The following is a 55837-nucleotide window of genomic DNA, read 5'->3' as shown; positions in this document are numbered from 1 at the left end:
GCGATCATCCCGCGCGTGCGCGACCGGCGGATCGTGACCTATGGTTTCGCGGCTTCGGCCGATGTGCGCGGCGTCAATGTGGTGCCGCATCATGGCGGCAACCGCTTCGAGGCGATCATCCGCAACCGCGACGGCACCACCCGCTCGATCGAGGGGATCGAGCTGCCGATGCCGGGCCGCCACAACGTCCAGAACGCGCTGGCCGCGATCGGCGTGGCGCTCGAGCTGGGCATTCCCGATGCGACGATCCAGCAGGGCTTCGCCAAGTTCGGCGGGGTGAAGCGGCGCTTCACCAAGGTCGGCGAAGTGAACGGGGCGACGATCATCGACGATTACGGCCATCATCCGGTGGAGATCCGCGCGGTGCTGGCGGCAGCGCGCGAGAGCGCCGAGGGCAGGGTGATCGCGGTGGTGCAGCCGCACCGCTTCACGCGCCTCAAGAACCTGATGGACGAGTTCGCCCAGGCCTTCAACGACGCCGACATGGTCTATGTCACGCCGGTCTATGCGGCGGGCGAGCTACCGCTCGAGGGCGTGAGCGCCGAGGCGCTGGTCGAGAATGTCCAGCGGCGCGGGCATCGCTCGGTCGCGGCGGTGGAGAATGAGGACGGGCTGGCGCGGGCGCTTGCGGGCGTGGTGCAGCCCAAGGACATGGTGATCTGCCTGGGCGCGGGCGACATCACCAAATGGGCGGCGAACCTGGCCGGCGCGATCGAGGAAGCGCGGGCGTGAACCAGGCGGCTGCCGCGCTCCCTCCCGTGCGCGGAAAACTGACTGCGGATGCGCCGCTGGCGCCGCTCGTCTGGTTCAAGAGCGGCGGCGCGGCCGAGTGGCTGTTCGAGCCGGCCGATGCCGAGGATCTGGCCGATTTCCTCGCCGGGCTCGATTCCGACGTGTCGGTGATGGGGCTCGGGCTGGGCTCGAACATGATCGTGCGCGACGGCGGCGTGCCGGGCGTGGTCGTGCGGCTGGGCAAGGCCTTTGCCGGGGTCGAACAGCTTGATGCGACGACCCTGCGCTGCGGCGGCGGGGCTTCGGGCATTCTGGTTTCTTCGAAGGCGCGCGATGCCGGGATCGGCGGGGTGGAGTTCCTGCGCTCGATCCCCGGCACGGTCGGCGGGTTCGTGCGGATGAACGGCGGCGCCTATGGCCGCGAGGTCAAGGACGTGCTGGTCGAATGCGAGGTCGTGCTGCGATCGGGCGAGCGGCGCGTGCTGGCGCTGGCCGAGCTCGGCTATACCTATCGGCACAGCGCGCTGCCCGAGGGCGCGATCGTGATCTCGGCGACGTTCCGCGGGCATGCCGAGGAACCGGCGGTGATCCAGGCGGAGATGGACCGCATCGCGGCGGCGCGCGAGGAATCGCAGCCGCTGCGCTCGAAGACCGGCGGCTCGACCTTCAAGAACCCGGACGGGCACAAGGCCTGGGCGCTGATCGACGCGGCCGGTTGCCGGGGCCTGATGCGCGGCGATGCGCAGGTCAGCGAAAAACACTGCAATTTCCTGCTCAATCTGGGCAATGCTTCGTCGGCCGACATCGAGGCGCTGGGCGAGGACGTCCGCGCCAGGGTGAAGGCGCAGTCGGGGGTTGAGCTGGAGTGGGAAATCCAGCGGATAGGGAGGGCGGAGTGATCTTCGACAAGCTGCGCCGCCTCACCGACTATGAGCGCAGGATCATCGCGAACGTGCGCGATCATGGGTGCCATAACACTTCGGTTTTCTCGCCTGCGAATGAGGTGTGGGAGCCGCCGTTCACCTATTCGACGGGCTTCATCGAGACCGTGAACCAGCCCGAGGTGATCGTGTTCGGCCTCGGCGGAGACCTGTGTCACCCGATGATCAACATCCTGCTTGACCTGTGTCGTCGGGGTCTGGTGCTGAGTGATGGCGCCGCGATCGAGGGGGTGCTGGCGGGGCATCGCGTGATTGCCCGTGAGGTTCTCCCGGATCGCATCACCCGCGAACATTTCAATTCGGCGATATGGTATGAGAAGCGCCGGAGCGGCCGCATGCTCGATCGCGCCGTGCAGATCGTCTGGCCGGGCGCGCAGGACGGACTCTTCCCCTGGGATGAAGGTTGCAGCCAGGAGACGCGCGACCTGCAGCCTGCACTTTACGAACGGAGCATGAATTCGTGACCACCCTTCACATTGCCGTATTGATGGGGGGCTGGTCGGCCGAGCGCGAGGTGTCGCTGATGTCCGGCGCGGGCATCGCCGACGCGCTGGAGGGGCTGGGCCACAAGGTCACGCGGATCGACATGGATCGCGACGTCGCCCTGAAGATCGCCGAGGCGAAGCCCGATGTGGTGTTCAACGCGCTGCATGGCACCCCGGGCGAGGACGGCACGGTGCAGGGCATGCTCGACCTGATGGGCGTGCGCTACACGCATTCCGGGCTGGTCACCTCGGTGATCGCGATCGACAAGCAGCTTACCAAGCAGGCGCTGGTGCCGCACGGCATCCCGATGCCCGGCGGACGGATGGTCAAGACCGAGGACCTCCACCGCGAGGACCCGCTGCCGCGCCCCTATGTGCTGAAGCCGGTGAACGAGGGTTCGTCGGTGGGCGTGGCGATCGTCACCAAGGAAGGCAATTACGGCAACCCGATCGCGCCGGACGCGCGGGGGCCGTGGCAGGAGTTCGACGAGCTGCTCGCCGAGCCGTTCATCCGCGGGCGCGAGCTGACCACGGCGGTGCTCGCGGGCGAGGCGCTGGGCGTGACCGAGCTCAAGCCCAAGAGCGGCTTCTATGATTACGACGCCAAGTACACCGACGGGCTGACCGAGCATGTCTATCCGGCGCAGATCCCCGACGAGATCACCGAGGCGTGCAAGCGCATCGCGCTCGAGGCGCACAAGCTGCTCGGCTGCAAGGGCACCTCGCGCTCGGATTTCCGCTGGGACGACAGCATGGGGATCGAGGGGCTGTTCCTGCTCGAGGTGAATACCCAGCCGGGCATGACGCCGCTGAGCCTGGTGCCCGAGCAGGCGCGCCACCTGGGCATCTCCTATCCCGAGCTGTGCCAGCGCATCGTCGACGAGGCCTTGAGCGGATGAGCCGGCAGCCCGCCAAGCGGACGGCCACCCGTCGCGGGGCGAAGCCGGTAGCGAAACGCAAGCAGCAGCCGCGCAAGAAGCAGCCGGGCCTGATGGACCAGGCGCTGGCCGCGCTGCCGTTCGACCAGGCGACGCTCACGCGCATGGCGACCTGGGGGATTGTCGGCATCTTCGGGATCGGCGCGATCACCGTCGCGACCTGGTTCGGCATCCCGCAGATCATCGGCACGGGGGCCGCGCAGGCGGTGGGCGATGCCGGGCTGCGGGTGGACACGATCCAGATCAACGGGCTCAAGCGGATGAACCGCATGACCGTGTACCAGCAGGTGCTCGACCAGAATTCGCGCGCGATGCCGCTGGTCGACCTTGGCCAGGTCCGTGCCAAGCTGCTTGCCTATCCCTGGATCAAGGATGCTCGTGTTTCACGTCGGCTGCCCGACAAGCTGCTGATCGACATCGTCGAGCGCGAGCCCGCGGCGATCTGGCAGAACCATGGCCAGCTGATGCTGATCGATCCGACCGGCGTGCCGCTGGAGCCGGTGCCGCGCGAAGCGATGCCGGACCTGCCGCTGCTGATCGGCGACGGCGCCAACAACCAGGAGCCCGCGCGCCGCGACCTGATGGACAGCGCGCCGGCGCTCAAGCCGCTGGTCCGCGCCGCCACCTGGGTGGGCAATCGCCGCTGGGATATCATCTTCGATACCGGCGAGAAGCTCCAGCTGCCCGAGGGCGACAAGGAAGCGAAGGACGCGCTCAAGACCTTCGCCGAGAAGGATGGAGCGTATCGGCTGCTCGGCCGCGGAAACCTGGGGTTCGACATGCGCGACCCCGATAATCTGGTCGTCCGCCGGCCCGCCGCGATCGGCGCGCCGCCCGCGACGGGATTATGAGTAACACCGTAGTTGTAATCAGGGCAAAATCCTGATTCATATGGTGAATTGAGTATTAAGCGTTTTTTCGAATGAGGGGCAGATGGCGAAGGTAGCACCGGAAGGGCTGATCACGGCATTGGACGTGGGGTCGTCCAAGGTCTCGGCGCTGATCGCGCAGCGGTCCGACGACGGCACTTTGGTGGTGCTCGGCACCGGCCAGCGCGAGAGCCGAGGCGTCAAGCGCGGCTATGTCGCCGACATGCACGCGACCGAACTCGCCATCCGCGAAGCGGTGGAGCAGGCCGAGCGCATCGCCGGCCAGAACATCGAAGACGTGTGGGTGAGCTTCTCCGCCGGTGGCCTGATCTCGGACATCGTCCGGCTTGAATCGGATCTCGGCGGCCACCGCATCGAGCAGAACGACATCGACGAGCTGCTCCGCGCCGGCCGCGACGCGATCGACCCGCAGGGCAAGATGGTGCTCCACGCCCAGCCGACCCGCTACACGGTCGACGGCCTTGCCGGCGTGCGCCGTCCCCTCGGGCTGCATGCCGAGCGCCTGGGCGTCGACATCCATGTCGTCGCGACCGACGGCGCGCCGGTGCGCAATCTCGATCACTGCGTCCGCTCGGCGCATCTCGAAGTCCGCTCGATCATCGCCGCGCCGGTGGCGACGGGGCTGGCCTGCCTGACCGACGAGGAGCGCGAGCTCGGTGTCGCGCTGGTCGAGATCGGCGCGGGCGTGACCAATGTCTCGGTCTTCTCGCAGGGCGTGCTTTCGGGCCTCGCCTCGATCCCGATGGGCTCGGCCGACATCACCGACGATATCGCCTCGTCCTTCGGCACCGCGCGTGCCTGGGCCGAGCGTACCAAGTGCTTCCACGGCTCGGCGAACCTGAGCCCGCGCGACAATCACGAGATGATCGATGTCGTGCCGGCGATCCCCGATGACGGCACCGAAGGCCCGCGCATCACCAAGGCGCAGCTCAACGCGATCATCCGCAAGCGGCTGGAGCGGCTGATGGGCGAGATCCAGAAGGAGCTGAAGAAGCTGAGCTTCGAGGATCCGGCCGGCCGCCAGATCGTCCTGACCGGCGGCGGTGCCGAGCTGAAGGGCGTCGCCGATTACGCCCAGCAGTTCCTGGGCAGCGCGGTGCGCGTCGGCCGGCCCAAGGGGCTGGTGGCGCTGCCGGAAGCGCATGCCGGCCCGGCCTTCGCGACGCTGGCGGGCCTGGCGCGCTTCGCCGCGACCAACCCGATCGACCTGCGCACGCTGGAGCCCAGTCGGCACCAGATGGTCACCCGGACCAACCCGGGAGCCCTGTTCCAGCGGCTAATCGCGGCATTCCGGGCAAATTATTAGAAGAAATGCGTTGGTAACTTCGCGTTCCCTCTAGAGTCGCCCTCCGCGTTCGTGCAGAACGGGCGACAGATTACGCGTTCGTGACAGGCCACCCGGACGCAGGGAGACTAAGGCGATGAGTATCGATTTCCTTCCGCCCGACGTGGACGAGCTGACCCCCAAGATCACCGTAGTCGGTGTGGGCGGCGCGGGCGGCAACGCGATCGCGAACATGATCCGCGCGGACGTGCAGGGCGTCGACTTCATTGTCGCCAACACCGATGCGCAGGCGCTCAAGCAGTCGAGCGCGGGCCACCGCATCCAGCTCGGCGCCAAGATCACCCAGGGCCTGGGTGCCGGCAGCCGTCCCGAGATCGGCCGCGCCGCCGCCGAAGAGACGATCGACAACGTCCAGAAGGCGCTTGAGGGCGCCCACATGGTGTTCATCGCTGCCGGTATGGGCGGCGGCACCGGTACCGGCGCCGCGCCGGTCATCGCCAAGGCGGCCCGCGACATGGGCATCCTGACGGTGGGCGTGGTCACCCGGCCGTTCGCCTTCGAGGGCAAGCGCCGTGCGGCTTCGGCCGAGGCAGGCATCAACGAACTGCAGAAGTACGTCGATACCCTGATCGTCATCCCGAACCAGAACCTCTTCCTGATCGCCAATGCGAACACGACCTTCAAGGAAGCGTTCGAGATGGCCGACGAGGTGCTGCAGCAGGGCGTGCGCGGCATCACCGACCTGATGGTCATGCCGGGCCTCATCAACCTCGACTTCGCCGACGTCCGTTCGGTGATGCAGGAGATGGGCAAGGCGATGATGGGCACCGGCGAGGCCGAGGGCGACGACCGCGCGCTCATCGCCGCGCAGAAGGCGATCGCCAATCCGCTGCTGGACGGCGTGAGCATGAACGGCGCCAAGGGCGTGATCGTCTCGATCACCGGCGGCGAGGACATGCGCCTGCTCGAAGTCGACGAAGCCGCCAACCATATCCGCGAGCTGGTCGATCCGGACGCGAACATCATCTGGGGCTCGGCCTTCAATCCGGAGCTCGAGGGCAAGATCCGCGTCTCGGTCGTCGCGACCGGCATCGATGCGGAAGCGCAGCCGGTGGCCGCGCCGCGCGCCGCCGAGCAGCCGCGCGTCTTCTCCTTCTCGACCCCGCGCCGCACCACGGCCGACCCGGCGCCTGCCGCCGCGCCGGAGCCCGAAGCTGCGCCAGAGCCGGTAGCCGAGGAAGCACCGCTCGCACCGCCGGTTCCCGAGGCCTATGAGCCCGTCGCCGAGGAGCCCGTGTCGCTCTCGCCGCCGGTGCCCGAAGCCTATGAGCCCGAGCCGCAGCCGGCCGCGCCGGTCCAGTCGAACTGGGTCGATGACGGCAAGGACGAGGACGAACTGGTCCTCGGTGCCGACAGCCTGGTGCCCGAAGCGCCCGTCGCCCCGATCGACGAGCCTGCCGCGACGCCGACCACGCGCCGCCGCTGGCTGACCGGCGGGGACGAGGAAGAAGCCTCGCCGCTGGTCGAGAAGCCGGCGAAGAAGAGCGGCGGCACGCTGTTCGAGCGCATGGCGATGGCCTCGCGCGGTGCCTCCAAGTCGGATGACGATGCGGACAAGGATCCGCTCGACATTCCGCGCTTCCTGCGCAGCCAGAACAACCAGTAAGCCATTCGTCGCCGGCCGGTCTCGCTTCGGCGAACCGTGCCGGCGCCGTCATTGGCGGTTCAGCGCAATTGCGCGCAGGTGGCGGGGACATGAACCGGAATCGCTTTATCGGCATCGCTGTGCTGGCCCTTGCAGCCGCGCAGGCCATGCCCGCCTTCGCCCAGACCGAAGTCGTCGCCCAGGCCAATCCCGATGCGGACCGGCTGGCCAACGACATCCGCATGCTCGCGAGCGATCCGCGCGACCTGGCGACCCTGGTCGATGCCGGCATGACCAGCGCGCGGCTGGGCGATACCTCCGCCGCGCTTGCCTTTTTCCAGCGCGCCGAGACGATCAATGCCAGCGATCCGCGCATTGCCGCGGGGCGGGCGATGGTGCTGGTGCGGCTCGAGCGGCCGGGCGAGGCGCTGCGCCTGTTCCAGACGGCCGAGGCGGGCGGGCTGGCGCCGCGCACCTATGCCGCCGATCGCGGCTTTGCCTATGACCTGCTCGGCCAGCCCGGGCTTGCCCAGCGCGACTACAAGCTCGCGCTCGCCGGCGACCGAGACGATGCCGAGACGATTCGCCGCTATGCGCTGTCGCTGGGTATCACCGGCGACAAGGACGAGGCGATGCGCGTGCTCGATCCGCTGCTCCGCCGCAGCGATCGTGCCGCCTGGCGTGCGCGCGCCTTCATCCTGGCGATGAACGGCGACACGGCGGGGGCGGAGAAGATCGCCTCGAGCATGATGCCGGGCACCATGGGCCAGTCGCTGATTCCGTTCTTCCGCCGGCTTGGCGGGCTGAACCCGGCGGACCGCGCCTTTGCGGTACATTTCGGCGAGCTGTCGCCGACCCAGGCGCGGCTTGCCGATGCGCGGATGGCGCCCGATCTGCCGCGCTATGTGCCGGCGCCGCGCCCGGTGCAGATGGCCGCGGTCGCCCAGCCGGTGGCGTCCGCGCCCGAGCCCAAGGGCAGGGACCGCCGCTCGCGCAGGGATCGCGAGCGTGATGAGAAGCTTGCCGCCGTCGCCGCGGCGCGTCCGGTGCCCGCGCCGGTGCAGCAGCCGGTGGCGGACGAGAATCTGCCGCCGCCGCCGCGCTTCGTGGCGCCGCCGGCCGAGATCGTGCAGCCGATCCCGCAGCCGAAGCGCGAGGAGGAGCCGAGCGAGACCAGCGAGCGGCCGGTGCCGGCGCCGGTTCGTCCCACGCCCACGCCCACGCCTGCGCCGGTGCGGATGGCTGCTGCCTCGCCGGCGCCTGTCCGCCCGGCGCCTGCGCCGACCCCCGCGGTGCCCACGCCGACACCGGCGCCCGCCCCGGTCACGCTCGCCAAAGCCGAGCCGGTGGTGCAGCCCGTGCGGCAGCCGCCGCGCCCCGAGCCCACGCCGCCGGGCCCGGCCAAGGTGGGGCAGGAGGATTCGGTGCTCGCCGCGATCGTCGGCGGGATCACCATTCCGGCCGAGGAACTCGCGACCGTCACCGCGACGCCGACCGATCCGGTGCCCGCCGCCGCGCCCGAACCCGCTCCGGTGCGCGTTGCCGAGGCGAAGCCGGTGCCGCCGGTGAAGCCCAAGCCCGAGCCGGTCGTTGCCAAGCCCGATCCGAAGAAGCCGGACCCCAAGGCCAAGCCCGATCCCAAGGCCAAGCCGGTGCCCGAGGATGCGAAGAAGGGCGGCAAGCCCGATCCCAAGGACGCCAAGGCGAAGAAGCCCGATCCCAAGAAGCCGGATCCGGCCAAGACCGATCCGAGCCGCATCTGGGTGCAGGTCGCCGGCGGCGCCAACCCGGATACGCTGGCCAAGGCCTGGAAGGGCGTGGTCGCCAAGGCGCCGGCGCTGATGAAGGGCAAGGGCGCCTGGACGACGCCGCTGCGCGCCACCAACCGCGTGCTCGCCGGCCCGTTCAAGACCAGCGCCGAGGCACAGGCCTTTGTCAACGCGCTGGGCAAGGAAGGCGTCTCGGGCTTCGTCTTCACCAGCGAGGCCGGGCAGAAGGTGACGAAATTGGCGCTGTGATCGGACGTTCGGCTTGCTCCAATACTTCGTCACCCTGAACTTGTTTCAGGGTCCAACGTGCCTCAAGCGGTATCGCGCGGGGAGATTTGGATGCTGAAACAAGTTCAGCATGACGGGAGAGATCTGGACTGTTAGGGCACCCGCGTGAAAGCGATTTCCTCCTGGGCCTCCACGCCTGAAGCCAGCCGCGGCCGTCTCCATCCCGAGCCCGGCGGCACCGCCCGGGGCCCGCGCGACGCCTTTCAGCGCGACCGCGACAGGATCATCCACTCGATCAGCTTCCGGCGTCTGCGCCACAAGACCCAGGTGTTCATGGCGCCCGACGGCGACCATTTCCGGGTGCGGCTCACCCATAGCCTGGAGGTCGCGCAGATCGGCCGGGCGATCGCGCGGACGCTTGGGCTCAACGAGGACCTGACCGAGGCTTTGTGCCTGGCGCACGACATCGGCCATCCGCCCTTCGGCCATGCCGGCGAGAAGGCGCTGGGCGAGGCGCTGGCCGGACAGGGCGGGTTCGACCATAACGGCAACACGCTGCGCACCCTGACCACGATCGAACGGCCCTATCCGGCCTGGGACGGGCTCAACCTGACCTGGGACACGCTGGAGGGGCTGGCCAAGCATAACGGCCCGATCGCGCACCCGGAGTGGGCGCTGGCAGAGGCGGATGCGGCGTTCCCGCTCGAGCTGGAGAGCTGGGCCTCGCTCGAGGCGCAGGTCGCCGCGATCGCCGACGATATCGCCTATGACAATCACGACATCGATGACGGGCTGCGGGCCGGGCTGCTCCAGCTCGACCAGCTGTTCGAGCTGCCGATGGTCGCCGAGGGCTGGCGGCAGGTGGAAGCCAAGTTCCCCGGCTGCGAGCGGCGGCGGCTGATCAGCGAGCTGATCCGCGCGCAGATCGGGCTGATGGTCAACGACCTGATCGACGCGACCCGCAAGCGCATCGCCGAGAGCGGTGTCGAGACGGTGGCGGACGTGCGCGCGGCGGGGCGGGTGCTCGCCCATTTCTCCGACGGGATGCGAGAGGCGGAGCGCGGGCTGAAGCGCTTCATGTACGCCAATCTCTACCACCATCCGAGCCAGCTCGCCGCGGCGGACGCGGCGCATAAAGTGGTGGCAGGGCTGTTCGCCACCTATCGCGACGATCCCGCGCTGATGCCGGCCGAATGGGCCGGGGCGCTGCCCCAGGCGGAACCCGCGCGCAGCCGCCACATCGCTGACTTCATCGCCGGCATGACCGATCGCTACGCCATCGCCCGCTACAAGCAGCTGGTCGGCACGATCGACCTGCCCGAAGGGTTCTGAACACAAGAAAAGGCCGGAGCGTTGCCGCCCCGGCCTTTCTTCAGCCCCAGAGGGAGGGGGCTAGCTCAGCGTGCGGCCAGGACCGCGCCGCTCTTGTCCTTCGGCGCGCGGAACGAGACGCGGGTGTCGTTGACGTAACCGTCGACCCAGCCGTTCTTCACGTTCAGGCGGAATTCGCCACCCTTGTTGGTGCGGCCTTCGAGCACCTGGACCTTGTCCTTGCTGGTGACCGAATAGGTATAGGTCACGCCTTCATGGGTGAAACTGCGCTCGCCGGCGATCGCGGCGGGGGCGGTGAAGGCGAGAGTGGCGGCGGCAGCCGCGAAAAGGAACTTCGTCACGATCTTTCTCCTTATTGATAAAGAAGCCAGATCAGCATCCAATATGTTCTGTTCTTGCGCCGAGTTATGTTGCGACGCAGCAAAAGCATCAATCGCAAAGGAAGTTGGGCCCAGTTGCAGAAAACGCAACCGATGAAACGGTGCATGCAGGCGACGAGCCGAAAGCCTGGCAAACTTCTGCGACACTTGGGACGTATTCCGGAGAAATACCGTTACAGGGGAGTCGCATGTCGGACGCCAGTATCGCGCGAAACCGCTTCGGGCTCGGCGCCAGGCCGGGCGAGGATGTAGGGAGCGATCCCCGCAAATGGCTCGCCGGGCAGATCGCAGCCTTCGACCCGCGACCCCAGGCGATCGCCGCCCAGGCTTCCAGCGCGCAGGTCGGAAGCGAGCTTGCCGATTTCTATGAGCGCCAGCGGCTCCTCCGGCTGGAAAACCCCAAGCCGAGACCCGCTGCCGCGGCGCCCGCCAAACCAGCCGGCGCGCAGCCGGCGATGGCCGAGGGCATGGCGATGCAGGACATGCGGGCCGCGGCACCGGTGATGCAGGGCGCCCCGGCAGCTAAGCCCGTCTATCAGGGCGAGGATGCCGCGATGATCGCCCGGCGCGAAGCGCGGCGGGTGCAGCAACAGGCCTATGTCGGCATGGTCTCGGCCCGGGCGCTGACCGCAATCACCTCGCCGACGCCCTTCGCCGAGCGGCTCGTCCATTTCTGGGCGAACCATTTCGCCGTCTCCGCCGACAAGCTCGAGCTGGTCGGTCTTTCGGGCACGATGGAGTTCGAGGCGATCCGCCCGCATGTGATGGGCAAGTTCGGCGACATGCTGAACGCGGTCGAGCGCCACCCGGCGATGCTGCTCTATCTCGACCAGGCGGTGTCGGTCGGCCCCAACAGCGCAGTGGCGCAGCGCCAGCGCGGGCGGCGCAGCGGCCTCAACGAGAATCTGGCGCGGGAGATCATGGAGCTCCACACGCTCGGCGTGCGCAGCGTCTACACCCAGGCGGACGTCACCGAATTCGCCCGGGCGATGACCGGCTTCACCGTGGCGGGTATCGGGCGTGGGCCCGGCGCGCGCTATGTCGGTGCCGTAGATGGCCAGCCGGGCAGCTTCCTGTTCGCCGACCGGATGCACGAGCCGGGGACCCGCACGATCCTGGGCAGGCAATGGAGCGCGCAAGGCGAAGAGCAGGCGAGCGAAGTGCTCGACTATCTCGCCACCCATCCGGCGACGGCGAAGCATATCGCCACCAAGCTCGCCCGCCATTTCGCCAGCGACGATCCGCCTGCGCCGCTGGTCGCGCGGCTGCAAAAGGCTTTCCTGTCCTCGGGCGGCGACCTGCCGACCGTGTACCGCGCGCTGATCGCCTCGCCGGAGTGCTGGTCGCCGACGCCGGCCAAGTTCAAGTCGCCCTGGGAATGGTCGATTTCGGCGATGCGCGCGCTCGGCACGCAGCAGGTCCAGCCCCAGGCGGTGAACGGCCTGATGGGCCAGCTCGGCCAGCCGACCTGGAAGCCGGGATCGCCGGCGGGCTGGGACGATGTCGCCGGTGCCTGGGCCGGGCCGGACGCGGTGATGCGCCGGGTCGAGGCGGCCGAGCGCATGGCCGCCCGCGCCAAGGATACGATCGACGCCCGCGCCCGCGCCGCCGAACTGTTCCCCGGCACGCTTACCCCCTCGACCACGCAGTCGATCGCGCGTGCCGAGAGCCCGGGCCAGGGCCTCGCCCTGATGCTCGTCTCGCCCGAATTCATGCGGAGGTGATCCGATGACCGCACTTTCCCGTCGCAACTTCGTGGGCCTGGGCGCTTCCGCCATGCTCGCCACCGCCTTCGGCTCGCGCATCGCCTTTGCCCGCGCGGCGACCGACCGGCGCTTCGTCTTCATCATCCAGCGCGGTGCGGCGGATGGCCTGCATACCGTCGCGCCGGTGGGCGATCCTGCCTATGCCGGGCAGCGTGGGGCGCTGGCGGAGGAGTTCGCGGCGGCGCCGAAGCTCAACGACATGTTCGCGCTGCATCCGGCGATGAAGAATGTGATGGGCCTGTACGGCGCCAAGCAGGCGCTGTTCCTCCATGCCGTCGCCTCGCCCTATCGCGACCGCTCGCATTTCGATGGGCAGAACGTGCTCGAGACCGGCGGTACCTCGGCCTATCAGCTCAAGGACGGCTGGCTGAACCGGCTGCTGACCATGCTGCCCGCCGACGACAAGGCGATCGCGTTGGCCGCGACCGTGCCGATGGCGCTGCGCGGGCCGGTGGAGGTGGCGAGCTATGCGCCCTCGTCACTGCCCGACGCTTCGGACGATCTGCTCGCCCGGGTGAGCCAGATGTACCAGGGCGACGCCCAGCTTCACGGCATCTGGGAGCAGGCGACCGCCACTCGCATGCTGACCGGCGACCTTGCCTCGAACAACGGCAAGAACGCTGCCGACACCGGCACGCTCACCGCGAAGATGCTCGCGGCGCCGGGCGGGTCGCGCATCGCGATGATCGAGACCGGTGGCTGGGACACCCATGCCGGGCAGAAGGGGCGGCTGCAGGGCCAGCTCAACGGGCTCGACCAGATGATCGGCGCGCTCAGGACGGGGCTGGGGCCGCTGTGGAGCAACACGGTGGTGCTGGTCGCCACCGAGTTCGGCCGCACGGTGAAGGTCAACGGCACCCAGGGTACCGATCACGGCACCGGTTCGGTCGCGATGCTGATGGGCGGCGCGGTCAACGGGGGCAGGGTGCTTGCCGACTGGCCGGGCCTGGCGGATGCGGCGCTCTATGAAAGCCGCGACCTCAAGCCGACGCTGGGGCTAGACGCGGTGATCGGCTCGACGCTGGCCACCCATTTCGACCTGTCGCCGCAGACCGCGGCGCGCAAGCTGTTTCCCGATGTGCAGATGGCCAGGCCGTTGCAGGACCTGCTGCGCGCCTGAACCGGCGGCTCGCCGGAGATCCGGCGGGCGCTCTTCTCTCGCATGAAGTGCTTTGGGTTCGGTCGGCTACGGCCGAGCGGGCTAACGGCTGTCTGGCAGCGCTGTAACTTACATACATTCTTGATTGCATGTAAATGTGCGGCTAGCCTTTGGTCACCGGCGGAGACCGGGGATCGGGAGAGGATATCACTGCATCGAAGCCCAGGGGGCCGGTGCGCCATACGCCAAAACCAGCTTCTGCTCGCCACTCCGCGCGGCCGAACCCTTCGGCCCGGCACCAATTCGCCGCCACCGATACGGTTCGAAGGAGAAAACGATAAACGCAAGGAGAGGCAGATGAAGCGACTATCCCGAGCGATATGCATCACGCTGGTTTCGGCCACCGCATTGGCGGCGGCCATGCCCGCGGCCGCGCAGTCCGTCCCCAACGCGCCGACCGGTCCGGTCGAGACGCAATATTACGCCAATGGCGCCTATGCGACGACCCAGACGCGCTCCACCGTCGCCTGCGATTCCAAGGGCAACCAGTGCGATGTCTTCTATCCGACCAACATCGCCTCGCTGAACACCCGCCTGCCGCTGGTGCTGTGGGCCAACGGCACCGGCTCCACCGCGGACAATTATCCCAACTGGCTGAAGCATCTCGCGAGTTGGGGCTTCGTCGTGGTGGCGACGCGCGACCAGCAGACCGGCTATGGCAACACCGTCCTGGATTCGCTCGCCTATATGCAGGCGCAGGATGCCAACCCGGCCAGCCCCTTCTACCAGCGCATCGATTTCGCGCATGTCGGCGCGGCGGGGCATTCGCAGGGGGCGTCCGGCGCCGCCAATGCGATGTTCCACTCGGGCGGCGTGATCAAGACCACGGTGACGTTCGAGCTGCCGAACCAGAACTGGTGCAATCCGGCGGACAATTGCCTGCTGACACCGACGCTGACCGGCGGATCGGGATCGATCTTCTATGTCAGCGGCACCGCCGACAGCCTGATCGCGCCGGATACGCAGAGCGGCGGCACCCAGCTCAACTCGCAGACCGCCTGGTACAACGCCACGCCTTCCACGATGCTCAAGGCCAAGGGGCTGCTGAAGGGCGCCAACCATAACGACATCACCGGCACGCCGGGCTGTGGCCTGCTCGGCTTCCTGAAGGCCTGCGCCAATGGCGTGTACGGCTATCTGGGCTATCCGACGGCCTGGCTTGCCTGGCAGCTGAAGGGGGATGCCGTGGCGGGGGCCGCGTTCAAGACCGGGACGGGTGAGTTCTTCACCGCGAACGCCTGGCAGGGACGGGTCTCCAACATTCCCTGATCGCCCTGGTCGCGCGCCGCCGTCCGGGCGGCGCGCGACCGACCCGCATATCCACGCAAGGGCAGGGACATGGCTCGGATATCCTTGATCGTCGCGTTTCTGATCCTGGCTGCCGTGGCGGCGGCGGCTTTCTTCGCCTGGCTGGGAAGCGCGCCCAGGGCGCCGGATGCCGGCGCGGTCGTGATCCGGCCGGTCGCGCCGCGCGAGGCCGCGCCCGTCCCCACGCCCGCGCCTTCCGCATCCCCGACGCGATCGGCGATGGAGGCGGCGATCCTCGACTCCATGGCCGATCCGCGTGCCGAGCTGCGCGATGTCGTCACGCGCCGGGATGCGCCGCAGATCGCCTGCGGCGAGAAGCGCACCTCGCGCGACCCGGTGTTCCGGCGCTTCGTCTGGCTCGGGCATCTGAAGATGCTAGCGACCGACGATGGCTCGCGGGATTTCGGCAATATCCTCGCGGTCTGCCGGGAAGGGCAGCCGGTGCCCTGATCGCTCAGCCCGGGAGCGGGCGGCCGCGGGAATCGATCGTGCCGGCGCTGATCGCGCCGTCGATCAGCCGCTTGAGGAAATCGATCGAGCTGCGCATCTCCTCCGGGTTGGGCGCCAGCACCTGCGCGATCGACAGCCCGCGCACGGCCCAGACGAACAGGCGGATCCCGGCGAGCATCCCGGCATCGTCGCCGTTGCCGAATTGCTGCTTGATCGTTTCGAGCGACATCTGCTCGACCCTGGCCTGCATCGGCGTGACCAGCGCGGCCAATTCCGCATCGCTGCGCGAGGCCTGGAGAATCTCGAGCACGGCAAGGCCCGAGGGACGGCTCAGCACTTCCCAGAGCATCTCCGGCCAGTCGGAGATATGCGCGCCGCGGCCGGTATCCGCCGCAATCTCTTCATAGGCCCGGCGTTCGCGCTCGTAGACGGTGCCGATCACATCGGCCATCAGCTGGGCGCGCGTGCCGAAATGATGGTGCAGCGCGCCGCGCGTCACCCCGGCTTCCTCGGAGATCGCCTCGGTCGATGTGCCGCTATAGCCCTTGCGGTAGAGCAGCCGGATCGCGGCATCGAGCAGCGCCTCCCGCGTCTCCGCCGTGCGCTCCGCCTGTGTCCGCCGCTTCCTGGCCGGGGCTGCTTCCGCCACGTTCTTCCAAACCATGTTCCGGCGACGGGAAGCGCCGCCTCGATCCATTTGGCGGGTCGGAAGAAGGTCCGTCAACTCGCGGGCGTGCAAACTTCCGTGGCGCACCCCATCTCACCACAGTGGCGTCGTGGCTCCGCATCCGCTAAGAGCCCGCGCTTCCGCAACCACTGGAACCGTGAATGACGCTTTACGCACGCTTCGCCGCGCATCTGAACCTTGCCCTTGATGCGCTTGTCCTCGCCGGCGACCTGCCTGCGGGGCTGGAGCGACGTGCGATCACCGTCGAGCCGCCGCGCGATGCCAGCCATGGTGACCTGGCGACCAACGCCGCGATGGTCCTCGCCAAGCCGGCGGGCACCAATCCGCGCGCGCTGGCCGAGAAGATCGGCGCCGAGCTGGAGAAGCTCGATGAAGTGTCCGCGGTCTCGATCGCGGGCCCGGGCTTCATCAACCTGACGCTGACCGACGTCACCTGGCGTGGCGAGCTGAACGCGATCCTCGAGGCGGGCGACGATTATGGCCGCTCGCATGTGGGTGCCGGCACCACCGTCAATGTCGAATATGTCTCGGCCAACCCGACCGGCCCGATGCACATGGGCCATTGCCGCGGCGCGGTCGTGGGCGATGCGCTTGCCAGCCTGCTCGAATTCGCCGGGCACAAGGTGATCCGCGAATATTATGTCAACGATGCCGGCGGCCAGGTCGACGTGCTCGCCCGCTCGGCGCACCTGCGCTACCGCGAGGCGCTGGGCGAGACGATCGAGATCCCCGAAGGCCTCTATCCGGGCGAGTATCTGAAGCCGGTCGGCGCGAAGCTCGCCGCCGATTATGGCGACAAATATGTCTCCGCGCCCGAGAGCGAGTGGCTGGTGCTGTTCCGCCAGATCGCCGTCGCCGCGATGATGGACATGATCCGCGCCGATCTCGCGCTGCTCGGCATCCATCACGATCTCTTCTCGTCGGAAGCCGAGCTGCAGGCCGCGGGCAAGCCCGAGCAGGCCGAAGCCTGGCTGCGCGAGCGCGGGCTGATCTATGACGGCGTGCTCGAGGCCCCCAAGGGCGAGACGCCCGAGGATTGGGAGCCGGTAGAGCTGCCGCTGTTCCGCTCGACGCAGTTCGGCGATGATCAGGATCGCCCGATCAAGAAGTCGAACGGCGCCTGGACCTATTTCGGCGCGGATCTCGCCTATCACTTCCAGAAGGCGCAGTCGGCCGACCAGCTGATCGACATCTGGGGCGCGGATCATGCGGGTACGGTCAAGCGCATCGTCGCCGCGGTGCAGGCGCTGACCGGCGGCGAGACCAAGTTCGACGTCAAGCTGGTCCAGATGGTCCGGCTGCTGCGCGACGGCGAGCCGGTGAAGATGTCGAAGCGCGCCGGCAATTTCGTGACCCTCGCCGATGTGGTCAACGAAGTCGGCAAGGACGTGGTCCGCTTCACCATGCTGACCCGCAAGGCCGATGCCCAGATGGACTTCGATTTCGCCAAGGTGGTCGAGGCGTCGAAGGACAATCCGGTGTTCTACGTCCAGTATGCGCATGCCCGCGTGGCGTCGCTCGGTCGCCGCACCGCGGAGGCCGGGATCACCTGCGGCACCGTCGACCTGTCTCTGCTTGATACAAATGAGTTGAAGCTGGTTAAGGCCGCCGCGCAGTTCCCGCGTATCGTCGAGGCTGCCGCCTCGGCGCGCGAGCCGCATCGAATTGCGTTCTATCTCTACGACTTGGCCGCCGAACTCCATTCGCTGTGGAATCTCGGCAAGGACGATGCGAGCCGTCGCTTCCTTCTCGTCGATCAGGTAGAGCTGACGTGCGCGCGGCTTTATCTGGCGCGCTCGATCGGGCAGATTATCCGAAATGGCCTCCGCATCATGGGCGTAGAGGCCGTCCAGGAGATGTGAGGGAATGAACATGCGTGGGGGGGAGGCCGGATTCGGCGAGGATGACCGTCTCCCCTGGCTGGAGACGGTCGAGGAAGACTATCGCGAAGGCGTTTCCTTCGGCCGTATTCTTTTGCTGGTCTTGCTGCTTCTCGCCGTGCTCGGCGCGGGGGCGTTCGGCTATTACTGGTATCAGAAGCAGAAGAGCCTGGTCGGCAATGGCGAGCTGATCGCCGCGCCCGCGGGCGACTACAAGGTCAAGCCCGACGAGCCCGGCGGCATGAAGGTGGATGGCGAGGGCGATACCGTCTTCGCCACCAGCCAGGGCAATAGCGGCAATTCGAGCATCGACGTGAGCGCGCTGCCCGAGGCGCCGGTCGACGGCAAGAAGGTCGCCGAGAAGGCACCGACGCTTGCCGGCGAGCGGAATGCCAAGGTGGCGATCCCGTCGAGCGCGACGGCGGCCGACGCCCAGCCGAAGCGCGTGCCGGTGATCGCGCCCCAGGCCACGGGCTCGGGCGCGCTGATCCAGCTCGGCGCCTTTCCGGACGAAGCGGGGGCCAATGTCGCCTGGGCGCGGCTTTCCAAGCGCTTCTCCTATCTCGCGCCGCTCGGCAAATCGGTCGAGCGCGGTGAGAAGGACGGCAAGGCGCTGTTCCGCCTGCGGGTGAACGCCGGTTCGAACAGCCAGGCCAAGGAGCTGTGCGGCAAACTCAAGGTGGCGGGCGAGAGCTGCTACGTGGCGAATTGATTCCTGGGGGCGGAGTAAGGACTTCGTTGCTTTAGCTGCTCCCCGGCGAAAGCCGGGGCCCAGGGTAACAAAGTGAGTTGGCAGAGAAACCCTGGGCCCCGGCTTTCGCCGGGGAACGAGGAAGCTGAATCACTAAGTCCCAGCCATGCCGCGCAGGCATGGCCGATCGCCGCACAGGGGGTTATCCGGCGCGCCGCGCTTCGCTAAGACGGGGGCATGAAGCCAGTAATCTTCGGTGTCTCCGGCCTGTCGCTCACGGCCGAGGAGCGCGATTTCTTCCGTGATGCCGATCCGCTCGGCTACATCTTCTTCAAGCGCAATTGCGAGAGCCGCGCGCAGATGCGCGCGCTCACCGAGGAGCTGCGCGAACTGAGCGGCCGCGCCGATCTGCCGATCCTGATCGACCAGGAAGGCGGCCGGGTCAGCCGGATGGTGCCGCCCGAATGGCCGGCCTTCCCGGCGGGCGAGGTGTTCGGCAAGCTCTACGATATCGCGCCGATCTCCGCGATCGAGGCGGCACGGGCCAATTATCACGCGCTGGGCATGATGCTCGCCGATGTCGGCGTCACCGTCGATTGCGCGCCGTTGCTCGACGTCGTGACGCCGGAAGTGACCAAGGCGATCGGCGACCGCGCGTTCGGCGGCGAGCCGATGCGCGTCGCCGCGCTCGGCCAGGCCTGTGTCGAGGGGCTGCGCCGGGGCGGCGTTGTCGGCGTCGTCAAGCACATGCCGGGGCACGGCCGCGCGCTGGTCGACAGCCATCTCGAGCTGCCGCGGGTCAAGGTGGGCGCCGAGGCGCTGGAACAGGACATCGCGCCTTTCCACGCGCTCAAGGATGCGCCGATGGGCATGACCTGCCATGTCGTGTTCGAAGCCTGGGATGCCGAGCGCCCGGCCACGCTCTCGCCGACGGTGATCCGCGACATCATCCGCGGCCGCATCGGGTTCGACGGGCTGCTGATGACCGACGATATCGACATGAAGGCGCTGAGCGGCACGCCGGGCGAGAAGGCCACCCAGGCGCTCGCGGCGGGTTGCGATGTGGTGCTCGATTGCTGGGCGCGGATGGACGAGATGGTCGAGATCATCGGCCTGCTCCCCGACGCGACGCCCGAGTGCATCGAACGGCTCGACCGTGCGATGGCGACGACGGGTGCGGATGAGCCGGAAGCGGACTTCGCCGAGCTTATCGCGAAGCGGGACGAACTGCTGGCGCTTGTGCCTGCCTGAGGAGGATTGGGCAGCACCGAGGCATGGCTTTTTCCGTTCCCCGGCGAAGGCCGGGATCCAGTCTCGGCGCACTATCGATGGCGCAGGAGCCTCACGAACGAGATTGCGACTGGGCCCCGGCCTTCGCCGGGGAACAGCTAGAGTATCGTTCCGAACGTCTTCACCACCTCAGAGCATCTTGAGATATTCGAGCAGCGCCGCCTTATCCTCGGCGCTGAACTTGGTGCCGAATTCGTGGCCGCACCGGCTGTTGCCCGAGTTGAGCTGGTCGCAGCCGGTGGTGGTGACCACATGGCTGCCGGTCTGGTCGGCGGCGATGCCGACGCGCTTGATGTCATAGGCGCGGCCCATCTTGAAGCTCGCCGGCCGCTCGGCCGCGGGCTTGAGCAGGTCCTCCAGCGTCGGGACCGATCCGTTATGGAGATAGGGCGCGGCGGCCCAGATCCCGTACATCACCCGCGATTCATACGAACCAGGCTTCACCGCCGTCGCAGCCGCGGGCGACGCCGCCATCGGCTTCTCGCCGAACGCGCCGGCGAGGTCCTGCAGCGACTTGGGGAGCTTCCCGCTCGTCTTCAGCGCGCCCGTTTCGGCCAGGCTCGCCTTGAACGGATCGGCATTCTGCAGGATCGAGCCGACCACCGAGAAGCCGAGCAGGCTGAACGAAGTGGTCTTTTGCGGGATCGCGGTGCCGAAGGGCGGCACCAGCTTGCCGCCAGCCAGAGAGCCTGAGTCGGCGGTGCGGGCCAGGATATCCCATTCGCGGGTATCGGTGCCGACATTCTGGATCGGCGTTGCCCAGGTTTCCGAGAAGGTGAAGCGGAACTGGCCCTTCTTCTGATCGTGGCAGCTGCCGCAGCTCGGGCTGTCCGGGGTCGACATCGCCCAGACCTGCTGCCCGCGCGCCGCCAGCTTCTGGTCGACCGGCCAGGGCCAGACGGGCGCGCCGATCAGCTTGATCGATCCCTCCAGCTTGCCCAGGCCGTTGAAGTTGGCCGAATTGTTGGCGAGGAAATCGATCCGGCCTCTGCCCTTGTTGACCGGGTGGAAGGTGCCGAACACGCCGTAGACTTCGCCCAGGTTGCGGGCGAGGCCGAGCAGGTCGTTGCCATTGTCGGCGAAACCCGGCCACTGCGTCATGTCCTGCTTCGCGGCGTTCCACAGGAAAGGATAGCGTACCGGCGCATCCGCGGGCTGGATATTGCCGGGGATCAGATAGGTCGGCGCCTTGCCGATATCGAGCCCGGTCAGCCGGTTGAAGATCATGCTGACCGCGTCGAGCCGGCCCAGGCCCCAGATATCGGGGGTGCCATAGGCGCGGTCTCGCAGTGTGTCCTCGCGCGTGTACCAGAGCTGCACCGTCGCCTTGAGCTCGCTGACCAGCGCGGGATCGGGATCGGGGCCAAGCACGCTGACCGCAAAGGGCCGGAAGGTCGCGTCGCTTTCCAGCACGCGGCCGACCGCATCGATCATGTCGGTCAGCAGGCCCTGGAAGTCGCTGAGCGCCGGGCCGCCATCGACGCGGTAGCTGGTGCCGGACACGTCGATTTCGCGCGTGTGGCAGGCGGCGCAGTTCATCCCGACCACTTCGTTGCCGGTGGTGCCGGTGAGGGTGAAGCCGATCGGCAGGTTGCCGGGCGTGCCGGAGCGATCGGCGAGATAGCCATAGCGCTGCAGCTTGTCGGCGAGGAACGGCTTGCCGTCGGGCGTGGTGAGGCCTTGGAGCCAGCTATAGGGGATCAGCTGCGATCCCTGGTCCTGCCAGTAGAAGTCCTCGCGGGTGGAGGCGTTCCAGCTGGTGCCCTGGTTGAGATAGACCAGCGGCGACGGATCGAGCGCCTGGCTGTTCACCGTGGAGGCGGGCAGCGCGACGGCGGACAGGCACAGCAGCACCTTCACGGCGCGCGAGAAGCGGACGTGCGACATCAGATTTCCCCCAAACCAAGGCGTGAAACGCCGTGCCGGACAAACGAGGGCGACCCTGTGCGATTATCTTTCTTGAATGCCGCGAACCTGATCGGCGCGGCAGCGCCCGTCAATCGGAACAGGGTCCGAAACGGCGCGTATCCGGCTTCGGCCATCGGGAAGTGACTTTCCCGCGGCGCTCTGCTTAGCTCGGGACATGTCCGAGGAAGCGCCCGAGACCCTCAAGATCGATATCGACGGCTGGGAAGGGCCGCTCGACCTGCTGCTGGCGCTGGCCCGCACGCAGAAGGTCGATCTGCGCCAGATCTCGATCCTCCAGCTCGTCGAGCAATATCTCGGCTTCGTGAACGAGGCGCGCGAGCTCCGGCTGGAGCTGGCCGCCGACTATCTCGTGATGGCCGCCTGGCTGGCCTACCTCAAGTCGGCGCTGCTGCTTCCCCGCAACCCGGAGGAGACCCCGAGCCCCGAGGACCTGGCGCTGCGCCTGCAGCTGCGCCTCGAGCGGCTCAACGCTATGCGCGAGGCCGGCGCCCGGCTGATGGCGCGCGACCGCACCGGCCGCGACAATTTCTTCCGCGGCGCCCCCGAAGGGCTGCGCGTGCTGCGCAAGGCCCGTTACGAAGCCGAGATCTACGACCTGATCGCCGCCTATGGCCGGATCAGCGCGCGCACCCGCCCGGTGATGCACGTCGTCCAGCAGCGCGACGTGATGACGCTGGAAGCGGCGATCGCGCGCGTCTCCTCGCTGATCGGCACGCGGATCGAATGGAGCACGCTCCAGTCCTTCCTGCCCGAGGGCGCGAGCGGCGCCTATGCCAAGTCGGCGCTGGCCTCGTCCTTCGTCGCCGCGCTCGAGCTCGCCAAGCAGGGCAGGGTGGAACTCAAGCAGAAATCGGCCTTCGCGCCGCTCTATCTCAAGGCGACCGCATGACCCCTGAAGATGCCGCCACGCGCGCGGTGGAGGCCGTGCTGTTCGCCTCCGAGAACCCGATGAACCTCGACGAGATCCGCGCTCATGTCGGCACCGAGATGGACGTGCGCGCCGCGCTCGCGGCCCTCGAGGCGCTCTATGCCGGGCGCGGGGTCGAGCTGGTTCGCCGCGGCGACCGCTGGCATTTCCAGACCGCGGCCGATCTCGCCCATCTGCTCCGCCGCAACCGCGAGGAGAGCCGCAAGCTCAGCCGCGCCGGCATCGAGACGCTGGCGATCATCGCCTATCACGAGCCGGTCACCCGCGCCGAGATCGAGGCGATCCGCGGCGTGCAGATTTCCAAGGGCACGATCGACGTGCTGATGGAAGCGAACTGGGTGCGCCCGGCCGGCCGCCGCGAAGTGCCGGGGCGGCCGCTGATGTACGCCACCACCCAGGGCTTCCTCACCCATTTCGGCCTTGCCAGCCGGCGTGACCTGCCCGGAATCGACGATCTCAAGGCCGCCGGTCTGCTCGATCCGGTCGACCTCGCCTTCGAGGCGCTTGGCGAAAGCGAGGGCGCCGACGAGCCCGAAAGTGAAACTGTCACAGACGACGAATAGGGGCGACCCCGCGTAGGCCATTGCCGCTCGTGCGTGCGAGGCCTAGATAGGGCCTGAATCAAGGAGATTTGTTATGGGTATGGGTAGCATCTGGCACTGGCTCGTGCTGGGCTTGATCGCGATCCTGCTGCTCGGTGGCGGTCGTTTCTCGAACATGATGGGCGACGTGGCCAAGGGCATCAAGCAGTTCAAGAAGGGCATGAGCGAGGACGACGCCGACGACAAGCCGGCGACCCGCATCGAAGGCAAGGCGGCTCCCGAGCCGACCGTGCAGCGCGAGGCCGAGACGGCGCGCGAAGAGAAGCTCTGACCCTATCGTCCCCGGCTCAGGGCGCCGGGGACCGCTTCTGGCGAATTGATCGATGCTAGATTTCAACGCGCCCGAGTTTGTCGTGGTCGCCATCGTGGCCCTGATCTTCATCGGGCCCAAGGACTTGCCGAAGGCGATGCGCTTTGTGGGCAAATGGGTCGGCAAGGCCCGTGCGGTCGCGCGCCAGTTCCGCTCGGGCTTCGACAACATGGTCCGCGAGGCGGAGCTTGCCGAACTCGAGAAGCAATGGGCCGAGGAGAATGCCCGGATCATGTCCGAGCATCCGCCCGCCGCGCTGCCCGCGCCTGAGGCTCCGGAAGTGCATCACGCCGCGGAGGATGCCGCGCCAGTGATGGTCGAGCAGCCTGCGTTCGTCGAGGAAACGCCCGCCGTCTCGGCGCCCGCGCCCAAGCCGAAGCGCGCCCGCAAGCCGGCCGCTGCCGCTGCCGCTGCACCCGAGGTTGCGGACGAAGCCGCCGCCAAGCCCGCTCCCAAGCCCCGTGCGCCTCGCAAGAAGGCCGCGCCGCCTGCCGAGGCCGCCGAATGAAGGACATCGACGACACCCAGCAGCCGCTGCTCGAGCATCTGATCGAGCTGCGCCGCCGCCTGTTCTACTGTGTCGCCTCGCTGCTGGTGACCTTCTTCGTCTCCTTCTATTTCTCGAAGGAGATCTATGGCTTCCTCGTCCATCCGCTCGCGGTGGCGGGGCAGGACCAGGTGATCTTCACCCAGATCTTCGGGGCGTTCTTCGTCCAGCTCAAGGTCGCCTTCTTCGCGGCGATGATGCTGTCCTTCCCGGTGATCGCTTCCCAGCTCTGGCAGTTCGTCGCGCCGGGCCTGTACCGGCAGGAGAAGAGGGCGCTGTTGCCCTTCCTGCTCGCCACCCCGGTGCTGTTCATCGCCGGCGCGGCGCTGGCCTATTTCATCGCGATCCCCACCGCTTTGCACTTCCTGCTCGGCTATCAGGGCGAGCTGGGCGACAGCGGCGTGCGGCAGACCGCGATGCCCGACGCCGAGAAATACCTCGATTTCGTCATGCAGTTCCTGTTCGCCTTCGGCATCACCTTCCTGCTGCCGGTGCTGCTGATGCTGCTCGAGCGCTCGGGGATCGTCTCCTATGAGCAGCTCAAGAGCGCCTGGCGCTACGCCGTGGTCGCAGCCTTCGCGATCGCCGCGGTGCTGACCCCGCCGGACGTCGGCTCGCAGCTGCTGCTCGCGATCCCGCTGGTCGGCCTCTATTTCCTCTCGCTGATCGCGATCTGGTTCACCCGCCGCCGTCGCCCCGCCGCGACGGAGGATGAGGACAAGGCCGAAGCGGCCGAAGCCTGACGCAAAAAAAAAGGCCCTCCCGATCGGATCGGGAGGGGCCTTTTCTTTTCCTGCCGGATTACTTGGCGTCGTCCGCCGTCTTGGCGACGGTGTCGCCGGCGGACGAAACGTCGCGGCCAACGCCTTCGATCGTGTTGCAGGCTGAAACCAGCACCGCGCCCGCAAGGGCGAGGCAGGTGATGATCTTACGCATCCTAACTCTCCAGATACCGAACCCGTTGGGGTCGGAAGGGAAATGCTTATCCGCACGCAAACGTTCCGTTCGCGAAGCAACGCGTTGAAGATGCTGAAAAAAAGGGAAGGGCCCCGAAAAGTTTTAGGCCCGGAAGCGTCACCGGGGGGGGGAGGGTTGACGCTTCCGGGCCCATGTCTTGGATAGCGAGAGCGGGGGGGCAAAAGGTCACTATCCGAAGTACAAAACGGACCAGGCGGTCAGCGGTTCCACGGCCCTCGATCTTTTTTGAAAAAATTTATCGAGATCAAGATTGGGGCTGAGATGCCCTCCAATATCCCCGTCATCCCCGCGAAGGCGGAGATCCAGAGTCAGGAGCGATGCGCGTGGAGGGCGAGCGGATCAGGGCCGCTCCCTAGCCCTGAGCAGTTCCCCGGCGAAGGCCGGGGCCCAGTTGCAATGCCATTTCTTGAGGCTCCGACGCCATCGAGGGTGCGTCGAGACTGGGCCCCGGCCTTCGCCGGGAAACTTGAAGAAATGGATGTTGAGCGCGGTTTCCCGCCCGTATCCCGAGCTACCCTGGATCGCCGCCTGCGCGGGGGATGACGATGAAGAGCAGGGTCTCGCCCCAATCCCTCAAGGCTTCCCGGTAATCGCGATCGCCGCCTCATAGGCGCCGGTCAGCGGATCATGGTGCAGCTTGGTGCGCAGCTGGCGGGCCAGGCCGCCGATGATCCGGCCATAGCGGCTCTCCACGAGCGTCTCGAGCGCCGTGCTCTCGACCAGGGCCGGGGACGAAACCCGGAGCAGCGCCCGGTGCTCGTCATCGGGGATCGGCTTGATCGAGATGCGGATCTGCGCGGCGGGATGGCAGTTCATCGCCAGCTCGACGATCTCGGTGAGCAGGAAGGCGACCGCGATCGCCACGTCCTGGTTGACCAGCACCGGGGAGATGTCGAGCGTCACGCCCAGGCCCTGGGCCCGTTCCGGCGCGGTCGCGCGGATATTCGCCGCCAGTTCGCCGATCACCGATCGCACGTCGAGCCCGCGATTCTCCTCGAGCTCGGCATAATGGTGGCGATGGACCACCGCGAGCGCATCGACCCTGCGCTGGATCGAGGCATAGGCCTCGGTCGCTTCGTCGCTCTTCGCGCTGCGGGCGTGGAAGTTGATCAGGCTGGCGATCACCTGGAGGTTGTTCTTGACGCGGTGATGGACTTCGCGGGTGAGCTTGGTCTGGCGCACCAGGCCCTCGGCCAGGCCCGCCTCATGCTCCTTCACCGTGCGGCTGATCTCGCGGAACGTGTCGCCCAGCTCGCGGATCTCGGCGGCGGGCATCTCGCCGAAGCGCTTGATGTCGAGCACTTCGCCCGGCTGATAGGTGCCCACGCTGGCGCGCAGCCGCCGCAGCGGGCGGATCAGCAGGATATCGACCACCAGCCAGCTGATCGCGGCCGCCGCCAGCCACATCAGCACCAGCACCACCGTGTTGATGATCATCGGCGAGGTGATCGGGGTGCCGAGCATCGACATCTGGAGCTCGACCCCGTCCAGCCCGAGGTCGTTGGCCACCGTCTCGCGCCGGTCGAGCGGTCCGGCGCCTTCGAGCTTGCGCAGCACCAGCCGGTCGCCGTGCCGGAGCAGCGCGGCGCCATATTCGGGGACGAAGCCGCTCGGCTGGGCGATCGAGGCGAGCGCCGCGGCGGGATAATATGCAATGGCGCTGCCACCGCGCCGGCCGCCGATGCGCAGCGTCAGCCCGTCCTCGGTCAGTCCGGTGCGAACCTGGCGTGGCTGGAGCTGGTTCTGCGCGGCGGAAACGAAATTCTGGCCGCAGATCACGCGGTCCTCGCCGTCCCGGATCGCGAATCGCGCGCCGGAAGTGGTGGCGAAGGTGCCGGCCAGGCGGGTGCAGGCGGGAGCGTCGTGCGGATCCGCCTCCAGCGTTTCCAGCGCATTGGAGAGCTGGCCGACATGGTTGACCAGCAGGTCGCGCAGCACGTCCGAGCCTTCGCTGGCGGCGATGCGCAGCCGGGCGCGGGTGTCGGTATCGGCGCTACGGGTGCTCTGCAGGGTCGTGAACAGCGCGATCAGCGCGAGCGGCAACAGGCTGAGGATCAGGTAGAGGAACACCTTGGCGCCGGTCGGCATAGCCCCCAGCGCCGCGGCCGGGCGAAGCCTGGCGCGCGGTTCTTCGTCCGAAATCTCCATGCTTGCGGACTAGTCGAGCTTCTTCAGAAGGTCGAGCAGATCGTCGGGCACGGCTTCGCCCAAGGCCTCGTCATAGGCCTGGCGCAACGCCACGCCTACATTGCGACCGGGGCGACCGGTTTCCTTTCCGCCATCATTTTTGGGCGGCTTTTTCATCTTCTCATCCGCGGAATGCACCAATTCCCCCCTGCGCCGTGACGCATGTCACGGCTCGGACTAAAAGCGACCTGTTCCGGATGCAACGTCCGGACCTGAACGAATGCCACCGGTCGCATCGACACGGTGGACCTGCAACGACACTACGCAGCATCTGCCATGAAACCAATTCCCCCGTCGTTTGTTCCACAGGCGATGCAATATCCGGGGAGGGGCTCCTTCGGGTGGCACGAATTGAGATTGCAATAGCTCGGAACGGAGCCGAAACAAGCCGTTCCGCACCGTAGGAGAATAGTTCGACCATGTCGCTTGGACAGCAACTCGCGCCGCACCTTCCGCTGCTTCGCCGTTATGCGCGCGCGCTCACCGGCAGCCAGGTTGAAGGCGATCGCTATGTGCGCGCGGCGCTCGAGGCGATCGTCGCCGCGCCGGACCAGTTCCCCCGCGAAGTCGATCCGCGGCTCGGCCTGTATCGCACGTTCCAGGCGATCTGGCAGTCGACGCACCTCGAGGAAGAGGATGTGATCGAGGATACCACCAATGAGAATGAAGCGATCGCCCGCAAGCGGCTCGCCCGTCTCACTCCCTTGTCGCGCCAGGCGCTGCTGCTCACCACCGTTGAGGGATTCAGCATCGAGGACGCCGGCTATCTGATCGAAGAGGAAGCAGGACAGGTGCAGAAACTCGTTGCGGAAGCCGTGGCCGAGATCGAGCGCCAGACGCGCACCCGCGTGATGATCATCGAGGACGAGCCGCTGATCGCGATGGATCTCGAGCAGATCGTCCGCGACCTTGGCCATGACGTTACCGGTGTCGCGGTCACGCGCGATGAAGCCGTCGCGCTGGCCATGGAGGATCGTCCGGGCCTGGTGCTCGCCGATATCCAGCTGGCCGATGACAGCTCGGGCATCGATGCGGTGAAGGACATCCTCGCCGAATTCTCGGTGCCGGTGATCTTCATCACCGCCTTCCCCGAGCGGCTGCTCACCGGCGAGCGTCCGGAGCCGACCTTCCTGATCACCAAGCCGTTCCAGCGGGAAACCGTGAAGACGACGATCAGCCAGGCACTGTTCTTCGACCAGGCGACCGTTCCGGCCTGAGCCGTCCCACGAAAAATCCGGTGCGGGTTCCATATGGTACGGACCCAAAACGGCTTTCGTTGGTTTTAGGTGCATGGCTGAGAACGACGACTCTGTGCACCTCAGTACCGAGGAAGCCCGCGCCGGCACGACGCCGCACATGACGCGCTATGTACTGGGCATCAGCCTGGTGCTGGTTATCGTCGCGTTCGCGATTATCCTTCTTCTCTGACGGAAAGATCGGCGCGAATATGCTGGCAATCGCGGACACCAAGCCTATCTCTGGAAACGGTCGCCTGGCGACCAACGCAAACAAGCGGGAACGAATGAGCCAGTCCGAACAGCCCGAGGACAAGGGGACCGAGGCGCCGCAGGAGCATGTCTCGCTCTCCGATCCCGAGTTCAAGAAACAGCTCGCCGTGGTCATCCCGCACCTGCGCGCCTTTGGCCGCTCGCTGTCGGGCAGCCGCGATCTCGCGGACGATCTGGTCCAGGAGACGCTGCTCAAGGCATGGGCCGCGCGCAAGCGCTTCCAGGCCGGGACCAACATGCGCGCCTGGACCTTCATCATCCTGCGCAACCTCTATTTGAGCCAGATGCGGCGCGCGCGGTTCAAGGGTGAGTGGGATGATCTGGTCGCGGATCGAATCCTTGCGGCACCGGCCAGTCAGGATCGCCATGTCGAACTTTCGGACATGCAGCGCGCCCTGCTCCATCTGCCGCAGCCCCAGCGCGAGGCGTTGATCCTGGTCGGCGCGGGCGGCTTCGCCTATGAGGAAGCGGCCGAGATCTGCCAGGTCGCGGTCGGCACCATCAAGAGCCGCGTCGCGCGCGGCCGCGTCGCGCTCGAGCATCTGCTGAGCGAGGGCCAGCTGCCCTCGCGGCGGATCGAGCCGGGCACCGCCGAGGGCAAGACCGCGCTCGATACGATCATGGGCGAGGTCGAGGACCTCAGCCGCGAACGTGAGCCGCGGTCGGAATAGCAGTATCTAGTTCGGCCCTCCGTTCCCCGGCGAATCCGGGAACGGTCAGGCGCCGGGATAGCACAACGAAAAGGCCACGTTCCCCTGAGGAGCGCGGCCTTTTCGGTATGCCAAGAGGAAAGGGGCGATGGCTAGCGCTGGTCGTCCCGGCTGAGCTGGCGGAGCATGGCCGCCATGTCATCGGGCAGGCCCAGATCGCGCGCATAGGCATCGCGAAGCGCAAGCCCGATCGCGTCGCTGGCGCGCGGCGCCTCGACCCGATATGCGGGCTGGCGGGCGTCGCCGGCCGTGGCTGAAGTCGTCTGGTTCATGTTGCTAGAACAATTCAGTTCTCTTTTTGTTGCTTGACTTTTCGCAACGCACCGTTTCGCAGGTGACCGATTTCGTGACTGACACGCATCTTCCTCCCGATCTTCTTTGCGCCATCTCGAGAGCCCGGGCGCATGCGCCGTTCCTCGATCATCTGCTCACGCGTGAGGCCGCGCTGGTGGCTGGCCTCGAGTCCGCGCTCGCGGATCCCCGCGCCGCCGCGGCCGCCATCGCCGATGAGATGGGCGAGGGCGCACGGCTGCGCATCGAGCGTCGTCGGCTGGCCCTTATCGTCGCGCTGGGCGATCTCTCGGGCCGGTTCGACCTCACCCGTGTCACCCATTTGCTCAGCGATTTCGCCGATGATGCGCTGGACCGTGCGATCCGCGCGGCCATCCTCGAACGCACGCCGGACGCCGAACCGCGTGGCTTCGCGGCGATCGCGCTGGGCAAGCAAGGTAGCCGCGAGCTCAACTATTCGTCGGACATCGATCCGATCCTGATCTTTGACCCCGAGACCTTGCCCTGCCGCCCGCGCGAGGACGTGCAGGAAGCCGCGGTGCGGATCGGCCGCCGGGTGGTCGAGCTGCTCCAGGTCCGCGACGAGCATGGCTATGTGCTGCGCGTCGATCTGCGCCTGCGCCCGTCGCCCGAAGTCACCCCGATCGTGCTGCCGGTCGAGGCAGCGATCTCCTATTATGAGAGCCAGGCGCTGCCCTGGGAGCGTGCCGCCTTCATCCGCGCGCGCGCCTGCGCCGGCGACCTGTCGCTCGGCGGTTATTTCCTCGACGCGATCCGCCCGTTCGTGTGGCGCCGCGCGCTCGATTTCGGCACGATCCGCGAGATCCGCGACATCAGCCGCCGCATCCGCGATCATTACTCGCAGGCCCAGGCGTTCGGCCCCGGCTATGACCTCAAGCGGGGCAGGGGCGGAATCCGCGAAGTCGAGTTCTTCGCCCAGATCCACCAACTCATCCATGGCGGCCGCGAGCCGGCGCTGCGCGCGCCCGCCACTCGCGATGCGCTTGCCGCACTGGCCGAGGCCGGGCGGATCGGCGCGGACGAGGCGGCCGACCTCACTGCAGCCTATGTCCAGCTGCGCACGATCGAGCATCGCTTGCAGATGGTCGATGATCGCCAGACACACGAGCTGCCCGATAGCCTGACCTCGCTCGACAACGTCGCCCGGCTCCACGGCCTGGAAGATGGCGGCGCGCTGACGACGCTGCTCAAACCCTATGTCACGCGCGTCGGCACGATCTATGACAGCCTGGCAGGCGAAGAGGAGCAGCGCCTGCCCAGCGAAGCCGCGCCGCTGGAGGCGCAGCTCACCGCCGCCGGCTTCGAGCGCCCTGACGGCGCCACGCGGATCGTCCAGGGCTGGCGCGCCGGCACCTATCCGGCGCTGCGTACCCCCGCCGCGCGCGAGGCGCTGGAATCGGTGCTGCCCGGCCTGATCCAGGCCTTCTCGCGCGCGCCCGACACCGTCCATGCGATCACCCGCTTCGACGCGATGCTCTCGCGCCTGCCCAGCGCGATCAACTTCTTCCGCCTGCTCGAAGCCCAGCCCGGCATGACTCAGCTGCTCGGCCAGATCCTTTCGCTGGCGCCGACGCTGGCCGAGCAGCTTGGCCGCCGCGCGGAGCTGCTCGACGGCCTGATCGACGCCACCGCGCTCGAGCCCGTGCCGGACATCGAGGCGCTCGCCGCCGGCATGCGCGGCTGGGAGCCGGGTTCGGACTATCAGTACCAGCTCGAATTCGTCCGCCGCTTCGTCAACGAGAAGCGCTTCGCCCTGGGCGCGCAGATCGTCGCGGGGGCCAGCGATCCGCTCGAAGTCTCGGCCGGCTATGCCCGCGTCGCGGAGGCGGCGATCGGGACGCTGGCTGCCGCGACGGTCGAGGAATTCGCGCGCAATCACGGCGCGGTACCGGAGAGCGAGCTGGTGATCCTCGCGCTCGGCCGGATGGGCGGGCAGGCGCTCACCCATGCCTCGGACCTCGACCTCGTCTATCTCTTCACCGGCGACTATGCGGCCGAGAGCGACGGCGCCAAGCCGCTCGGCGCGGTGATGTACTACAACCGGCTCGGCCAGCGCGTGACGGCCGCGCTCTCGGTGCCGACGCCTGCGGGCCCGCTCTACGAAGTCGACACCCGCCTGCGCCCCTCGGGTGCGCAGGGCCCGCTTGTCGTGTCGCTCGAAGGTTTCGAGAAGTACCAGCGCGGGGACGCCTGGACCTGGGAGCATATGGCGCTCACCCGCGCCCGGCCGGTCTATGGTTCACCCCAGGCCAGGGCGAAGGTCCAGGCGATCATCGACGAAGTGCTCGGCGGTGCCCGGCCGGAGCGCGACATTCCCGCCGAAGCCGCGAAGATGCGGGCCGACATGGCCGGCCACAAGCCGCCCCAGGGCCCGCTCGACGCCAAGCTGCTGCCCGGCGGGCTGGTCGACCTCGAGTTCGCGGTCCATGTCACCCAACTCGTCCACCGCGCCGGCTTCGAGCCGCGTCTAGGCCCGGCGATCGACGAACTGGCGGGGCAGGGGCTGCTGCCGCCCTCGATGCGGGCCGCGCATGATTTCCTCACCCGATTGCTGGTGACGATGCGCCTCGTCGCGCCCGACGCGCAGGAGCCGCGCGCACCCACCCAGGCGCTGATCGCCCGCGCGCTCCGCCTCGAGAGCTGGGACGAGGTGGTTGCGAAGCTGGAGCAGACCCGGCAGGAGGTCCGCCATTGCTGGGCTGCGGTCAGCGGCGCGGCCTGAGGAGATTCACATGGCACTGGAAGAAGGCGACAAGATCCCCGCGGTCAGCCTCGATGGCACCGAAGGCGAAGCGATCGCTCTGGCGGACAAGATCGGAAAGCCCTTCGTCCTCTATTTCTATCCCAAGGACGATACTTCGGGCTGCACGCGCGAGGCGCAGGACTTCTCGGCGCTGATCCCGGAATTCACCGCGCTCGGCGCCGAGGTGCTGGGCGTGTCGAAGGATCCGCCGATCAAGCACCAGAAGTTCATCAACAAGTACGACCTCACCGTGCCGCTCGCCACCGACACTTCGGGCGCGGCGATGGAATCGTTCGGCGTGTGGGTGGAGAAGCAGCTCTACGGCAAGCGCTACATGGGCATCGATCGTTCGACTTTCCTGTTCGACGAGGAAGGCAAGCTGTTCCGCGCCTGGCGCCGGGTGCGCGTGCCTGGCCATGCCGTGGACGTGCTCGAATCGATCAAGGAAATGCAGGCCCGCTGATGCGCTGGCTGCTCGCCCTGCTGGCGGCGCTGGCGTTCGCGCCCACCGCCGCCCAGGCACAGGACCTGCCGGCGGTGCCGCGCGCGCTGCTCAACACGGCGGCGCTCGTCTGCGTGAGGATCGACCGCGAGGGCAAGGTGGACGCCTTCCTGCTCGATTCGAAGGGCGATGCGGCGCGCGACAAGGCGGTGCTCGACTGGGTGCGCGGGCTCAAATGGCCGGCCGGCGATGGGGAGGGGCGCAACCGCTGGTTCCCGATGCCGGTGCAGTTCGGCGACGTTCCCGCGCCGGAGATGCCGCAGGGTTGTGCCCCCGGATCGGACCGCGCCTGACATGACCCGCAGCGTTGCCGAAGCCTGCCGCGCGGTGCTCACCGCAGCGGCGCCGACCGCCAAGGTCAAGGCCGCCCGCGCCGCCGCGCGCGACTGGCGGCTCGGCCGGCTCGCCTTCGCCTTCGATGTGGCGATGCCCGACCGCCCGGCGCGCCCGGACCGGCCTGAGTTGCTCCCGCCCAACCGCATGCCCAAGCGCGGCAAGGGCGGTTCCGAACGCGGCCGCATCGCGCTGATCCACGCGCTCGCCCATATCGAGTTCTCCGCGATCGACCTGGCGTTCGACGCGGTAGGCCGCTTCGGCGGCGAATATCCGCGCGGCTTCACCGATGACTGGATGGGGGTGGGCGCCGACGAGGCGATGCACTTCGTCCTGCTCGATCGGCGGCTGAAAAGCCTCGGCAGCTTCTACGGCGCCATGCCCGCGCATGACGGGCTGTGGGATGCCGCCGCCGAGACCGCGCATGATTCGCTCGCCCGCCTCGCCGTGGTGCCGATGGTGCTGGAAGCGCGCGGGCTAGACGTCACGCCGGCCACGATCGAGCGATTTTCCGCCGCGGATGATGCAGTTACCACCCGCATCCTCACACGGATCGTCAACGATGAAATTCGCCATGTCCGGGCGGGAACCACCTGGTTCGAATCGCGTTGTCGCGAATTGGGCCGTGTCCCGCATGCAACATGGCATGCGCTGGTTGCACGTCACTTTCGCGGAGCAATTAAGCCTCCGTTCAACGACTCGGCGCGCGACTCAGCCGGTTTGTCCCGGGAATATTACCAACCTCTTGCGACGACCTGATCCATCTGGCCAAAAGCCATCCGTCCAGAAGGCGGAGGGGCTGCTTGCTGCGACAGTGGATAAATGAAGTACGGTCGCCGGGTCGCTTTTCGGTGCTGACTTCCATGAACTTGCCGGGGAATCATGGCCAAGGCGTCGAACACCAAAACCGCTACTGCTGCTCAGCGGTTCCGTGCTTTCTTCACTACCCGCGATTTTATTTTCCATGACGGCCGCGACCTGAAGCGCTTCAGCATCGCCGGACGCACCCAGGCGCTGCTCGCAGGCGTGGGCACCGTCACCGTGCTGTTCTCCGCCTATGGCGTGGCCCAGGCCGCCGTCGGCGCGATCGCGATCAGCGGCGTGACCGGCACGCCCTCGTCGCCCGAGGCGCAGGTTGCCCAGATGCGCGATCAGGTCGAGAAGATGCAGGCCGATGTCGCCGCCGCCAAGGAGGCCGCCCGCCTCCAGGCCGCGCGCGTCGAGCAGCACCAGGCCCTGATCAGCGCCACGCTCACCGGCAAGGGCGACCGCGCCGTGATCGAGCAGCCGCTCCCCAATGCTTCGGCCCGCACCAGCGCCGTCGCCAGCGAAGTCCTCGCGCCGCTCAAGCAGGTCGAGGCCCGCCAGGTCGCGATGGCCGGCAAGGCCCGCGCCGCCGGCGAAGCCCGCTACCAGCGCACCGCCGGCGAACTCCGCCGCCTCGGCCTGTCGCCCGAGCGCTACGTCAAGGTCCCCGCGATGGGCGGCCCGTACGAGCCGATCGACAATGACGGCGCCAATGGCAGCGACGCTTCGGCCGAAGCCGCCGACGCCCAGTTCCGCGCGCTGTTCGTCACCTGGAAGAAGCTCGACGTGCTCGAGCAGACGGTGATCTCGGTCCCGTCGATGCAGCCGGTCGACAAGCTCACCTTCACCTCGAACTATGGCGTCCGCTCGGATCCGTTCCGCGGCACCGCGGCGATGCACGCCGGCGTCGACATCCCCGGCGCGATTGGTACCCCGATCTACGCGACCGCCGACGGCGTCATCAGCCATGCCGGCCGCCAGGGCGGTTACGGCAACCTCGTCCAGATCAACCACGGCCGCGGCATCGAAACGCGCTATGGCCACCTCTCGAAGATCCTCGTCGCCGACAACACCCGCGTGAAGCGCGGCCAGCTGATCGGCCTGATGGGCTCGACCGGCCGCTCGACCGGCAGCCACCTCCATTATGAGGTGCGCGTCGATGGCAAGGCCGTGAACCCGATCCCCTTCCTGCAGACCGGCGAGTATCTCGCCTCGGTGCAGGACCGCGTCCAGGGCGGCGTCGGCGGCCCGGCGAAGAACAAGTAAGCCTGATTTCAGGAGAGGAAGAGGGGCTGCCCGCGAAGGCGGCCCCCTTTTCTTTTGGGGGGCGGTCGACCTGCTTGTCCTCCCCATCGTCATCCTCGCCCTTCTTATCGTCATCCCCGCGAAGGCGGGGATCCATTGCCGCTGGTGGCAACGAGACTCACTGTTGCTCGCCAGAATGGATTCCCGCCTTCGCGGGAATGACGAAAGGATAGGGAATGGCATCCCCCGGGGGGCATGCCTCCCCCGCATTGTGAGGAAGTGTTTCCTCCGCACCGCGCCGGTTGCGCCCGCCCCAAGCCTTGTCCATCCGCCTGACAGACGCCGGCCGCCAAGAGCCGGTGCGCCGCAGGAGATGAACCCATGAGCATCGTTCTCGCGCTCGGGCTGGCGCTTGCAGCCACGGAACCTGTCCATTCCACCCTCGAGCATCGCGCCCGCTTCGATCATGCCGGCGAAAGCATCGACACGCATTACCGCGCGCGCGTCGTGCTGGTTCGTCGCCAGCTCGGCTCGGTCGCCAAGGCGGGCGTTCCGTCGACACTGCGTTGCAGCTGGCGGGCGCATCTGCGCATCGATCGCGAGGCACGTTTCGGCGAGGCACAGCGCTTGAGCCGGAGTATCGATCGCAAGGCGATCCTCGCAGGCAGCCGTCCCGGCTGGTGCGGCGCCAGTGACACCGCGGTGAACCGCGAAGTCGCCCGCCGCGCCGAGGAGATCCGCACGCATCTGCTGGCGGTCGCCGGGGAGGACCGGGACGTGCTGAAGGCGGCGATCGAGCCGAGGGGCGCGGGCCGCTGAAGAGGATGATGGTGAAGCGTATCAAGTTCATATCGCTGGTCGCGCTGCTTCCGGCCCTGGTCGGCGGTGCGGCGCATGCCCAGGACCTGTCCGGCGGCGTCGAGCTCGCGACCGACGAGAGCCGTCGCGGCCTCACCTGGAGCGAGGGCCGCGTGGCGGCATCGGCGGATGCGCTGGTCGCGCTCGGCGCGCTCGACGCCTCCGCGCGCATCGTCAGCACCCGCGATTCGACCCGGCATGCCGGCGCCGATGCGGCGGCGGACCTCGAACTGGGCGCGGCAACCGATGCCGGCCCGTTTCGGCTGCGGGGCCATGTGACCGCCCATGTCTTCACCGGCGCGCGCGAGCGGATGGACTATGTCGAGCTCGGCGGTCGCGCCAGCTACACGCTGGGGCCGCTCCAGCTCGGTGCCGGCGCCGTCTATGCGCCCGACCAGCGCGCGATCGGCGGCGACAATCTCTATGTATTCGCCTCGGCCAATGCCGGTGTCCCGGCGACGCCGCTTTCCGCCTCGGCCTCGATCGGCCGCAGCTCGGGTACCACCGACGATCCGCTCCGCGCCGCTCGCCTGCGTCCGCTCGGCACCTATACCGACTGGCGGCTGGGGCTGGAGTTCAACAAGTTCCCCTTCACGCTCGGTATCGACTATGTCGGCACCGACTTCGCCCGCCGGACGACCAGCTCGCCCTTTGCCGATCTCGGCAATAGCGGAGACCGGGTGATGGGGCGGGTGCGGCTGTCGTTCTGAGGCGGCCGGGGAATCTCAGTGTCCCTCGATCGTCCCCCAGGTTCGGCTGAAATCGCGGCGCGCCAGGTCCTGGGGCGTGATCCAGAAGGTGCATTCGCCGACATCACCGAACATCCAGCCGAGCCCGCCGTCCGTCGACAGGCTCAACAGGCAGACGGTCGGATCGTTCACGGATAGCGCTTCCTGGGCGGAAGGCGCATGGCCGAGCATCTGCGAGAACTGGACGCCGAACACGGATCCCCCGCAGAACAGCGGCGCCATGATGTCATAGGTCGACCGGGAAATCAGCGACGCGCGCTCGGGATTGCCGGCGAAGGCGCGGATGACGGAGGCGCTCGCCTCGGTGATGGAATTCGAGACGATACCATTGAACGGAAAGCTTGGGTGCCTGGGCAGCGATGCGATCCAGGCACGGAAATCGGCACGGTCCGCGCCGGCCACCGTATCGCTCGCCGGCTTGCCGCGAGCCCGTGCGATCCAGTCCTGCGCAGCTGAGGTCGTAGCGGCTGGGTCGTCGAAACCGGTCCGGCCATCCGCGATCTGCGTGGTGAGCGCCCGGCAGAAGAAATCGACATGCGACCAGAGCTGCGGAAAGGCATCGGGCGCAGCGTCGTCGCCGTAGAGCTGCAGCGCGACCGCGGTCGAATGCCCGTTCCATTCCTGCTCGGGCCGGGGCTCCTGCGTCGCGCGGTAATATTCGGCGTCCCGCCTGCGCTCCAGCACCTCGTCATATTCCTCGACAATCTCCTCGATTTCGCCGGCACGCTCCACCCATGCCGGAAAGCCTGGCTTCCCGAACAGTCGCGCCGGGTTGAGCCGTCCCCAGTCGAAGGGAGGCGAGATCGCCTCGTGTACCGCACTGCCGTCCGGCCAGCTGTCGAACCGGAGCGGCTGGATCGGCCATTCGACATAGAGATTGGGGCCGGGTTCGCCGTCCCGGAGAAAGGGCCGGGCGAAGGGCGGCGGATAGAAGCCGCCGATGGGCGGAAGATCGTCCGGGGCCGCACGCGGCGGCGTCAGCGCGAACGCATCCTGGACATAGAGCACCCGGCAGGCTTCGTGCGGCCGATCCGCATACCAGACCTGCTCGTCATCGCTTCGACCGAAGAAGAACAGCACGCCGCGCTCCGGAAGCGGCGATGGATGGCCGATGTCCGCGCAATCGATCTGGGCGAGGAAATGGAGCGGCACGCCCGATGGCATGCGCGGCCATTCATGATGCTCGGGCAGCCTGGGCAGTCCGCCGAACTTGCTGTTGGTCCGCGGCGCGGTGTGCGGCGGATAGGGGCGGTGGAGCAGCACGGCGTCCCGGCGATAGCGGGCCAGCAACTTGTCTATGATCCGCTCGGCTGCCTCGCTCATCAACGCTCCCCCTTTTGCGGCCGATTGCGGATCGGCGCCCCCCAGGTTGGAAGGCTAGCTTGAGCAGGGCGAGGCGACAATGCGGAGGGGCAGCTTCGCGCCATAGCGGTTCCGATTATCTGTTATTGACTAATCGTTCCACAATTCTTAAGTCGCGACCATGGCGAGACCACGCGAATTCGATCGGGATGCGGCTCTGGAGAAGGCGATGCGCGTCTTCTGGGCCAAGGGCTTTGCGGCAACCTCCACCGACGATCTGATCCAGGCGATGGGGATCGGGCGTCAGAGCCTCTACAACGCCTTTGGCGGCAAGCAGGACCTCTATCGCGAGGCGCTGGCCGCCTATCAGCGCGGCACGATAAGCGGGCACCTGAGGCGGCTGGATTCCCGGGCATCGCCGATCGAGGGCCTGTACGAGTTGCTGCACGGCCTCACGCCCCAGGACGATGCCAAGCGTGCGCTTGGCTGCATGGGCGTCGGCTCGGTGAGCGAGTTCGGCACCGGCGATCCGGCGCTGGTCGAGCAGCGCGGCAAGGCCGGCTCCCTGCTCGGCACGCGCATCGCCGACCGTATCCGCGAGGGGCAGGGGGCGGGGGAGATCGATCCCGGTCTCGATTCTGTCCAGACCGCGGCCTTCATCCAGATGACCATGACCGGGCTCCAGCTCGCCGCGCGCGGTGGCGCCGGTTCGGAGGATCTCGCCGCCATGGCCCGCTTCGCCGTCGATCGCCTGCGCAAGGGCTGAGGCAGGGGCGCGTCGCCCGGGGAATATCTTCATTTGCCTAATTATTGACTGATCTATCAAGAAAGGAAATCCAGATGAACGTTCAAGCAGGTGCAGCGCGCAAGGTCGCGCTGGTGTTCGGCGGCTCGCGCGGGATCGGCGCGGCCGCGGTCGAGCGGCTGGCGCAGGAGGGGCATGCCGTCGCCTTCACCTATGTCTCGCGGCCCGATGCGGCCGAGGCGCTGGTCGGCAAGATCGGGGAAGCGGGCGGCGCGGCGCTGGCGATCCAGGCCGACAGCGCCGATCCCGCCGCGATCCGTTCGGCGGTGGAGCAGGCGGTGGCGCATTTCGGCGGTCTCGATACCGTCGTGGTCAATGCCGGCATATTGCGGCTCGGCCCGGTCGATACGGTCAGCCTGGAAGAGCTCGACCAGATGATCGCGATCAACATCCGCGGCGTCTTCCTCGCGATCCAGGCTGCCGCGGCGCATCTGCCCGAGGGCGGGCGGATCATCACGATCGGCAGCAACACCGCGGTGCGCACCGGTTTCCCTGGCTCGAGCGTCTATCAGTTCACCAAGGCAGCGGTCGCGGCGATGGTGAAGGGGATCGCGCTCGATCTCGCGCCGCGCGGGATCAGCGTCAACAATGTCCAGCCGGGGCCGACGGCGACCGACATGACCGCCGATGCGCTCGACATGCTCGTCGAGAAGAGCCCGATGCGGCGGGTGGGGCGCCCGGCCGAGATTGCCGGGCTGATCGCCTGGCTGGCCCGGCCGGATGCCGGCTACATGACCGGCGAGAGTCTTACCATCGATGGCGGCTGGGTGCTCTAGGCCGGGCAGGGCGGTGCCCCTCCGGTTGCCGCCCGCATGCATTGCTTCGCGGGCCTCGCTACCCTATCTCGGCGCCATGGCAACGCTTACCCAGCCCGAGATCGGCCTGACCCCGTCCGCCGCCGCCCGTGTCGCGGCGATTGCGACGAAGCAGGGCAAGCCGGCGATCCTGCGCCTTTCGGTCGAGGGGGGCGGCTGTTCGGGCTTCCAGTACAAGTTCGGCTTCGCCGATGCGGTGGAAGGCGATGACAGCGTGGCGGAGCTCGACGGGGTGAAGCTGGTCGTCGATTCGATCAGCCTCGATCTGGTGCGCGGGTCGAGCGTCGATTTCGTCGACAATCTCGGCGGCGCGCATTTCACCGTGATCAATCCCAATGCCGCGTCCGGTTGCGGCTGCGGCACCAGCTTCTCGGTCTGAGGCGGAAGAGACCTTGCCCAAGATCGTCACCTACAATGTCAACGGCATCAAGGCGCGCCTGGAACGCCTGACCGAGTATCTGCGCGAGCAGCAGCCCGATGTGGTCTGCCTGCAGGAGCTCAAGAGCTCCGACGAAACGCTCCCGGTGGGGGATTTCGAATCCCTCGGCTACGGCGCGGTCTGGCATGGCCAGAAAGGGTTCAACGGCGTCGCGGTGCTGGCCAAGGGGCAGCAGCCGGTCGAGCGCCAGCGCGGGCTCGAGGGCGATCCCGAGGATGTCCATAGCCGCTATATCGAAGTCGAGATCGGCGAGTTGGTCGTCGCCTCGATCTACTTGCCCAACGGCAATCCCCAGCCGGGTCCCAAGTTCGACTACAAGCTCAAGTGGATGGAGCGGCTGGCCGATCGTGCCCGCGCGCTGCTCGCCGAGGAGCGACCGGTGGTGCTGGCGGGGGACTATAACGTCATCCCCAATGACGACGACACCTTCTCGGTGCGCGCCATGCAGGAGGATGCGCTGATGCAGCCCGAGAGCCGCGAGCGCTACCGCGCCCTGCTCGCCCATGGCTGGACCGATTCGCTGCGCACCCGGTATCCGAGCGGCGGCATCTGGACCTTTTGGGACTATCAGGCGGGCGCCTGGCAGCGTGATGCGGGCTTCCGCATCGATCACCTGTTGCTCAGCCCGATCGCCGCCGATCGCTTCCTGGGCGCCGGTGTCGACAAGGAATATCGCGGCCGGGAAAAGGCCAGCGACCACGCGCCGACCTGGGTCTCGCTCCGCTAGTTCCAACACGCGCTCGGCTCCGACTCGCGAAAGTACACGAAGTACAGGCCAGGAAGCGTTTCTGGCCGGCTCCAGGCCGGCCGGATACATTGGATTACGGCGCGCTACGCAACCTTGTTACGTGCGCGGGATCCTATTCGTCCAACAGCGTCAAAGAGCGGCCGATACTGCGCCCGGCCGCATGAGCCAAACAGGCGAAATCCTACATTGCAAGCGGCTCCGGACGACGCCGGTCTGTCCGCCGCGTCCGCTTCCGGACGGTGCCATTGTCCGTTTCCGGACGGCGGGTCAGCGAAAATCCCAATATTTGGCGTGTATTACCGTGCTATAGCACGTCATCACTTAGTCATAATGGGCTAAGTCATTGAATTTCCGAAACTCTCAAAACTGGCACGCCGATTGCGAAGCATGGGGCACAGGCGGGAAGGAGCGCCTGTCATGTCTGCAAGTAGAGGAGTTGAGGATATGATCAGCAAGCCCATCCAGTCCGCCTGCCTGGCCTTCGCGGCCACCGTTACCCTGGTCGCCGGCGCGGTTTCGCCCGCCATGGCGCGCAGCAATGATCCGGCCAAGGAAGCCCCGAAGAAGTCCGACGATCAGTCCGACAAGGCGATGCAGAAGAAGTACTGCGTCCAGGGCCCGTCGACCGGCACGATGTTCCCGAAGCGCGAGTGCCACACCCGCGCCGACTGGATCGCGCTGACCGGTAAGGATCCCCTCAAGAAGGACTGAGCGGCCCCCGCCGTCCCCGTGCGGCGAACGGTTCGCGACGCCCCCTCGCATTCAACCGTTCGCCCGCTCGTGCCCCCCGATCCCAAGGAATCCCCATCATGACCCGCAAGTCCATTTTCTCCGCCGCAGCCGCCCTGCTGGCTGGTGCAACTCTCGTCGCCGGTGCCGTCTCCCCCGCCGCCGCTGCCGTGAATGATCCGGTCAAGTCAAAGCAGGAGGTTGCTGCGGCGAAGGCCGACAGCCGCAAATACTGCATCTATCTTGAAGCTGCGACCGGAACGCGCATCCAGAAGCAGGAATGCCGTACCCGGGCCGACTGGCTCGACCAGGGTGTCGACCCGCTCGAGCTGAAGAAGCAGGCGCGCTGAAGCCCAGGGAGGGCGCCCGCGGCGGCTTTGTAAGCGTTCGCCGCCGCGGGTAGCGCTCTTCCGGTCCCCAGGCCGGCACCGGCCTGTTCCCATTGCAACCGGGAACAGGCCGGTCGTGGCCGTGCAGGACCAGCGCCGTCAGAGCGGCTTCTGGTAAATGACGTACTCGCGGTTGATGCGGGAATCGATCGCGCTGGCGATCGCATTCATCCCCTGGTTGTCGTCCAGGATCCAGCCGATCTCGCCCCGGCTCGCGCCATAGGTCTCCACCGCGGCGCGGCGGATATATTCGATCATCATGAAGGCCAGCTGGCTCGCCATGCGCGAGCTCTGCAGCCGCTTGACCACGCCCATCAGCGGCACGCGTGCGGTACGCGCCTTGGGGCGCCGCAGCCACAGCAGCAGCTTGGCCCAGCCGAACGGGAACAGCGAACCCTTGAGCGGTTTCAGCGGCTCGTTGAGATCGGGCAGGGTGACCATGAACGCCACCGGCTCGCCGTCATATTCGGCGATGCGGATCAGGTCGTTGAACACCAGCGGCTTCAGCTTCTTGCCCACATCGGCGATTTCGGGCGGCGTCAGCGGCACGAAGCCCCAATTGTCCGACCATGCATCGTTGAGGATGGCGAGGATGATCTCGGCTTCCTGGTCGAACTTCGACTTGTCGACCATGCGCACGTTGATGCGCTCGTTCTTCTCGCCGGCCGCGACGATGCGCTGGACGAGCGGCGGGAACTGCTGAGTGACGTCGAGCTCATAGGTGAGCAGCTTCTTGGCTTCCTTGTAGCCTGCCGCCTCGATCCAGGCCTGATAATGCGCCGGATGATGGCCCATCAGCACGGTAGGGGAGTGGTCATGCCCCTTCACCAGCAGGCCGGGCTCCTCCCAGATCGACAGGCTGACCGGGCCGAGCGCCTTGGTCATGCCCTTACCGCGCAGCCAGTCCTCGGCGGCGTTGATCAGTGCCTTGGCGGCGTTCTGGTCTTCCGCCTCGAACAGGCCCCAGAAGCCGGTGCCCGGGCCAAAGCCCTGTTCGGGCGGCATTTCCAGCGCCAGGAAGTCGATGTGCGCCGAGATGCGGCCCACCGTCTCCCCGTCGCGCTCGGCGAGGAAATATTGCGCCTCGGCATGGCTGAACCAGCCATTCTTCTTCGGGCTGATCGTCGCTGCCACTTCGTCGCGCAGCGGCGGCACCCAGTGCGGGTCGTTGCCGTTGAGGCGATAGGCGATCTCGATGAACTGCTTGGTGTCGCGCTTGGAAGAGACGGGACGGATGCTGAGCGGGCCGCTGGGCAAGGGAAAAGCCCTTCTGTTGGTTTGATTCAGCGCAATGCAGTCTTCCGCCACGGGGCCAGTGTCAAGCGCGGCGTTTCGGGGCGGGGGATGCCTCCACCTGACCCCTGGAATGCCACCATAAAGCCACTATCTCCCGCCAAATGGCAGACATCATGACGAAATCGCTTGCCCTGAAGATCGACGATGCGGAGCTGGAAACGGCCCCGGCATCGGCGCGTATCAAGCTTTCCGGCGTGCCCGACGATCGCGCGATGCTGCGCGCGGCGGCCGAGCTGACGCGCGACCTGCACACGCCCAACAAGCGCATCTACTGGACGGACATGCTCGTCTCGGCCGGCATCGGCTATGCCGCGTTCGCCGCGACGATCCTGGCGCCGACCTGGCCGCTGGCGCTGGTCGCCGGCGTGGTGGCGGTGCTCGCGCTCTATCGCGCCAGCCTGTTCATCCACGAGATCACGCACCTCAAGCATTCGCTGCTGCCGAACTTCCGGCTGGTGTGGAACCTTATCCTCGGCGTGCCGCTGCTCGTGCCTTCGTTCATGTACGAAGGCGTGCACACCATGCACCATGCGCGTACCCGCTATGGCACGGTCGAGGATCCCGAATATCTGCCGCTCGCGCTGATGAAGCCGTGGACGCTGCCGATGTTCCTGCTCGTCTCGATGCTGCTGCCGGTGGCGATGCTGATCCGCTTCGGCGTGCTCACCCCGCTGTCGCTGGTGATCCCGCCGCTGCGCCGCCTCGTCGTCGCGAAATATTCGGGCCTGCAGATCAACCCCAGATTCTCGCGCCGTGCGCCCGAGGGCGAGTTCCGCACCCAGTGGTACTGGCAGGAAGCCGGCGCGTGCATCTTCTCGATCGCGCTGATCACCGCGGTGGCGACGGGTGTTGTCTCGCTGCACGCCTTCGGCGTCTACCTTGCGGTGGTCGCCGGCGTGGCGGTGATCAACCAGGTCCGCACCCTCGTGGCGCATCTCTGGGAGAATGACGGCGAGCCGCTCACCGTGACGGCCCAGTATCTCGACAGCGTCAACGTGCCGACGCCGGGTTTCCTGGCCTATCTCTGGGCGCCGGTCGGCCTGCGCTACCACGCGCTGCACCATCTGCTGCCGAGCCTGCCCTATCACGCGCTGGACGAGGCGCACCGCCGCATCTCGACCGCGCTGGAAGAGGCGTCCGCCTATCACAAGGCCAACTACCCCACGCTGCGCGGGCTGATGCATCGCCTCGCCGCCAGCACGATGGGCGCCCGCTGAGCCAGCGGACGGGCTGAAACAGAAAAGGCCGGGCAGCGATGCCCGGCCTTTTTGCGTTTTTGGATTCATTCCAATTTCACTCCGGCTCAAGGCCGGGGTGACGAGGGTTTCGGCGTCAGAACCTCAAATCGGCGACCATTCGATCGCTTCCTCGCCCTCGTCGTCTTCGGCGACCTTGTCATGCTCGCCGCCGATTTCCTCGAGCAGCTTGTCGAGCACCCAGTCGACTCCGACGCCGCTGGCGCCGGAGATCGGGATCACCGTGCTCCCGCTGGCTTCTTCCAGCTCGGCGGAAAGCGCCGCGATCAGCTCGTCGTCAAGCGTGTCGATCTTGTTGAGCGCGACGATCACCGGCTTGTCGACCAGCCCCGCGCCATAGGCTTCGAGTTCGCCGCGCACGATCCGGTAGCTCTCGGCGACATCGGGGTCATTGGCATCGACCAGGTGGAGCAGCACGCGGCAGCGCTCGATATGGCCGAGGAACCGGTCGCCGATGCCGGCGCCTTCCGCCGCGCCTTCGATCAGGCCGGGAATGTCGGCGACAACGAATTCCTGCATCTTGTGGCGCACCACGCCCAGCTGGGGGCGGGTGGTGGTGAAGGCATAGGCGCCCACCTTGGCCTGGGCGTTGGTCACCTGATTGATGAAGGTCGACTTGCCGGCATTGGGCAGCCCGACCAGACCCGCATCGGCGAGCAGCTTCAGGCGCAGCCAGACATAGGCTTCCTCGCTCGGCCAGCCGGTGCCGTGCTGGCGCGGGGCGCGGTTGGTCGAGGTCTTGTAGCTCGCATTGCCGCGGCCGCCGTCGCCGCCGCGCAGGAAGACGACGCGCTGGCCCTCCTCGGTCAGGTCGAGCAGCAGCGAGCGCTCCTCGTCATCGGCGAGGATCTGGGTGCCGATCGGCACCTTGATGACAAGGTCGTCGCCGCCCGCGCCGGTGCGGTTCGAGCCCGCGCCGCCATGGCCGCGCGGCGCACGGAAATGCTGGGTGTAGCGGAAGTCGATCAGCGTATTGAGGCCGGCAACGGCCTCGAACACGATGTCGCCGCCCTTGCCGCCATTGCCGCCGTCGGGGCCGCCATATTCGATGAACTTCTCGCGCCGGAAGCTGACGGCGCCCGGGCCGCCCGCGCCGGAGCGGACGAAGATCTTTGCCTGGTCCAGGAAATGCATCGCAGGCCCATAGGCGAATGTCGCAAATTCGTCACCCCATGGTGACGGACTATTTACGCTGGCGCGGGACAATCGCCGCCGAAACAGGCCGGGGATTGGGGCAAATGATCCGTGAGGCGTTGATCGGGTGCGCGCTGCTGGGCGGCGGAGGCTATTATGCGGTGTCTGCCTATCAGGCGCCGGACATCGTCCGCACGGTGAATGCGACGCCGCACGATACCTGGCGCGGCTTCGACCTGGTGCTGAACGGCGCGAAGGAGAGCTGGACCGGCTATGGCCCCGGCGGCGCGACGCCGGAAAAGGGCGTGAGCTGGCCCAAGGTGACGAGCGTCGATTCGAAGGAGATCGATTATCGCGTCAGCAATGACGGGGCGGAGGCGATCCACCTCAGGCTGCGCTTCGAGCCGCTGGAGGACGGCCGCAAGACGAAGCTTTCCTTCGATGCGGACTTCAAGGGCAGGGCCGCCATGGCCAATTACAACCCGCAGGTCCGCGCGGCGATGGAGAAGGTGCTCGACGAGTTCATCGTCCAGATCGAGAATGGCAGGGCAGTGAGCTCGGTCGAGCGTTTCCTCGATTTCGATCGCCAGCTGCGTGCCCGGCCGGGCTATGCGGAAGGGCAGCGCCAGGTCGAGCAGATGCGCCAGCGCCAGGCCCAGTCGGCGGCGGCCGCACCGATGATCGATCCCGACAGGGGCAAGCTCGATCCGAAAGGTGCCGATGTGACGCCCAGGAATCCGTCCTCGCGCTATTGACGCGCAACTTTCCTGCTGGCGCTGCCGGGAACCGGAGGTATAGGCTTTCGGTTCATGGAGGCGGCGCTCGCATGCGCCGGCGAGAAGAAACCAAGGCAACCGTCGCGCGCAGATGAACTCGATCGATCGGTACATGGCGCGGCTGATCGCGGTGCCCCTGATCTCGACATTGCTGATCTCGGCAATGCTGCTGGTGCTCGACCGCATGCTGCGGCTGTTCGAGTTCGTCGCAACCGAGGGCGGCCCGGTCAGCGTCGTCTGGCGGATGCTCGCCAACCTGCTTCCCGAATATCTCGGACTCGGCATCCCGATCGGCCTGATGCTGGGCTGTCTGCTCGCCTTCCGCCGCCTTGCCACCTCGTCGGAGCTCGACGTGTTGCGCGCGGTGGGGATCAGCTATACCCGCCTGCTCAAGGTGCCTTTCATGTATGCGCTGGCGCTGGCGGCGCTGAACCTGGCGATCGTCGGCTTCGTCCAGCCCTGGTCGCGCTACAATTACGAGCAGCTCCGCTTCGAGCTGCGCTCGGGCGCGCTCGGTGCCTCGATCAAGGTGGGCGAGTTCACCAGCTTCGGCGCCAAGATGACCATGCGCATCGAGGAGAGCAAGGACGAGGGCCGCAAGCTCTCGGGCATCTTCGTGCAGATGATGACGAAGGACGGCACGCCGGTCGCGGTCACCGCGCAGAGCGGCCAGTTCCTGCGCTCGGATGATCCCGACGTCATCATCTTCCGCCTGCAGAACGGTACGCTGGTCCATCAGGACAAGGGCTCGCCGGTGCCGCGCGTGCTGACCTTCACCACGCACAACCTGCCGATTCCGCTGCCCAAGTACGAGCAGTTCCGCACCCGTGGCGGCAAGAATATAGAGCGGACCCTGCCCGAGCTCGCGGTGATCGGCCGCAATCCGCAGTCGAGCGAGGAGGATCGCGAGACCAGCCGCGCCGCCTTCCACTTCCGCCTGGCGGAAGTCGTGTCGATGTTCCTGCTGCCGTTCCTCGCGGTGGCGCTCGGCGTGCCCCCCAAGCGCTCGACCTCGGCGCTCGGCGTGTTCCTGTCGATCGTGATGATCGTGACCTATCACAAGATCAACGAGTTCGGGCAGTCGTTCGGGGCCAGCGGCGCCGTCGATCCGATCATCGCGCTGTGGGGCCCGTTCTCGCTGTTCTGCGCGCTGGTGATGTGGATGTACTATCAGATCGCCTATGTGCCGGGCGGCCAGCCGATCGGCGGGCTCGAAAAGATGTTCTCCAAGCTCACCAAGTTCGTCCTGCGCTACATGCCCGGGCGGCGGCGCAAGCTGCGCAGGGATGAGGCCGCGGCATGATCCTGAGCCTTTTCCCGTCCCGGACCATGTCCACCTACATGGCGAAGATGTTCCTCACGCGCACCTTCGCCATCCTCGGTGCGCTGGTGCTGATCCTCCAGTCGCTCGACCTGCTGACCGAGAGCAACACGATCCTGGCCTATGCCGGCAACGGCGATGCCGAGATCTGGCGCTATGTCAGCCTGCGCGTGCCGCAGATCGCCGCGACCTTCCTGCCCTATTCGGTGCTGCTCGGCTCGATCCTGACGCTCAGCCAGCTCAACCAGAACAGCGAAGTGATCGCGATGAAGGCCTCGGGGCTTTCGGCGCATCAGGTGCTGGCGCCGCTGCTGCTCACCGGCATGGTGGTGGCGGCGATCTCCTTCGCCTTCAACGACCGGATCGTCACGCGCGCCACCTCCACGCTCGAGCAGTGGAAGAAGGTCAACTACGCCCCGCTGCCGATCGATCGCGGTGATCGCAGCAATGTCTGGGTGAAGGGTGACAACAACCTGATCCAGGTCCAGCAGATCCGCGGGCGCGGCGACGGCGCGCAGCTCTATGGCATCACCGTCTATGAGCGGCAGGACCGTTCGCTGACCGGGATTCTCACCGCGCCGCACGGCGTGCGCGATGGCGATGGCTGGCGCGTCGAAAATGCCGAGCGCTTCACCATCGCGACCGGGCAGAAGGCCAAGGTCGGCAGCGTGGTGATCGGCCATAATATCCGCCCGGACCAGTTCACCCTGGCGCATGTCGATGCAGACAGCATGTCGTTCGGCACGCTCTACCAGGCGATCGGGGACCTGCAGGTCGCCGGCCGCCAGACCGAGGCGCTGGAAGGCGCGTTGTGGCACAAGCTCTCGGGCCCGCTCTCGGCGATCCTGATGCCGCTGCTCGGCGCCGTCGCGGGCTTCGGCCTGGCGCGCTCTGGCAAGCTGTTCGTCCGCGCGGTGATCGGCATGGCGCTCGGCTTCCTCTATTTCGTCGCCGACAATTTCGCGCTCGCGATGGGCAATCTCGGCGCCTATCCGCCGTTCCTCGCCGCCTGGGCACCGTTCCTGCTGTTCCTGATGATCGGCGAGGCGGTCCTCCTGCGCACCGAGGAATAGCTGGCGGGGCGGATGCCCCAAGCGTTCCTGTCTGGTCGTGGCGGATCGGGGGCCATATAGCGGCGCCCATGTCGCTCTTCCCGCCTGCTTCCTGCCCGCGCATCGTCGTCAAGATCGGTTCGGCCCTGCTGGTCGATCCGGATGGCAGCGTGCGCCGGGAATGGCTGGAGGGCATCGCCGCCGACATCGCCGCCCGCGTGCGCGAAGGGCAGCAGGTCGCGGTGGTCTCCTCGGGCGCGATCGCGCTCGGCGCCCGGCGCCTCAAGCTTGCCCGGGGCGGGCGCGCCAGCCTCGAGGATGCGCAGGCCGCCGCGGCGACCGGCCAGATCGAGCTGAGCCGCGTCTGGGCGGATGTGCTGGGCGCGAACGGCCTCACCGCCGCGCAGATGCTCGTCACCCTGGGCGACCTCGAGGATCGGCGCCGCTATCTCAATGCCGCCGCCACGCTTGACCGGCTGCTCGGCCTGGGCGTCGTGCCGGTGCTCAACGAGAATGACAGCGTCGCCACCGAGGAGATCCGCTTCGGCGACAATGACCGGCTCGCCGCCCGCGTCGCCCAGGCGGCCGGGGCAGGGGGCGTGGTGCTCCTCTCCGACATCGATGGCCTGTACGACCGCAATCCCGCGCTGCCCGGCGCCGTCCACATCCCGCGCGTCGAGCGGATCGACGGTGCGATCGAGAACATGGCCGACAGGGGCTCGGCCTCGGGCATGGGATCGGGCGGCATGGTCTCGAAGATCGCCGCCGCGCGCATCGCCAATGCCGCCGGTGCGCATCTCGCCATCGCCTCTGGCCGGATCGCGCATCCGCTCTCGGCCGAGGCCAGGCACACGCTGTTCGTCGCCGAGAAGGCTGCCCCCGCCCGCAAGGCCTGGCTGGCCGGCGGCATCACTGCGCACGGCACCATCCATGTCGATGCCGGCGCGGCCAGGGCATTGGGGCAGGGCCGCAGCCTGCTCGCCGCCGGCGCTACCCGCGTCGAGGGCGATTTCGCGCGGGGCGACCTGGTCGTGATCGCCGGGCCCGATGGCAGGCCGCTCGCCCGCGGTCTCGCCGAATATCCGAGCGACGACGCCACCCGCATCCTCGGCCGCCGCAACGAGGATCAGGCCGAGCTGCTCGGCTATGCCCCGCGCTCGACACTCGTCCACCGCAGCCATATGGCGCTGCTGTGAGCACCATCGCCCTTACCGGCGGCACCGGCTTTGTCGGCACCCGCCTGATCGCCCTTGCCCTTGAAGCCGGCCACCAGGTCCGCGCCCTCACGCGCCGCCCGCAGACCGAGTGCGCCGGCATCGCCTGGGTGCAGGGCGACCTGAACAACACCCCCGCCCTCGCCGAGCTGTGCGAAGGCGCCGACGCGGTCATCCATGTCGCCGGCGTGGTCAATGCGCCCGACAAGGCCGGCTTCGCCGCCGGCAATATCGACGGCACCCGCAACATGCTGGAGGCGGCCAAGGCCAGGGGCGTCCGCCGCTTCGTCCATGTCTCCTCGCTCGCCGCGCGCGAGCCCGAGCTCTCCGCCTATGGCTGGTCCAAGGCGGAAGGCGACAAGCTCGTCATGGAGTCCGGCCTCGACTGGGCGATGGTCCGCCCGCCCGCCATCTACGGCCCCGGCGACCTCGAGATGCTCGAGCTGTTCAAGCTGGCGAAACAGGGCCTTGCCGTCATGCCGCGCGGCGGCCGCATCTCGCTGATCGAGGTCGGTGATCTCGGCCGGTTGCTGCTCGCGCTCGCCACCACCGATGGCTGCAACCAGATCCTCGACGCGGATGACGGCACGCCCACCGGCTGGAGCCACAAGCAATTCTCGCAGGCGATCGGCACCGCGCTCGGCAAGCGCGTCGCCAGCTTCGCCCTGCCGCGTCCGCTGCTGATGGCCGGCGCGCATCTGGACCGGTTGCTGCGCGGCAAGAACGCCAAGCTCACCCCCGACCGCGTCGCCTATTTCTGCCACCAGGACTGGGTGATCGATTCGAGCCGCCGCCCGCCCGCCAATCTCTGGATGCCGCAGGTCGAAACCCCCGCCGGCCTCGCCGCCACCGCAGCCTGGTATCGCGAGCAGGGGCTGCTGTGACCCGCTGAGCCTCCGAGCATCCTAAAATGAAGGATGCTCAAGCTCATCATCTGGGACCTCGACGACACGCTCTGGTCCGGCACGCTGGCCGACGGCGACGCCGTACAGCTGCACCGGCACCGTGCCGAGCTGGTCCGCGCCTTCAACGCGCGGGGCGTCGTCTCCTCGATCTGCTCGAAGAACGACCACGCCACCGCCGAGGCGAAACTGCGCGAGCTCGGCCTGTGGGACGAGTTCGTCTTCCCCCATATCGCCTTCACCCCCAAGCCGGAGGCGATCCGCGCGATCATCGCCGACATGCAGCTGCGCCCCGCCGATGTGCTGTTCGTCGACGACAACCCGGCGAACCTGCGCGAAGTCGCCCATGCGATCCCCGAGATCCAGCTGCTCGAGATCACGCTATCGGATGCCGATGATCACCTCGCCGGCCTGCTCGCGCTCACGCCGCCTTCCAAGAGCCGCGTCGAGCGTTACCGGATGATGGAGCGCCGCAAGGCCGATCGCGCCGCGGTGCCCGCGCTCTCCAACCATGAGTTCCTGCGCAGCTGCGGCCTCCAGGCGAGCGCGCCCTATCTCATGGACAATCTCGATTTCGCGCTCCGCATCGCCGACCTGATCAACCGCTCGAACCAGCTCAACTATACCGGCTCGCGCGTCGAGCAGGCGCGGCTGGAGGCGGACATCATCGATGTCGTCCGCTTCGACAGCTGGTCGATCTTCGCCTGGGATGCCTATGGCCGCCACGGGCTGGTCGGCTTCGTCATGGTCGATCGCGCCGCGGAGAAGCTCGCCCATTTCACATTCTCGTGCCGGATCATGCATATGGGCCTGGAAGCTTATGCGCTGTCCAAGGTCCGCGAGAAATGGCCGGCGATCGACACCAGCGCCTGGGACGGCCGCTTCGACCGTACCGAGCCGGACTGGATCGCCGATGCCGACTTCCACGATCCGCAGGTCCGCGCCGCGATCCTCGCCGAACAGGCGCCGCAATTGCTGGCCGAGCCGGCGGTGCGGGTCATGTTCGATTGCCAGTCCGGCGGTATCGCGCATTACAGCCGCTTCCGTCCGGCGATCGAGTTCGATCACCACCCGCGCGTCTTCGCGATGGCGATGATGGACGACGGCAGTTGGCGCGACCAGGATTTCCCGCCCTTCCTCGTCTATGGCGCCGCGGTCGACTATCTGGGCGGCCGTTGGGGCGATCGCTGGCCGCTGGTCGATATCGGCCTGTACGAGACCTGCCTCGTCCGGATGCTGATCATGCTGATCGAGCAAGAGCGCCGGATGCTGGTCGTCCTGCCGCCCGAGGACGCGCCCGAGGGCAAGTATCGTCTCACCCACAATCTCAGCCCTGAGCGCTGCCGCCGCCTCAACGCGCTGTGGCGAAAGGCCGCGCGCGAGAATCCGGAGCATCTCTGGGTGCTCGATGTCGCCGACATCGCCGGACCGGACGAGATGGCCGACGTCACCCACCTCCATGCCGGCCTGCTCCGGAAGATCGCCGGCCAGGTCGATTGCTGGATCGAGGCGGTCGCGCTGGGCGGCGGGGAAGGCCAGGCCGAGGCGGCGTGAAGCCTGCTTGTTCCCGGCTTTCGTTGGGGAACAGCCCAGGAAATCACGGAATGATGATGCTCGTATCCGCCTTCACCCGGTCGAGCGCGATCAGCGAGCGATAGCTGGCGATGAATTCATTCTCCGCGAACAGCCTTTTGGTCAGCGCCGAATAGGCGCGCATGTCCGACGTCACGATCACCAGCATGAAGCTCACCCCGCCGGTGACGTAATAGCATTGCTGCACCTCGGGCGTGTCGAGGAACATCCGCCGCGCCAGTTCCACCGTCGGCGCATGCTCGTTGATCAGCTGCACCTCGACGATCGAGGTGATGGTGAGCGGCACCGCGTCGGGATCGACGATCGCCACGTTGCGCGCGATCACGCCCGACGTCTCCATCGCCGCGATCCGCCGCTGCACCGCCGCCGCCGACAGATTCACCGCCTCGCCGATCCTGCGCTGCGGCATCTTGTTGTCCGCCTGCACGAGTCGAAGGATCGCCCGATCGAACGAGTCGAGTGCTCGCGGGGATTTTTCCTGTTCGCCTGCCATGTGGCGAGTTTTTGTTGCATCCCGACGGCAAATCAAGAGCGCTCGGCCCGCTGCAATGATGATATTCCCCGTCCTGGAAGGGAATGCGCATGCCGAATGAAAGCGGATCACTGGTGCTGGGCGTGCTGTGCGGAGCCGCTGCCGGCGCGCTCTGGGGGCTGGTGTTCCTCGCGCCGGAACTGGCCCGTGCCTTCGGTCCGCTCGAGCTGACCATCGGCCGCTACCTTGCCTATGGCCTGATCTCCGCCGTGCTGATCGCCCCGCGCTGGCGCGGCCTTGCCGCCACGCTGGGGGCAGGGGAGTGGCGCGCGCTCGCCTGGCTCGCGCTCTCCGGCAACACGCTCTACTATATCCTCCTTGCCAGCTCGGTGCAGCTCGGCGGTGCGGCGATCACCGCGCTGGTGATCGGCTTCCTTCCTGTCGTCGTGACCATCGTCGGCAGCCGGGCGAAGGACGCGGTGCCGCTCGCCCGGCTCGCCCCTTCGCTGCTGCTTTGCGCCGCCGGCGCGGTCTGCATCGGCTGGCAGGCGCTGTTCCTGCCCTCGACCCGCCCGGTCAGCGCCCAGCTCGCCGGCCTGCTCTGCGCGATCGGCGCGCTCGCGTCCTGGGGCGCCTATGCAGTGTACAACAACCATATGCTGGCCCGGGTGAAGACCGTGTCCTCGCACGACTGGAGCCTGCTGATCGGCATCGCCACCGGCGTGCAGAGCCTGGCGTTGATCCCGCTCGCACTGCTGCTGGGCGTGCGCGGCCATGGCGCGGGTGACTGGGCACTGTTCGTCGCGGTATCGGCCGGTGTGGCGGTGTTCGCCTCGATCGTCGGCAATGCGCTGTGGAACCGGATGAGCCGGTTGCTGCCCCTCACGCTTTCCGGGCAGATGATCACCTTCGAGACGCTGTTCGCCTTGCTCTATGCCTTCGCCTGGGAGCATCGCGGGCCGACTGCGCTGGAGGCTGCGGCGTTCGTGCTGGTCGTTGCGAGCGTGGTGAGTTGCATCGCGGCGCATCGGCGGAAAGAGCCGTTTGTGGGCCCAATTCCCCAACCGTCATCCTGAACTCGTTTCAGGGTCCAACGCGCCCCGGAGGATATCGCTGGTGGAGCGTTGGATGCTGAAACAAGTTCAGCATGACGAGGGAGTCAGGCCCCCATCATGCTCCGCGCCACCGCTTCGGCCGTCTTGATCCCGTCGATAGCGGCGGACAGGATCCCCCCCGCATAGCCCGCGCCTTCGCCCGCCGGGAACAGCTGCGCCACGTTCAGGCTCTGGTGGTCCTTGCCCCGCGTGATCCGCACCGGCGAAGAGGTTCGCGTCTCGACGCCGGTCATGATCGCATCATGATGGTCGTAGTTCGCGATCTGGCGGCCGAACACCGGCAGCGCCTCGCGGAACGCCTCGATCACGAAGCCCGGCAGGCACTCCGACAGGTCGGTCATCTTCACCCCCGGCTTGTACGAGGGGATGACTTCGCCGAGCGCGGTCGAGGCGCGGCCGGCAATCAGGTCGCCGACCAGCTGCCCCGGCGCATGATAGTTGGAGCCGCCGGCGATGAAGGCCATGTCCTCCCAGTGCCGTTGCAGCTCGATGCCCGCCAGCGGCCCGCCCGGAAAGTCCTTGGCCGGATCGATCGCGACGACCAGGCCCGAGTTCGCATTGAACTCGGCCCGCGAATACTGGCTCATCCCGTTGGTGACGACGCGGCCTTCCTCGGAAGTCGCCGCCACCACGCGCCCGCCCGGGCACATGCAGAAGCTGTAGACGCTGCGCCCGTTCGAGGCGTGATGCACCAGGCTGTACGCCGCCGCGCCCAGGTCCGGATGCCCGGCGCACTGGCCGAAGCGCGCCCGGTCGATCCAGCTCTGCGGATGCTCGATCCGCACGCCGATCGCAAAGGGCTTGGCCTCGATATGCACGCCGCGTCGGTGGAGCATCTCGAAGGTCGGGCGGGCGCTGTGCCCCACCGCGAGCACGACATGATCGGCCTCGAGGAAGCTGCCCGCACCCGTTGCAAGATCGTGCAGGTGGAGCCCGCGCACCTTCTGGTTGCCGTCGGGCGTGCGCTCCAGCTCGATATCGTCGACCCGGGTCTCCCAGCGATATTCGCCGCCCAGTTCCTCGATCGTGCGGCGCATGCTCTCGACCATGGTGACGAGCCGGAAGGTGCCGATATGCGGATGCGCTTCCCACAGGATGTCGTCGGGCGCGCCCGCCTTGACGAACTCCTCCAGCACCTTGCGGCCGAGGAAGCGCGGGTCCTTCACCCGGCAATAGAGCTTGCCGTCGGAGAAGGTGCCGGCGCCGCCCTCGCCGAACTGGACGTTCGAGTCCGGGTTGAGCTCGCCCCGGCGCCACAGGCCCCAGGTATCCTTGGTCCGCTGGCGCACCACCTTGCCGCGATCGAGGATAATCGGACGGAAGCCCATCTGCGCCAGGATCAGCCCGGCGAACAGCCCGCACGGCCCCGCGCCG

The 55837-nt window shown here is 67.4% G+C and carries 56 protein-coding genes (2 of these 56 only partly in view); 44 read left to right on the top strand and 12 right to left on the bottom strand.

The window, feature by feature from the left end; all coding sequences use genetic code 11:
- From murC to O3305_RS07740, 9 genes are all read left to right on the top strand, one after another.
- On the top strand, nt 1-732 hold the 3' portion of the coding sequence (murC, locus tag O3305_RS07780; RefSeq protein WP_269575883.1) for a UDP-N-acetylmuramate--L-alanine ligase. It extends 675 nt beyond the left edge of the window; only the last 732 of its 1407 coding nucleotides appear in the window; its start codon lies off the left edge, out of view; it ends in the stop codon at nt 730-732.
- Nucleotides 687-1631, top strand: a complete 945-nt coding sequence (gene murB, locus O3305_RS07775) for a UDP-N-acetylmuramate dehydrogenase (protein WP_269575882.1) — start codon at nt 687-689, stop codon at nt 1629-1631. Before murC ends, murB begins: the two co-directional genes overlap by 46 nt.
- Entirely contained in the window at nt 1628-2137 is a 510-nt protein-coding gene (locus tag O3305_RS07770) for a DUF4262 domain-containing protein (RefSeq protein ID WP_269575881.1), read from the top strand. Before murB ends, O3305_RS07770 begins: the two co-directional genes overlap by 4 nt.
- 23 nt (nt 2138-2160) lie before the next feature.
- Nucleotides 2161-3057: a D-alanine--D-alanine ligase gene (locus O3305_RS07765; protein WP_184171319.1), complete on the top strand. Its 897-nt coding sequence runs from the start codon at nt 2161-2163 to the stop codon at nt 3055-3057.
- The gene (locus O3305_RS07760) at nt 3054-3947 is read left to right on the top strand and encodes a cell division protein FtsQ/DivIB (protein ID WP_269575880.1); all 894 of its coding nucleotides are present in this window, start codon (nt 3054-3056) and stop codon (nt 3945-3947) included. The genes O3305_RS07765 and O3305_RS07760 overlap by 4 nt, the downstream gene beginning before the upstream one ends.
- An 82-nt stretch (nt 3948-4029) precedes the next feature.
- Nucleotides 4030-5292, top strand: a complete 1263-nt coding sequence (ftsA, locus tag O3305_RS07755) for a cell division protein FtsA (RefSeq protein WP_269575879.1) — start codon at nt 4030-4032, stop codon at nt 5290-5292.
- A 115-nt stretch (nt 5293-5407) separates the two neighbouring features.
- Entirely contained in the window at nt 5408-6937 is a 1530-nt protein-coding gene (gene ftsZ / locus O3305_RS07750) for a cell division protein FtsZ (protein WP_269575878.1), read from the top strand.
- A gap of 89 nt (nt 6938-7026) precedes the next feature.
- Nucleotides 7027-8934 (top strand): SPOR domain-containing protein, encoded by a 1908-nt coding sequence (locus tag O3305_RS07745; RefSeq protein WP_269575877.1) that lies wholly within the window; start codon nt 7027-7029, stop codon nt 8932-8934.
- Nucleotides 8935-9078: 144 nt separating this feature from the next.
- Nucleotides 9079-10245, top strand: coding sequence for a deoxyguanosinetriphosphate triphosphohydrolase (locus O3305_RS07740; RefSeq protein WP_269575876.1), 1167 nt, complete (start codon nt 9079-9081; stop codon nt 10243-10245).
- Between the two features lie 65 nt (nt 10246-10310).
- Here O3305_RS07740 and O3305_RS07735 read toward each other — a convergent pair whose 3' ends face one another.
- A complete protein-coding gene (locus O3305_RS07735; RefSeq protein WP_184171063.1) occupies nt 10311-10586 on the bottom strand; it encodes a hypothetical protein in 276 nt (91 codons plus the stop codon).
- Nucleotides 10587-10813: 227 nt separating this feature from the next.
- Here O3305_RS07735 and O3305_RS07730 point away from each other — a divergent pair, with 227 nt between their 5' ends.
- From O3305_RS07730 to O3305_RS07715, 4 genes are all read left to right on the top strand, one after another.
- Nucleotides 10814-12349: a DUF1800 domain-containing protein gene (locus tag O3305_RS07730; protein ID WP_269575875.1), complete on the top strand. Its 1536-nt coding sequence runs from the start codon at nt 10814-10816 to the stop codon at nt 12347-12349.
- A 4-nt stretch (nt 12350-12353) separates the two neighbouring features.
- Nucleotides 12354-13511: a DUF1501 domain-containing protein gene (locus O3305_RS07725; RefSeq protein WP_269575874.1), complete on the top strand. Its 1158-nt coding sequence runs from the start codon at nt 12354-12356 to the stop codon at nt 13509-13511.
- Between the two features lie 336 nt (nt 13512-13847).
- On the top strand, nt 13848-14819 hold the full coding sequence (locus O3305_RS07720; protein ID WP_269575873.1) for a poly(ethylene terephthalate) hydrolase family protein: 972 nt from the start codon (nt 13848-13850) through the stop codon (nt 14817-14819).
- 69 nt (nt 14820-14888) lie between these two features.
- The gene (locus O3305_RS07715) at nt 14889-15308 is read left to right on the top strand and encodes a hypothetical protein (protein ID WP_269575872.1); all 420 of its coding nucleotides are present in this window, start codon (nt 14889-14891) and stop codon (nt 15306-15308) included.
- 4 nt (nt 15309-15312) lie between these two features.
- Here O3305_RS07715 and O3305_RS07710 read toward each other — a convergent pair whose 3' ends face one another.
- Nucleotides 15313-15972: a TetR/AcrR family transcriptional regulator gene (locus O3305_RS07710; RefSeq protein ID WP_269575871.1), complete on the bottom strand. Its 660-nt coding sequence runs from the start codon at nt 15970-15972 to the stop codon at nt 15313-15315.
- Between the two features lie 164 nt (nt 15973-16136).
- Here O3305_RS07710 and argS point away from each other — a divergent pair, with 164 nt between their 5' ends.
- The 3 genes from argS (at nt 16137) to nagZ (ending at nt 19818) form a co-directional block, all read left to right on the top strand.
- Nucleotides 16137-17858 (top strand): arginine--tRNA ligase, encoded by a 1722-nt coding sequence (gene argS / locus O3305_RS07705; protein ID WP_269575870.1) that lies wholly within the window; start codon nt 16137-16139, stop codon nt 17856-17858.
- Between the two features lie 10 nt (nt 17859-17868).
- Nucleotides 17869-18588, top strand: coding sequence for an SPOR domain-containing protein (locus O3305_RS07700; RefSeq protein ID WP_260396328.1), 720 nt, complete (start codon nt 17869-17871; stop codon nt 18586-18588).
- 216 nt (nt 18589-18804) lie between these two features.
- The gene (gene nagZ, locus O3305_RS07695; protein WP_269575869.1) at nt 18805-19818 is read left to right on the top strand and encodes a beta-N-acetylhexosaminidase; all 1014 of its coding nucleotides are present in this window, start codon (nt 18805-18807) and stop codon (nt 19816-19818) included.
- Nucleotides 19819-19986: 168 nt separating this feature from the next.
- Here the strand turns inward: nagZ and O3305_RS07690 are convergent, their stop codons facing one another.
- Nucleotides 19987-21744: a di-heme-cytochrome C peroxidase gene (locus O3305_RS07690; RefSeq protein ID WP_269575868.1), complete on the bottom strand. Its 1758-nt coding sequence runs from the start codon at nt 21742-21744 to the stop codon at nt 19987-19989.
- A gap of 196 nt (nt 21745-21940) precedes the next feature.
- On the opposite strand from O3305_RS07690, the gene O3305_RS07685 reads away from it, so the two are divergent.
- The 5 genes from O3305_RS07685 (at nt 21941) to tatC (ending at nt 24916) form a co-directional block, all read left to right on the top strand.
- Complete coding sequence (locus O3305_RS07685) at nt 21941-22675, top strand: segregation and condensation protein A (RefSeq protein WP_269575867.1); 735 nt, start codon at nt 21941-21943, stop codon at nt 22673-22675.
- Nucleotides 22672-23277, top strand: coding sequence for an SMC-Scp complex subunit ScpB (gene scpB, locus O3305_RS07680; protein WP_184171093.1), 606 nt, complete (start codon nt 22672-22674; stop codon nt 23275-23277). The genes O3305_RS07685 and scpB overlap by 4 nt, the downstream gene beginning before the upstream one ends.
- A gap of 73 nt (nt 23278-23350) precedes the next feature.
- Nucleotides 23351-23587 carry a twin-arginine translocase TatA/TatE family subunit gene (locus O3305_RS07675; RefSeq protein WP_184171096.1) on the top strand — a complete coding sequence of 79 codons (237 nt, stop codon included), beginning with the start codon at nt 23351-23353 and terminating at the stop codon, nt 23585-23587.
- A gap of 52 nt (nt 23588-23639) precedes the next feature.
- Nucleotides 23640-24134, top strand: coding sequence for a Sec-independent protein translocase protein TatB (gene tatB / locus O3305_RS07670; protein ID WP_269575866.1), 495 nt, complete (start codon nt 23640-23642; stop codon nt 24132-24134).
- On the top strand, nt 24131-24916 hold the full coding sequence (gene tatC, locus O3305_RS07665) for a twin-arginine translocase subunit TatC (protein ID WP_269575865.1): 786 nt from the start codon (nt 24131-24133) through the stop codon (nt 24914-24916). Before tatB ends, tatC begins: the two co-directional genes overlap by 4 nt.
- A gap of 58 nt (nt 24917-24974) precedes the next feature.
- On the opposite strand, the gene O3305_RS07660 is transcribed toward tatC, so the two are convergent.
- From O3305_RS07660 to O3305_RS07650, 3 genes are all read right to left on the bottom strand, one after another.
- Nucleotides 24975-25109 carry an entericidin A/B family lipoprotein gene (locus O3305_RS07660; RefSeq protein WP_184171104.1) on the bottom strand — a complete coding sequence of 45 codons (135 nt, stop codon included), beginning with the start codon at nt 25107-25109 and terminating at the stop codon, nt 24975-24977.
- Nucleotides 25110-25724: 615 nt separating this feature from the next.
- Nucleotides 25725-27299 carry a sensor histidine kinase gene (locus O3305_RS23205; protein WP_269575864.1) on the bottom strand — a complete coding sequence of 525 codons (1575 nt, stop codon included), beginning with the start codon at nt 27297-27299 and terminating at the stop codon, nt 25725-25727.
- Between the two features lie 9 nt (nt 27300-27308).
- On the bottom strand, nt 27309-27455 hold the full coding sequence (locus O3305_RS07650) for a NepR family anti-sigma factor (RefSeq protein WP_184171107.1): 147 nt from the start codon (nt 27453-27455) through the stop codon (nt 27309-27311).
- 302 nt (nt 27456-27757) lie between these two features.
- Between O3305_RS07650 and O3305_RS07645 the strand changes: the two genes are divergently transcribed.
- Nucleotides 27758-28555 carry a response regulator gene (locus O3305_RS07645; RefSeq protein ID WP_269575863.1) on the top strand — a complete coding sequence of 266 codons (798 nt, stop codon included), beginning with the start codon at nt 27758-27760 and terminating at the stop codon, nt 28553-28555.
- Between the two features lie 305 nt (nt 28556-28860).
- The gene (locus O3305_RS07640; protein ID WP_184171112.1) at nt 28861-29517 is read left to right on the top strand and encodes a sigma-70 family RNA polymerase sigma factor; all 657 of its coding nucleotides are present in this window, start codon (nt 28861-28863) and stop codon (nt 29515-29517) included.
- A 131-nt stretch (nt 29518-29648) separates the two neighbouring features.
- Here the strand turns inward: O3305_RS07640 and O3305_RS07635 are convergent, their stop codons facing one another.
- Nucleotides 29649-29828: a hypothetical protein gene (locus tag O3305_RS07635; RefSeq protein WP_269575862.1), complete on the bottom strand. Its 180-nt coding sequence runs from the start codon at nt 29826-29828 to the stop codon at nt 29649-29651.
- A 74-nt stretch (nt 29829-29902) separates the two neighbouring features.
- Between O3305_RS07635 and O3305_RS07630 the strand changes: the two genes are divergently transcribed.
- The 7 genes from O3305_RS07630 to O3305_RS07600 all read left to right on the top strand — a co-directional run bounded on the left by O3305_RS07630 (nt 29903) and on the right by O3305_RS07600 (nt 37066).
- On the top strand, nt 29903-32590 hold the full coding sequence (locus O3305_RS07630) for a bifunctional [glutamine synthetase] adenylyltransferase/[glutamine synthetase]-adenylyl-L-tyrosine phosphorylase (RefSeq protein WP_269575861.1): 2688 nt from the start codon (nt 29903-29905) through the stop codon (nt 32588-32590).
- A gap of 10 nt (nt 32591-32600) precedes the next feature.
- Nucleotides 32601-33074, top strand: coding sequence for a peroxiredoxin (locus O3305_RS07625; protein WP_184171121.1), 474 nt, complete (start codon nt 32601-32603; stop codon nt 33072-33074).
- Nucleotides 33074-33406, top strand: a complete 333-nt coding sequence (locus tag O3305_RS07620) for an energy transducer TonB (protein ID WP_269575860.1) — start codon at nt 33074-33076, stop codon at nt 33404-33406. Before O3305_RS07625 ends, O3305_RS07620 begins: the two co-directional genes overlap by 1 nt.
- Before the next feature lies 1 nt (nt 33407).
- Nucleotides 33408-34205, top strand: coding sequence for a ferritin-like domain-containing protein (locus tag O3305_RS07615; protein ID WP_269575859.1), 798 nt, complete (start codon nt 33408-33410; stop codon nt 34203-34205).
- A 123-nt stretch (nt 34206-34328) separates the two neighbouring features.
- The gene (locus O3305_RS07610; RefSeq protein ID WP_269575858.1) at nt 34329-35519 is read left to right on the top strand and encodes a M23 family metallopeptidase; all 1191 of its coding nucleotides are present in this window, start codon (nt 34329-34331) and stop codon (nt 35517-35519) included.
- 360 nt (nt 35520-35879) lie between these two features.
- Nucleotides 35880-36317, top strand: a complete 438-nt coding sequence (locus tag O3305_RS07605) for a hypothetical protein (protein ID WP_269575857.1) — start codon at nt 35880-35882, stop codon at nt 36315-36317.
- 11 nt (nt 36318-36328) lie between these two features.
- A complete protein-coding gene (locus O3305_RS07600) occupies nt 36329-37066 on the top strand; it encodes a TorF family putative porin (RefSeq protein ID WP_269575856.1) in 738 nt (245 codons plus the stop codon).
- A 15-nt stretch (nt 37067-37081) separates the two neighbouring features.
- Here the strand turns inward: O3305_RS07600 and O3305_RS07595 are convergent, their stop codons facing one another.
- A complete protein-coding gene (locus O3305_RS07595) occupies nt 37082-38428 on the bottom strand; it encodes a DUF1963 domain-containing protein (protein WP_269575855.1) in 1347 nt (448 codons plus the stop codon).
- A gap of 160 nt (nt 38429-38588) precedes the next feature.
- On the opposite strand from O3305_RS07595, the gene O3305_RS07590 reads away from it, so the two are divergent.
- The 6 genes from O3305_RS07590 (at nt 38589) to O3305_RS07565 (ending at nt 42293) form a co-directional block, all read left to right on the top strand.
- Nucleotides 38589-39173, top strand: coding sequence for a TetR/AcrR family transcriptional regulator (locus O3305_RS07590; protein ID WP_269575854.1), 585 nt, complete (start codon nt 38589-38591; stop codon nt 39171-39173).
- A 74-nt stretch (nt 39174-39247) separates the two neighbouring features.
- Complete coding sequence (locus O3305_RS07585) at nt 39248-39988, top strand: SDR family oxidoreductase (RefSeq protein ID WP_269575853.1); 741 nt, start codon at nt 39248-39250, stop codon at nt 39986-39988.
- A 76-nt stretch (nt 39989-40064) separates the two neighbouring features.
- Nucleotides 40065-40406: an iron-sulfur cluster insertion protein ErpA gene (erpA, locus tag O3305_RS07580; protein WP_184171147.1), complete on the top strand. Its 342-nt coding sequence runs from the start codon at nt 40065-40067 to the stop codon at nt 40404-40406.
- 13 nt (nt 40407-40419) lie between these two features.
- Complete coding sequence (gene xth, locus O3305_RS07575) at nt 40420-41193, top strand: exodeoxyribonuclease III (RefSeq protein ID WP_269575852.1); 774 nt, start codon at nt 40420-40422, stop codon at nt 41191-41193.
- Nucleotides 41194-41658: 465 nt separating this feature from the next.
- The gene (locus tag O3305_RS07570; RefSeq protein ID WP_184171154.1) at nt 41659-41925 is read left to right on the top strand and encodes a hypothetical protein; all 267 of its coding nucleotides are present in this window, start codon (nt 41659-41661) and stop codon (nt 41923-41925) included.
- A gap of 98 nt (nt 41926-42023) precedes the next feature.
- Complete coding sequence (locus O3305_RS07565; RefSeq protein ID WP_184171157.1) at nt 42024-42293, top strand: hypothetical protein; 270 nt, start codon at nt 42024-42026, stop codon at nt 42291-42293.
- A 138-nt stretch (nt 42294-42431) separates the two neighbouring features.
- Here the strand turns inward: O3305_RS07565 and O3305_RS07560 are convergent, their stop codons facing one another.
- The gene (locus O3305_RS07560; protein WP_269575851.1) at nt 42432-43589 is read right to left on the bottom strand and encodes a GNAT family N-acetyltransferase; all 1158 of its coding nucleotides are present in this window, start codon (nt 43587-43589) and stop codon (nt 42432-42434) included.
- Between the two features lie 152 nt (nt 43590-43741).
- Between O3305_RS07560 and O3305_RS07555 the strand changes: the two genes are divergently transcribed.
- The gene (locus O3305_RS07555) at nt 43742-44845 is read left to right on the top strand and encodes a fatty acid desaturase family protein (RefSeq protein WP_269576474.1); all 1104 of its coding nucleotides are present in this window, start codon (nt 43742-43744) and stop codon (nt 44843-44845) included.
- 123 nt (nt 44846-44968) lie between these two features.
- Here the strand turns inward: O3305_RS07555 and obgE are convergent, their stop codons facing one another.
- The gene (obgE, locus tag O3305_RS07550) at nt 44969-46018 is read right to left on the bottom strand and encodes a GTPase ObgE (RefSeq protein ID WP_269575850.1); all 1050 of its coding nucleotides are present in this window, start codon (nt 46016-46018) and stop codon (nt 44969-44971) included.
- Nucleotides 46019-46122: 104 nt separating this feature from the next.
- Here obgE and O3305_RS07545 point away from each other — a divergent pair, with 104 nt between their 5' ends.
- The 6 genes from O3305_RS07545 to O3305_RS07520 all read left to right on the top strand — a co-directional run bounded on the left by O3305_RS07545 (nt 46123) and on the right by O3305_RS07520 (nt 52837).
- The gene (locus O3305_RS07545) at nt 46123-46773 is read left to right on the top strand and encodes a hypothetical protein (protein ID WP_269575849.1); all 651 of its coding nucleotides are present in this window, start codon (nt 46123-46125) and stop codon (nt 46771-46773) included.
- Nucleotides 46774-46885: 112 nt separating this feature from the next.
- Nucleotides 46886-48097, top strand: a complete 1212-nt coding sequence (gene lptF, locus O3305_RS07540; RefSeq protein WP_269575848.1) for an LPS export ABC transporter permease LptF — start codon at nt 46886-46888, stop codon at nt 48095-48097.
- Complete coding sequence (gene lptG, locus O3305_RS07535; RefSeq protein ID WP_269575847.1) at nt 48094-49188, top strand: LPS export ABC transporter permease LptG; 1095 nt, start codon at nt 48094-48096, stop codon at nt 49186-49188. The genes lptF and lptG overlap by 4 nt, the downstream gene beginning before the upstream one ends.
- A gap of 68 nt (nt 49189-49256) precedes the next feature.
- Nucleotides 49257-50363: a glutamate 5-kinase gene (gene proB / locus O3305_RS07530; RefSeq protein ID WP_269575846.1), complete on the top strand. Its 1107-nt coding sequence runs from the start codon at nt 49257-49259 to the stop codon at nt 50361-50363.
- Nucleotides 50360-51265, top strand: coding sequence for an NAD-dependent epimerase/dehydratase family protein (locus O3305_RS07525; protein WP_269575845.1), 906 nt, complete (start codon nt 50360-50362; stop codon nt 51263-51265). Before proB ends, O3305_RS07525 begins: the two co-directional genes overlap by 4 nt.
- Before the next feature lie 33 nt (nt 51266-51298).
- Nucleotides 51299-52837, top strand: a complete 1539-nt coding sequence (locus O3305_RS07520; protein WP_269575844.1) for an HAD-IIIC family phosphatase — start codon at nt 51299-51301, stop codon at nt 52835-52837.
- A gap of 43 nt (nt 52838-52880) precedes the next feature.
- Here the strand turns inward: O3305_RS07520 and O3305_RS07515 are convergent, their stop codons facing one another.
- A complete protein-coding gene (locus O3305_RS07515) occupies nt 52881-53369 on the bottom strand; it encodes an Lrp/AsnC family transcriptional regulator (RefSeq protein WP_269575843.1) in 489 nt (162 codons plus the stop codon).
- Nucleotides 53370-53452: 83 nt separating this feature from the next.
- Between O3305_RS07515 and O3305_RS07510 the strand changes: the two genes are divergently transcribed.
- Nucleotides 53453-54424 carry a DMT family transporter gene (locus O3305_RS07510; protein WP_502958190.1) on the top strand — a complete coding sequence of 324 codons (972 nt, stop codon included), beginning with the start codon at nt 53453-53455 and terminating at the stop codon, nt 54422-54424.
- 83 nt (nt 54425-54507) lie between these two features.
- Here the strand turns inward: O3305_RS07510 and O3305_RS07505 are convergent, their stop codons facing one another.
- Nucleotides 54508-55837 carry the 3' portion of an NAD(P)/FAD-dependent oxidoreductase gene (locus O3305_RS07505; protein WP_269575841.1) on the bottom strand. It continues 308 nt past the right edge of the window, so the window shows 1330 of its 1638 coding nt (coding positions 309-1638); its start codon lies off the right edge, out of view; the stop codon is at nt 54508-54510.

The sequence above is a fragment of the Sphingomonas sp. NIBR02145 genome (assembly GCF_027359115.1).
GTDB lineage: Bacteria > Pseudomonadota > Alphaproteobacteria > Sphingomonadales > Sphingomonadaceae > Sphingomonas > Sphingomonas kyeonggiensis_A.
This window is presented reverse-complemented; position numbering and strand designations above follow the sequence as displayed.

Bases quoted from the DNA above. Each gene is read 5' to 3' on its own strand.
- O3305_RS07620 (WP_269575860.1), top strand. From the start codon at position 33,074: ATGCGCTGGCTGCTCGCCCTGCTGGCGGCGCTGGCGTTCGCGCCCACC.
- O3305_RS07590 (WP_269575854.1), top strand. From the start codon at position 38,589: ATGGCGAGACCACGCGAATTCGATCGGGATGCGGCTCTGGAGAAGGCG.
- O3305_RS07610 (WP_269575858.1), top strand. From the start codon at position 34,329: ATGGCCAAGGCGTCGAACACCAAAACCGCTACTGCTGCTCAGCGGTTC.
- tatC (WP_269575865.1), top strand. From the start codon at position 24,131: ATGAAGGACATCGACGACACCCAGCAGCCGCTGCTCGAGCATCTGATC.
- O3305_RS07660 (WP_184171104.1), bottom strand. From the start codon at position 25,109: ATGCGTAAGATCATCACCTGCCTCGCCCTTGCGGGCGCGGTGCTGGTT.
- nagZ (WP_269575869.1), top strand. From the start codon at position 18,805: ATGAAGCCAGTAATCTTCGGTGTCTCCGGCCTGTCGCTCACGGCCGAG.
- obgE (WP_269575850.1), bottom strand. From the start codon at position 46,018: ATGCATTTCCTGGACCAGGCAAAGATCTTCGTCCGCTCCGGCGCGGGC.
- O3305_RS07700 (WP_260396328.1), top strand. From the start codon at position 17,869: ATGCGTGGGGGGGAGGCCGGATTCGGCGAGGATGACCGTCTCCCCTGG.
- O3305_RS07565 (WP_184171157.1), top strand. From the start codon at position 42,024: ATGACCCGCAAGTCCATTTTCTCCGCCGCAGCCGCCCTGCTGGCTGGT.
- O3305_RS07650 (WP_184171107.1), bottom strand. From the start codon at position 27,455: ATGAAAAAGCCGCCCAAAAATGATGGCGGAAAGGAAACCGGTCGCCCC.
- scpB (WP_184171093.1), top strand. From the start codon at position 22,672: ATGACCCCTGAAGATGCCGCCACGCGCGCGGTGGAGGCCGTGCTGTTC.
- tatB (WP_269575866.1), top strand. From the start codon at position 23,640: ATGCTAGATTTCAACGCGCCCGAGTTTGTCGTGGTCGCCATCGTGGCC.
- proB (WP_269575846.1), top strand. From the start codon at position 49,257: ATGTCGCTCTTCCCGCCTGCTTCCTGCCCGCGCATCGTCGTCAAGATC.
- O3305_RS23205 (WP_269575864.1), bottom strand. From the start codon at position 27,299: ATGGAGATTTCGGACGAAGAACCGCGCGCCAGGCTTCGCCCGGCCGCG.
- O3305_RS07645 (WP_269575863.1), top strand. From the start codon at position 27,758: ATGTCGCTTGGACAGCAACTCGCGCCGCACCTTCCGCTGCTTCGCCGT.
- O3305_RS07720 (WP_269575873.1), top strand. From the start codon at position 13,848: ATGAAGCGACTATCCCGAGCGATATGCATCACGCTGGTTTCGGCCACC.
- O3305_RS07585 (WP_269575853.1), top strand. From the start codon at position 39,248: ATGAACGTTCAAGCAGGTGCAGCGCGCAAGGTCGCGCTGGTGTTCGGC.
- O3305_RS07615 (WP_269575859.1), top strand. From the start codon at position 33,408: ATGACCCGCAGCGTTGCCGAAGCCTGCCGCGCGGTGCTCACCGCAGCG.
- O3305_RS07640 (WP_184171112.1), top strand. From the start codon at position 28,861: ATGAGCCAGTCCGAACAGCCCGAGGACAAGGGGACCGAGGCGCCGCAG.
- ftsA (WP_269575879.1), top strand. From the start codon at position 4,030: ATGGCGAAGGTAGCACCGGAAGGGCTGATCACGGCATTGGACGTGGGG.
- O3305_RS07510 (WP_502958190.1), top strand. From the start codon at position 53,453: ATGCGCATGCCGAATGAAAGCGGATCACTGGTGCTGGGCGTGCTGTGC.
- ftsZ (WP_269575878.1), top strand. From the start codon at position 5,408: ATGAGTATCGATTTCCTTCCGCCCGACGTGGACGAGCTGACCCCCAAG.
- O3305_RS07765 (WP_184171319.1), top strand. From the start codon at position 2,161: ATGGGGGGCTGGTCGGCCGAGCGCGAGGTGTCGCTGATGTCCGGCGCG.
- O3305_RS07760 (WP_269575880.1), top strand. From the start codon at position 3,054: ATGAGCCGGCAGCCCGCCAAGCGGACGGCCACCCGTCGCGGGGCGAAG.
- argS (WP_269575870.1), top strand. From the start codon at position 16,137: ATGACGCTTTACGCACGCTTCGCCGCGCATCTGAACCTTGCCCTTGAT.
- O3305_RS07745 (WP_269575877.1), top strand. From the start codon at position 7,027: ATGAACCGGAATCGCTTTATCGGCATCGCTGTGCTGGCCCTTGCAGCC.
- lptG (WP_269575847.1), top strand. From the start codon at position 48,094: ATGATCCTGAGCCTTTTCCCGTCCCGGACCATGTCCACCTACATGGCG.
- O3305_RS07710 (WP_269575871.1), bottom strand. From the start codon at position 15,972: ATGGTTTGGAAGAACGTGGCGGAAGCAGCCCCGGCCAGGAAGCGGCGG.
- O3305_RS07675 (WP_184171096.1), top strand. From the start codon at position 23,351: ATGGGTATGGGTAGCATCTGGCACTGGCTCGTGCTGGGCTTGATCGCG.
- O3305_RS07545 (WP_269575849.1), top strand. From the start codon at position 46,123: ATGATCCGTGAGGCGTTGATCGGGTGCGCGCTGCTGGGCGGCGGAGGC.
- O3305_RS07605 (WP_269575857.1), top strand. From the start codon at position 35,880: ATGAGCATCGTTCTCGCGCTCGGGCTGGCGCTTGCAGCCACGGAACCT.
- O3305_RS07515 (WP_269575843.1), bottom strand. From the start codon at position 53,369: ATGGCAGGCGAACAGGAAAAATCCCCGCGAGCACTCGACTCGTTCGAT.
- O3305_RS07725 (WP_269575874.1), top strand. From the start codon at position 12,354: ATGACCGCACTTTCCCGTCGCAACTTCGTGGGCCTGGGCGCTTCCGCC.
- O3305_RS07595 (WP_269575855.1), bottom strand. From the start codon at position 38,428: ATGAGCGAGGCAGCCGAGCGGATCATAGACAAGTTGCTGGCCCGCTAT.
- erpA (WP_184171147.1), top strand. From the start codon at position 40,065: ATGGCAACGCTTACCCAGCCCGAGATCGGCCTGACCCCGTCCGCCGCC.
- O3305_RS07685 (WP_269575867.1), top strand. From the start codon at position 21,941: ATGTCCGAGGAAGCGCCCGAGACCCTCAAGATCGATATCGACGGCTGG.
- O3305_RS07690 (WP_269575868.1), bottom strand. From the start codon at position 21,744: ATGTCGCACGTCCGCTTCTCGCGCGCCGTGAAGGTGCTGCTGTGCCTG.
- lptF (WP_269575848.1), top strand. From the start codon at position 46,886: ATGAACTCGATCGATCGGTACATGGCGCGGCTGATCGCGGTGCCCCTG.
- O3305_RS07520 (WP_269575844.1), top strand. From the start codon at position 51,299: ATGCTCAAGCTCATCATCTGGGACCTCGACGACACGCTCTGGTCCGGC.
- O3305_RS07715 (WP_269575872.1), top strand. From the start codon at position 14,889: ATGGCTCGGATATCCTTGATCGTCGCGTTTCTGATCCTGGCTGCCGTG.
- murB (WP_269575882.1), top strand. From the start codon at position 687: ATGGGCGGCGAACCTGGCCGGCGCGATCGAGGAAGCGCGGGCGTGAAC.
- O3305_RS07730 (WP_269575875.1), top strand. From the start codon at position 10,814: ATGTCGGACGCCAGTATCGCGCGAAACCGCTTCGGGCTCGGCGCCAGG.
- O3305_RS07635 (WP_269575862.1), bottom strand. From the start codon at position 29,828: ATGAACCAGACGACTTCAGCCACGGCCGGCGACGCCCGCCAGCCCGCA.
- O3305_RS07625 (WP_184171121.1), top strand. From the start codon at position 32,601: ATGGCACTGGAAGAAGGCGACAAGATCCCCGCGGTCAGCCTCGATGGC.
- O3305_RS07570 (WP_184171154.1), top strand. From the start codon at position 41,659: ATGATCAGCAAGCCCATCCAGTCCGCCTGCCTGGCCTTCGCGGCCACC.
- O3305_RS07555 (WP_269576474.1), top strand. From the start codon at position 43,742: ATGACGAAATCGCTTGCCCTGAAGATCGACGATGCGGAGCTGGAAACG.